The sequence below is a fragment of the Achromobacter sp. DH1f genome, from assembly GCF_000633435.1.
Taxonomy (GTDB): domain Bacteria; phylum Pseudomonadota; class Gammaproteobacteria; order Burkholderiales; family Burkholderiaceae_B; genus Achromobacter; species Achromobacter deleyi.
This window is the reverse complement of record NZ_AYMF01000023.1, coordinates 57,672-114,383: the sequence shown is the minus strand read 5'-3', so window position 1 is coordinate 114,383 and position 56,712 is coordinate 57,672. Positions and strand designations below refer to the sequence as shown.

Sequence of the window (56,712 nt, the reverse complement as noted above, 5' to 3'; positions counted from 1 at the left end):
CGTTGGCCTGGCCGAATGCGTAATTGAGCGAGGTGCCGCTGCCCAGCGTCAGGTTGCCGCGGATGGTCAGCGTGCCGGGCGCCGTGCTGTTGTCACCCGGGGACAGGATGCTGTTGCCTGTCAACGTGACGTCGCCGCCGATGATGCCCTTGCCCCCCAACGTCGCCGCGTTGTTGACGGTGGTGGCGCCCAGGGCCGTGGTCTGGTCGCCGTTGATGAACAGGCCGCCGGCGTTGACCGTGGTGGCGCCGGCATAGCTGTTGCTGGCGCTGAGCACGGTGGTGCCTGCGCCCTGCTGCGTCACCGTGCCGGCGCCGCTGATCGCGCCGCCAAAGGCATAGTCATTGCCCCGGTTGAACACCAGGCCGCCGTTGTTGACGACATTGCCGACCAGGCTGCCGGTGGCCCCGCCCGCGCCCAGCTGCAAGGTCCCCGCCGAGATCGTGGTGCCGCCCGTATAGGTGTTGTCGGCGGTCAGCGTGGTCGTGCCCGAGCCGATCTGCGTCACGCCGCCCGTGCCGCTGATCGTGCCGCCGAAGGTGTAGGCATTGTTGCGGTTGAACGCCAGCGTGCCGCTGTTGGCCACGTTGCCCAGGATGCTGCCCGTGGCCGACCCGCCCACGCCCGTGCCCAGCTGCAACGTGCCGCTGGAAACGGTGGTGCCCCCGGCATAGGTCGCATCGCCGGCCAGGGCCAGCGTCCCGGTGCCCAGCAGCGTCAGCGCGCCCGCGCCCGTCACCGGGCTGGTCAGCGTCAGCGTGGACCCGCCCGCCATGTCGAAGCGTCCGCCCGCCGCGCGCAGGTCGGTCGCACGGTTCGACGCAAAGCTGCCCGCGGCGCGCAGCGTGCCCCCGTCCAGCGTCAGGCCCGTGCCCGCCGCGCCCAGGTTGCTGTCCTGGCTGACCTGCAGCACGCCGCCATTGATGGCGGTGCCGCCGGTATAGGTATTGACGCCCGACAGCACCAGCGTGCCCAGGTCGGTCTTGACCAGCTTGGCCGCGCCGGCCACCGTCGCGGCGATGGTGGCGGTGTAACCGGCGCCTTCGGCCACGCCATTGCCCACGCGGATCACGGCCTCGTTGGGCCCGCCGCCCGTGACCGCAACGCCCACCAGCGTCAACGCGTCGGCCGCCAGGTTGTTGACCAGCGTGTAGCCGTCGGCGGCAAACTGCATCCCCTGTGTCAGGATGGCGCCGCGAGTCGTGCTGTCGACCCGGACGGTATCACCCTGCCCCATGAATACGGCGAATGCGCTCTGGCTCCACGGCGCGTTCAAGGCGCCGTTCATGCCCGTCCAGTTGTCGTTGGCCAGCGGCCCGTCGGCCATCCAGATACCCGGCCCGCCATCGACGGTGTTGTTGTTCTTGTTCAGCGGATTGGCGCCGTCCCAATAGTTCAACGTCAGGCCATTGGTGTTGACCAGGTTGACCTGCTTGTCCACCGAGGTCTGGATGAAATAGTTGCCCGGCGTGGGCACCGTGCCCAGCGCCAGCGTGCCGCTGCGCGTACCGGCGTAGTTGATGACGCGGTACACGCCCGGATCGAACGAGCCGCCCGCCGAGGTCTGCACATTGAGCGTGCCGCCCAGGGCCAGGTTGCCGCCCACGTTGGTCAGGTCGTTGAAGGGGCCGCCCACGACGCCGGCCTGGCCGAACGAATACGCCAGCGCCGAGCCGCTTTGCAGCGTCAGGTCGCCGCCGATCGTAAGCAGGCCCGGCGCGGCGCCGATACTGCCCGGCGCCAAGGTGCCGCCGGTCTGCACGGTGACACTGCCCCCCAGCGCGCCCGTGCCGCCCAACGTGGCGCCGCTGCCCACGGTGGCCGCGCCGGTGCCCGTCTGCGTGCCGTTGACGTACAGCGCGCCCGCCGTCACCGCCGTGGGGCCGGCGTAGCTGTTGTTTGCGGTCAGGATCGTGCTGCCCGAACCGCTTTGGCGAATGCCGCCGCTGCCGCTGATCAGGTTGCCGAAGGTGAACAGGTCGCTGCGATTGAAGGCCAGCGTGCCGTTGTTGGTGATGGCGCTGCCGCTGGGCAGGTTGCCCGACGCGCTACCGTTGCCCAGCTGCAGCGTGCCGGCCGCGATCGTGGTGGCGCCCGCCCAGCTGTTGGCATTGCTGGTCAGCACGACGGTGTCGGCGCCGTCCTTGGTCAAGCTACCTGCGCCGGTGATGGCTTGGGTCAGTGTGCCCGTCACGCCGGCGTTGGCGGCGAGCGTGCCGTTGTTGGCAGTAACGGTGACGCTGCGGCTGCCGGACAGGCTGAAGCTGTTGGTGAACGCCAGCCCGCCGCCGTCCAGCGTGATGCCGCCGCCTGTGCCGCCCAGCGCATTGTCAGCGCCCACGGCCACCGTGCCGCCCTGTATCGTCGTGCCGCCCTGGTAGGTGTTGGCGCCCGACAGCGTCAGGATGCCGGCCGCGATCTTGCGTATGGCGCCGGTGCCGCTGATCGTGCCTGCATAGGTGCCGTTGTCCGGCTGATTGAACAGCACCAGGCCATTGTTGGCCACGCTGGGCGGCAGGCTCTGCGCACGCGCTTCCAGCGTGCCCGCCGCGTCGACGAGCACCGAGCCGTTGAAGCTGGTGTTGTCGCCCGTCAAGGCCAGCGTGCCGCCCTGCACCTCCACCGCCAGCGGCGTACCGCCGCCATTGCCGCCGACCGTGCCCGACAACGTCCACTTGCCGTCGCCCGTCTTGGTCAGCGACTGGAAGTTGCGGATGGCGCCGGGCAAGGTATCGCTGGACCCCGCCTCGCCGGCCAGCAACAGGCTGTTGGTGCCGCCGCCGCCGTTGAAGCCCCCCGTGATGACCGATCCCGGATACAGCGTCAGCGAATCATTGCCGCTGGCAAACGTCAGGCTGCCGTTCACGACGGCGCCGCTGCGATTGATGAAGTTGACGTTGCCGCTGCCGCTGTTGCCGATCACATTGCTGCTGGTGCCGTTGCCGGCCTGGATCGTGCCGTAGTTGTCGACCGTATTGGCCGCGCCCAGCGTGCGGTCTTCGAACCAGATGGCGGCCGCATTGCCGCCGGAGATCACGCCGCGGTTGATGATGGCGTTGCCGGCGCCCATGACGTTGATGGCTTCGGCATTGGCCTGCGTGCCCAGCGCCTGGATCTTGCCGCCCTGGGCAATGTTCAGCGTGCCGTTCGAGCCGAATTCGACTGTGTTGTTGCCGGTGCTCCACAAGCCTGCGCCGGACGTGGCGTTATTGGAAATGACGGCGCCGGCGTTCACGGTGATCTGGGCGTTGTCCCCCAGGCTGACGGCGTTGGCGTTCGTCACTTCCAGCCGGGCATTGGGCTGCAGCGTCACCGCCGCGCCGCTGGCAGTGGTGGGGCCTTGCCCTATTGGCGTCGTGGCGGGATTGGGCGCGTTGGTGTTGCAGGTGGTGGTGGAGCCGCTGGTCACGCAAGCGGCCTGCACGCCCGTTGCGGGCCAACCGCCGAACAAGGCCGCGCCGACAAGCACGGTCAGGGGACGAGGGACGAGCTTGAACGACTTGGCTTCTTGCATCGCGTGCTCCACGCCGATCGACGGATATTAATTTTTCGGATTAATACTTTTGGCCTGATCTTGCGCGGCGATTATTTATGATTTTTTCCTCGTTTTCGGCTTTGGCCGATTTCTTCCGATATTCGAATTAATGCCCCCACCCAGGCTTTGAACGAATACTTTGATATTCAAAACAATGACGTGAAGATGAGCGACAATCTGGCATCGTCACCCCCTTGCGACGGCCATTGTCTTGACTGCCCCCTCGTCTGCCTCGCGTCCGTTGGACTGGCTCAATTTCTTCGTCGCCGATGTGCGCGACGGCCTGGGGCCCTATCTGGCCATCTACCTGCTGGCCGTGCACCATTGGCGGCCCGACAGCATCGGCCTGGTGATGACCCTGTCGGGCCTGGCGGCGCTGGCCGCGCAGACCCCGGCCGGCGCGCTGGTCGACCGCACGCCGAACAAGCGCGCCTTGCTGATGGCCGCCGCCATCCTGGTGACGCTGGCCTGCATGGCCGTGCTGGTCAACGCCAGCTTTGCCTGGGTCACGTTCACGCAGTCGCTGGCCGGCGTGGCGTCATCGGTCTTTGCGCCGCTGATCGCCGCCATCACACTGGGGCTCAGCGCCCGCGGCGCGTTCACCGCGCGCATCGCACGCAACGAGTCCTATAACCACGCCGGCAACGCCGTGGCGGCGATTCTGGCCGGTGTGCTGGCGTATTTCTGGGGCCCGGTGGCCGTGTTCTATTTGATGGCCGCGATGGCCCTGGCCAGCGTCGCCGCCGCCTTGCGCATTCCCGCAGACATCGACCTGGACCGGGCGCGCGGCCTGGCGCACGACGACCCGGCGGCCGCGCCGCAACCCGTCCCGCTGCGCCAACTGCTTGATAACCGCCCGCTGGTGCTGCTGGCCGTCAGCTGCGCGCTGTTCCACCTCGCAAATGCCGCCATGCTGCCGCTGGTCAGCCAGAAACTGGCGCTGGCCAATCCGGCGCTGGCTACGCCCCTGACGTCCGCCTGCATCGTGGCGGCGCAGTTCGTGATGATTCCGGCGGCCATGGCCGTGGGCCGTTATGCCGACCGCCTGGGCCGCAAGCCGCTCTTGCTGATCGGGTTCGCGATCCTGCCGTTGCGCGGCCTGCTCTACACCTTGTCGGACGACATGGCGTGGCTGGTCGCCGTGCAGCTGCTCGATGGCATCGGCGCCGGCATCTTCGGCGCCGTGTTGCCGCTGATGGTGCTGGACCTGACGCACGGCACCGGCCGCTTCAACGCCAGCCTGGGCGCCGTCACGACGGTGTTCGGCATCGGCGCCTCGCTCAGCAACGGCCTGGCGGGCCTGATCGTGCAGCACGCGGGCTACCGCGCGGCGTTTCTGGCGCTGGCGGGCATCGCCGGCCTGGCCTGCGCCGCGTTGCTGGCACTGCGCGAAACGCGCGTGGCCGACGCCACCCCCACGACGCCCGCCTCGGCCTGAGCCCCCGACCATGCCGCGCCACCTGACGGTCCTGATCCTGCTGGCCGTGACCCAGATCACCGGCTGGGGCGTGGTGGGCGTGCTGCCTGTGATTGCCGCGCCCGTGGCGGCCGACCTGGGCGCCTCGGCGGCGTCGGTCTTCCTGGGCACCTCGGTCATGTATGTGGCCATGGGCCTGGCCGCGCCCTGGGCGGGCCGCGCCTTCCGCATCCATGGCACGCGCCAGGCGATGGCGGCCGGCGCCGGGCTGATCGGGCTGGGCCTGATCGTGCTGGCGCTGTCGCGCAACCTGGTGACGTTCTGGGGCGCCTGGGCGCTGATCGGCCTGGCCGGCGCCCTGTTCCTGACGACGGCCGCCTACGCCTACATCGCGGAATACGCCGAAGACCAGGCCCGCAGCCTGATGGGCACGTTGATGCTGGCAACCGGGCTGGCCGGCAGCGTGTTCCTGCCGGTCACCGCCCTGCTTGACCACTGGGTCGGCTGGCGCGCGGCCATGTTCGCCTATGCCGCCGTGATGCTGCTGGGCGTGTGCCCGCTGGTCGGCTTCTGCCTGCCCGCGACCCTGGCCGCGCCGGCCAAGGCCGCGCGCTCGTCCGCCCGCCGGCACGGCAAGGTCTTTGCGCTGATCGTCGCCGCCATCGCCCTGAACAGCTTCGTCACCTTCGGCATCCAGGCCGTGGGCGTGCAGCTGATGCAGGCCATGGGCATGGACCTGGCCTATGCCGTGGGCATCGCGTCGCTGCTGGGCGTGTTCAAGGTGGGCGGCCGTGTGGTCGACCTGCTGGGCGGACGGCGCTGGGATGGCCTGTCGACCGGCATCGTGGCGGGCGCGATGATTCCACTGGGCCTGGCCGCGATGTGGCTGGGCGGCGCCGGCTGGGTGCCGGTGGCAGGCTACCTGCTGCTGTTCGGCGTGGGCAGCGGCGCCTTTGCCGTGGCCCGCGCCACCCTGCCGCTGGTGTTCTTCCAGAAAGCCGACTACACCGCAGCCATGGCGAAGATCGCCTTGCCGATGAACCTGATCAACGCCCTGGCGCCGCCGGCCATCGCCGCGTTGATGACCCGCGCCGGCGCCCCGGCCACCTTCGCCACGCTGGGCGGGCTGAGCCTGGCGGCCCTGGCCGTGCTGCTGCAACTGGGCCGGATGCGGGACTTGCCTTAGCCTGCGCTGACGTTGCCGCGCACGCGCGCGTCGGCCATGGTCTCGCAGCTATGATGCAGCGCTGACGAAAGATCTGGGAGAACGCAATTGTCCGATGGGAATACGGTGCTGCACGACACCGATTGGGGCCGCCTGTTTCACGCCTATGGCGTCGCGGACGACACGCCCGGCCACCTGCGCAACCTGGCCAACCCGCAAGCCGCCGAACGCCAGGCGGCGCTGACGCATCTGCACAGCGCGATCCTGCACCAGGGCACGATCTATTCCGCCACGCCCGCCGCGGTCGGTGTCATCACGGCGCTGCTGCGAGATACCACTGCGCGCGCCGCCCTCGACGCGGACACGCTTGCCGCGCTGGTCGCCTTCCTGGGCCAGGTCGGCAGCAGCCTGAACGAGATCGAACCGCCGCAAGCCGACCCCTACCCCAGCGACGCGGAACTCGACACGCTGATTCTGCATCTGCGCGACGATGAAGACGGCGAAGACGAGGAAGGCTGGGGCTCGCCGTTGATCTCGACCTTGATGTGCCATGCCTTCCTGGCGCTGCGTGCCATGACAGGAGACGTGCTGGATGCGCTGGCGGCCTATCTGTCGGACGACAACGATGAGATCCGCCGGGAAACCGTCAACGCCGCCGCGCAATGGGGCGTGATGGCCCCCGACAGCGCTGCGGCCCACGCCGTCGCCGCGCGCCTGCAGGCACGGTTGGACGATGGCGCCGCGCGCGATGCACGGGATGACCGCGCCGGCCTGGTCCTGGCCTTGGGCCAACTGGGCCACGACGTATCCCGCTGGCTGGACGATGCCGACGACGCCATCCGCGCCTGCGCCGCCTTGTTTGTGTCCGATGCACGCGCCACGGCGATCCTGGTCACGGCCCTGACTCGCCCGGACCAGGTCGATGCCTGGTTCACGCAACGGCCGCCGTACTTTCCCATGCACACGCGCCTGACCTTGCTGGGCGCGCTGATCGAACGCCAGGTGCCCCTTGCGCAACTGCTGCCCGCGGCGCTGGCCCTGATCGCCCGGACACAGGGCGGCCTGCTCGCCAACAGCGAATGGGGCCGCATCCTGACCTTGGCCTTTCCCGACCAGGCAGCAGCCTTTCGGCCGGGCCAGCGCCCGCCGTTGCCGGCGCAGCTGTCGCCCGCGCAGCATGCCGCGTTGCTGGCCCTGCATACGAACCCGGACGTCTGGAATCCCCGCGACGGCAATGCCGGACTGGCCCGGATGACGGTGGGCCTGCCGGACACGCGCGACGCGCTGGCGGCGTATTTGGCCGCCACGCCGGTACGCTAGGATTGGCCATCTATTTGGCCGCCATGCCGATGCACCAGGATTGGCCACCTATTTGGCCGCCACGCCGATGCGCCAGGGTTGGCCGTCAAGGCCTGCACCCGCCGCCTTCAGGCGTATGCATGAACGGCCACGGCCCCGCCTAATCCGCCAGCAGCTTCACCGTCTGCGAGTTGTAGTTGGCGTACGCGCCGCCGCACATCGTATGCACCTTGGCCGCCTGCGGCACGCCGGTGGTGCGCAACGCCAGATCGCCGCCGCGCGCGCGGATTTCCCGGTAGCGCTCGGCGGCAACGGAACCGTCGGGCAGCACATACAGACGCACCTGCGGCAACGACGGTTTGCCGCCGTCCGCCTTGCTGGCCGCGCCGAACGGCGGCACCGCCACCTTCGCCTCGCGCCAGGCCGGGGCGTCCTCGCGCGTCTGCCACCGCACCGTCAGCGGCGCGTCCAGGTCCGCCACGGCGGGGCTGCTTCCGCGGGGCGGATCGCAACGCATGCCGGCCAGGCTGCGGGCCGGCCCCTGAAGATCCAGCGTCTGGCCATTGATTTCCACGCGCACCAGCGTCTGCGTCGTGTAGTTTTCCAGGCTGAAGAGCGTCAGCCCCGGGATGGCGGCCGCGCTCATCGCGTCCTCGGTCGTGCCGGCAAATCGCGCCAGGCTGGGCGCCACCTCGACGTGGTCGGCATAGTGAAAATACTGGTGCATCAGCAGCGCCGCCTCGCCATAGGCGAACGCGGCAGCCAGCCTGGACAGGTCCGGGTACGGTTGGCGCTGCAACGGCAGATCGACCCCGGTGGGGGTGCCGTCGAAGTTGAAATACGCGTAGCGGGTGGCGCCGGCTTTCAGGCGATCGCCGTCGTACGGAAACGTGCCGGCGGCTACGACATCCGGGCTGGGATAGCGCCGCAGGCTGGTAAAGCCGGTCTGGGCGCCTGAAGCCGGTTCCAGCCATTGCGAGCCGCCCGATGACGACGAGGCCTGGCGGAAATCCAGCCCCAACGGGTGGCCGGCAAGATTGACATGCGTCTCGGCGATGGCCGGATTGCCTTGGCGGAAACGGTCCGCCCGCCCCTGCCGGATGGAATCATCAACGGGCACGATCAACACGGCCAACAGCGTCGGCAAGAACATCAAGGCATGGACGCGTGCCGGCACATTGCCCCGATCCCGCACCAGGTACACGACCCAGGTCACCACCAGCACGATGGCCACCGGCCCGCCGAACATCACCGCGTAACTCAACAGGGCCACCACGCCCCAGCCCAGGTTGTCGGCGGTGACGGCCACGATGCCCAGGAAGGCCAGAAAGCCCGCCAACGCAAAGGAAACGATGATGCCGAAGAGGTAGTTTCTGGTCTTCAAATCGACAGTCTCCGACGAAATCCACAGGCCCGATGGTACAGGCTGGAAACTTCGGTAATGCGATTTATTTACATTGACCGACGGTCGGTCGATGAATATACTGCGCAGCTTCCCATCCACAAGCTGCACACCATGACCGTCGTATCCGAGGCGCATCGCACCCCCTTCCGCCCTGCCCAACCGTCCGCGCTCGGCGCCATCGCCAGCGCCGCCCTGCTGTCATCCACCCTGCTCGCCCTGCCCTTGCCCGGCGTTGCCGCGCCCATGCACGACGAGGCGGCTGCCGACGTACCCACCCTGGCCGAAGTGACGGTGTCCGGCGCGGCCGCCAGCGACGTCGGCGACGGCCCGGTCACGGGCTACGTCGCCGAGCAGTCACGCGTCGGCACCAAGACGCCGACGTCCATCCTGGAAACGCCGCAGTCGATTTCCGTCATCACGCGTGAACAGATGGACGTGCAGCAGTCGGCCAGCACCAGCCAGGCGCTGCGCTACACGGCCGGTGCCTACAGCGAGAAATACGGCGGCTTCGGCGGCCAGCTGGACCTGACGCGCATCCGCGGCATCGACGCCGATTACTACCTTGACGGCCTGCGCATGATCACCAACGTGTCGACGTGGACCACGCAGGTGGATCCGTTCGCGCTCGAACGCGTGGAGGTGTTGCGGGGCCCGTCGTCCGCCGTCTACGGCCAGGGCACGGGCGGCGGCATCGTCAACCAGGTCAGCCGCCGGCCGCAGGCCCAGGCCGCCCACGAGATCAACGTGCAGATGGGCAATTTCGGCCGCCGCCAGCTCGCCATCGACACGACCGGCCCCCTCGATGAGCAGGGCCAATGGCTTTACCGCCTGACCGCCATCGGGCTGGATTCGAAGGGCCAGGTCGAAGACGTCAAGCACCAGCGCGTCTACCTGGCGCCCGCCCTGACCTGGCGGCCGTCGGCGGCAACCTCGTGGACCCTGCTGGCCACGCACTCACGCGAACCCGAGATTCCCGACTACAACAGCCTGCCCGCGGTTGCGCTTGGGCTCAACGGCAGCCCCTACCCCCAAGTGAACCGCCGGCGCAACTACACCGACATGGATTTCCAGGGCTCAAGCCGCAAGCAGGACTCGGTCAGTTCGCTGTTCAGCCACGACTTCGGCAATGGCTGGTCGTTCCACAGCAACCTGCGCTACCAGTACGTCAATTCCGACATCAAGCGCACGTCCATCTACGGCTACCAGGACCGCGCCGGCCACCTGTGGCTGGAAGGCACCTACGGCCTGGCGCCGGCCAGTTCGAACACCTTCTCGGCCGACAACAACCTTACGGCCACCCTCGATCTGGGCCCGACCCGGCACACCTTGCTGGCGGGCGTCGACTTTGCCAAAGGCACGCTGCGCAACGATTCCTATCGCATGGACCCGGTGGCGTTCGACCCCTACGACCCCGACCATTACCGGCCGTCCGCCACGCCGGATTTCAGCGACAGCCGTAACCGCTGGCCCTATAACGTGCGCCAGCGCTTTGACCGTGTCGGCCTCTATGCCCAGGACCAGATTGCCTACGGCGGCTGGCGCCTGACGCTCAGCGCGCGGCACGATACGTCCAGGACGCAGGACGAATCGCGCAGCTACACGCCCGCCTGGAAGCGCAGCGAACAGAAAGACAGCAAATGGAGCACGCGCGCTGGCCTGGGCTACGTGTTCGACAACGGCGTGTCACCCTACGTCAGCTACGCCACGTCGTTCGACCCCGTGCTGGGCAACGACTACGGCGGCGGCGCCTTCAAGCCTACCGAAGCCACCCAATATGAAGCAGGCGTGAAATACCACCCCGCCAATTCGGGCACGCAGTTGACCGCGGCGGTCTTCCAGCTGAACCAGACCAACGTCAAGACGTCCGACACCCGCCACCTGGGGTTCTGGACGCAGTCCGGCGAAGTCCGGTCGCGGGGCATCGAACTGCAGGCCAACGCCGAACTGGCGCGCAACCTCAACCTGATCGCCAGCTATGCGTTCCTGGACAACCAGCTGATCAAGGACGCGTCGTATGCCGGCAAGAGCCTGGCGCAAACGCCGCGCCACAGCGCCTCGGCCTGGGTCGATTACCGCATTGCCAGCGGCCCGCTGGCCGGCTTGTTGGCAGGCGCGGGTGTGCGCTACCTGGGGTCGACCTATGGCGACCCGGCCAACAGCTTCAAGGTGCCCGCGGTGACGCTGCTGGACGTGGCGTTCAGCTACGACCTCGCCCGCCTGTCGCCGCAACTGCAAGGCGCCAACCTGGCGCTCAATGTCAGCAACCTGGCCAACAAGCGCTACGTCGCCAGTTGCGTCTCGGCGATGTATTGCTTCATCGGCCAGGACCGCAGCGCGGTCGCCACGCTCAGCTACCGCTGGTGACGTCCATGGCCTTTGCGCATTCGCCCGCCCGGCGGGTGGCCTTGCGGGGCGCAGCCGGCGCGGCGCTGCTGTCCCTGGCGCCACGCCGCGTCCGGGCGCAGCAGGCGGCCGCGCTGGTCGACATCGCCGGGCGGCGCGTGCAGGTTCGCCTGCCCGCGCGCCGCATCGTGCTTGGCGACGGACCGCTGGCCTACGTGGTGGCGCTGCTGCGGCCCGACGAGCCGTTCGCCCGCATCGTCGGCTGGGGCGACAACTTTCGCTCGGCCGACCTGGGCGGTTACCTGGCCTACCGCCAGCGCTTTCCCGCCATCGACCGCATTCCCACCTTCCGCGGTTCGAACGTGGGCGCGATCGACATCGAACTGGCGATCTCGCTGGCGCCGGATGTGGTCGTGCTGAACCTGAGTTCACGCCCCGCCGCCGAATCTTCCGGCCTGATGGTGCGGTTGGAGCAGGCCGGCATACCGGTGGTGTTCGTCGACTTTCGCACGCGCATGTTCGACAACACCGCGCGCAGCATCGACATCATGGGCGAGTTGCTGGACGAACCCGGCCGCGCCCGGGCGTTCCTGCAGTTTCGCCAGGCGCAGATCGACCGCGTGGTGCGGCCGCTGCAAGAGGTCGCGCACCGCCCCAGCGTCATGATCGAGCGGGCGGCGGGTCTGTACGACGACTGCTGCCTGTCGTATGGCGACGGCAATTTCGGCGAACTGGTCCACGCCGCGGGCGGCGACAACCTGGGCTCGCACTGGCTGCACGGCACCTTCGGCACCCTGCATCCGGAACAGGTCATTGCCGCCGACCCCGACGTCGTGCTGGTCACCGGCGCCAACTGGACGCTCTATTCACCCGCGGGTGACTGGGTCAACCTGGGGCCGGGCGCCGACCCGGCCGCCGGCCGCGACCGCCTGCGCCGCCTGATGCAGCGGCCGGCCTACCGCGCGCTGTCCGCCGTGCGGGCCGGCCGGGTGCACGCCATCTGGCATCCGTTCTACGACAACCCCTACTACTTCATCGCGCTGCAGCGGGTCGCCAAGTGGCTGCACCCGAACCGCTTTGCGTCGCTGGACCCGGACGCCACGTTCCGTGAACTGCATGCCCGATTCCTGCCCGTACCCTATCAACCGGGGTACTGGCTGAGCCTGGATACCCCCTGATGACACACGAATCCCTCGCCGGCCCGGCCTCGGCCGCCGAACGCGCGCACGGCCGCAGCACCTATCGCCGGCTGGCGCGGCGGCGCCTGTTGATCCTGCTGGGCATGGCCCTGTTGACCACGTTATGCCTGGGCCTGGACCTGTCCACCGGCCAGGCCGTCTATCCCCCGTCCGAGGTGCTGGCGGCGCTTTGGCAACGCGACGCGCCGCTGGCCGTGCAGGTCATATTCTGGGAACTGCGCCTGCCGGTTGCTCTGTCGGCGCTGGTGGTGGGCGCCAGCCTGGCCGTGGCTGGCGTCCAGATGCAGACCGTGCTGAACAATCCGCTGGCCAGCCCGTTCACGCTGGGCCTGTCGGCCGCCGCCAGTTTCGGCGCAGCGATCGGGCTGGTGCTGGGTGTGACCATCCTGCCCGCCGCGGCCGTGGCCTACGCCATTCCGGTCAATGCCTTCCTGGTGTCCATGGCGGCCGCGCTGTTCATCTACCGGCTCAGCCGCAAGCCCGGCATCACCAGCGAGATGATCGTGCTGCTGGGCACGACGCTGGTGTTTTCATTCACCGCGCTGCTCGAAGCCCTGCAATACGTCGCGCCCGACCAGGCCTTGTCGGCCGTCGTCTTCTGGACCATGGGCAGCCTGTCGCGGGCCAACTGGCTCAAGCTGGCCATCATGAGCGCGGTGCTGCTGGGCGTATGGCTGGTCTTTGCGCGCCAGGCCTGGGCCTTGACCGCGTTGCGCCTGGGCGAGGCGCGCGCCACCAGCCTGGGGATCCCCGTCGCCCGCCTGCGCCTGCGCAGCATTCTGCTGGGCAGCCTGCTGGCGTCGGTGTGCGTGTCTTTCGTCGGCACGATCGGCTTCATCGGCCTGGTCGGGCCGCACATCGCCCGGCTGCTGGTCGGCGAAGACCAACGCTTCCTGCTGCCGGCGTCGGCGCTGTGCGGCGCCTTACTGCTATCGGCCGCGTCCGTGCTCAGCAAATCGCTGCTGCCCGGCCAGACGCTGCCGATCGGCATCGTCACATCCCTGGTCGGGGTGCCCCTGTTCTTTACGCTGATCCTGCGCCGGAGGCGCGCATGAACGCGGCCGTGCTCGAAGTGCGGGGGCTGGCCGCCGCCTATGGCCGGCGGCGCGTGCTGGACGGCCTGGACCTGGCGCCGCTGCTGCCCGGCACCGTGACAGCCTTGCTGGGGTCGAACGCCGCCGGCAAGTCGACGCTGCTGCGCCGCCTGGCGGGGGAATTGCGCGGTCCGGGCACGGTGACGGTCGCGGGCTGCGCCGTCCAGACCTGGCCGCCGCAGCATCCGAACCGCCCGGCTCACGTGCCGCAGGACATTTCCATCGGTTCGTCGCTACGGGTGTTCGAGGCCGTCCTGCTCGCCGCCAAGCAAGGCGGACGCTGGACGGTGCACCACGACGAACTCGACGCCGTCACGCACCTGTTGAAAACCTTGCAGATCAACGACCTGGCCGATCGCGAACTGGCCGCCCTGAGCGGTGGACAGCGCCAGCTGGTGTCGATCGCGCAAGCCCTGGTGCGCGCGCCGCGCGTCCTGCTGCTGGACGAACCCACCAGCGCGCTGGACCTGCAGCGTCAGCACGAGGTGCTGGCGCTGCTGCACGACCTGTCGCGCACCCGCTCGATGTGCGTGGTAATGGCGATCCACGACATCAATCATGCCCTGCGGTTTGCCGACCAGACGGTGGTCCTGCACGACGCGCGCGTGTTGGCCCAGGGTGTGCCCCACCAGGTCATCACCCCCGCCCTGCTGGCTCAGGTCTATGGCGTCAGTGCGCGGGTCGAAGCCTGTTCACGGGGGCATTGGCAGGTCATCGTCGATGGCTCGCTGCGCCGCCCCAAACCGGAGATGTCCGCATGATCACGATATGGAAAAAAGACGCGCTGCGCTCGCGCGTGGAGCACGCTTCGGGCGGCAGGCAGACCGTGCTGTACACCCGGCGCGGGCAGCCCAGCTACCTGAATGTCGTGACGCGGCACGACCTGGCCGCCGGCCACCACCCGGCGTTCGTGCTGAACGGCCAGCCCCGCCAGGAATTCTTCTACGGCACTTACGGCGGCGTGATCCGCGATGGTGAACTGCTCAGCCTGCCCGGCCAGCCGCCCGCCAGCGGCATGGACTTCGACCAGGCCTGCGCCGCGGCCCGCGCCTGCGGCCCTGGCTGGCATTTGGCGACCAACGCCGAACGGGCCGCGCTGGTCCAATGGGCCCGCGAACAGGGCTGGTCGCCACGCGGCAACACCGACCAGGGCCGCGACGCCGTGGCGCCGCAGGACGCAGGGCAACGCGTGGACGGCCTTGCCGCGGGCCGCGCCGACGGCAATCCCGCCACGCTGACCGGCTCGGGGCCCGCCGCCTGGCGCCTCGACGGCACGCCGCAAGGCATTGCCGACCTGTGCGGCAATCTGTGGGAATGGACGGCGGGGCTGCGGCTGGTCGACGGCGAGATCCAGGTCATCGCCGACAACGATGCGGCCTGGGCAGATGGCGCCGCGCTGTCGGCCGCCTGGCGCGCGATCCGCCTGTCCGACGGCGAGTTGGTCTCGCCCGGCGCCACCGGCACGGCCAAGTTCGACGCCTCGCGCGGGGTCGCCGACGGCAACGCCGGGGCGCCAGTCCTGTCGGACCACGTCCGCTTTCGCGCCGGCCCCGCCGGCAGCGCCGCCAACCTGCCCGGCCTGATGGATGCGCCGTTTCACGCCCTGCGCGCGGCGGCCGGCATCGAGCCGCCCGCGCGGCTGCGCGACCTGGCGCTGTATCCGGCCGGACATGGGTCGGAACGCGCACAGGCCTATCTGCGCAATTACGGCGAACGCCTGATGCTGGCCGGCGGCGCCTGGTATTCGGGCCTGGACGCCGGCCTGACCGCGCTGTGCCTCAGCCACCCTCGCCACCATGCCAGCGCCACGGTCGGCGCGCGCCCCGCTTTCCTGCTTTGAACAGAGACCTTGAAGATGAGCTATTCCGATCCGATTCTGCCCTTGATCGACGCCGCGTTGCAGGCCCTTCCGGACGCGATTCCCGAGCCCGTGCTGGCATTCCAGCGCCTGCGCCTCCTGGATCACCTGGCCTGCCTGGCCGCCGGCTATGACGGATCGGGCGTGGCCGCCGCACTGGCCCTGGCCCGGCGCTGGAGCGCGGTCGGCGAAGCCACGGTGCTGGGAGCGGGCATCCGGCTGGCGGCCGGCCAGGCGGCGTTCGTCAATGCCGTGCGGGCGCGGGCGCTGGATTTCTGCGATGTCATCTCGCCGGGTTGGCACCCCAGTTCGTCGGATATCCCGGTGGCCTTGGCCATGGCGGAACACACAGGCGCGTCCGGCCGCGACCTGCTGGCCGCCATGGCCATCGGCCAGGACGTCGGCCAACGCATCAATCTTGCCGCGCAGGCCAATGGCTTTTTCTACCGGGGGTTCGATTCCAACGTGCTGGGCTTGCTGTCCGGCGCCGTCATGGCGGCCCGGCTGCTGCGCCTGCCGCGCGATGCCTTCCTGTCGGCGGTGGGGCTGGCGTTCGACTTCGGCATCGGCACGTTCCAGCACTACCAGGACAAGGCGCTGGCCGTGCGCATCGGCCAGGGGCTGGTGGCGCGCCACGCGATCGAAGCCGCTCAAATGGCGCAGGCCGGCCTGACCGGCCCGCGCCGCATTCTGGGCGGCGAAAACGGGTTCTTCAAACTCTATGCGCCGGGTGAACCTGACCTGGCCGTATTGACGGCCGACCTGGGGCAACGCTACCTGGGCGCCGAAGCCACGTGCTTCAAGCCCTATCCGCACTGCAGCATCCTGCTTGCGCTGACGGACACGCTGCTGGCCCGGCGCGGCGACCTGCCGTTGGAAAAACTGGATGCCTGCACGCTGCGGCTGCATGTGTCGCCCACCATGCGCATGGTTTGCGGCGCGGCCTATGCGCCGTCGGAAACCGCCGAGATCGACGCCCAGTTCAGCGCCGCCTACATCGTGGCCAACGCCCTGCTGCGCGGCGCCGCCACGCCCGCCCAATTCACCGCCCAGGCGGCCGGCGAGCCGGCGGTGTGCGCCCTGGCCCGGCGCGTCGAGATCATCGAAGACCCGTCCTATACGCGTTTTGACGCCTGCCGCCTCACCCTCGACCTGTCTGGTGCGGCGTCGGTCGTCATCACGGCATCCTTCGGCCGCGGCTGGCCCGAAAACCCGCTGGACGAAGCGGCATTGATCCGCAAATTCATGTTGTGCTGCGGCCTGTCGGCCAGCCCGGCCCTGCGCATCGGGGCCGACCGCATTGCCGCCGAAATCCAGGCGCTGGATCGAGCCTCGTCGGTGGCGGCCCTGGTCAACGCGATGTCGGGCCCGCAGGTTTGACCCCCACGCCCAGCATGCGCAGACAGTCGTCGGCCACGTCGCGGGCAAACCCCGAACAGTCCGTCAGCTGCGCGGCGATCGCGTCGTCGGTCACGCCATGCACGCCGGAATACATCAGCAGCGCCGTGATGCGAGGCTGGGGCAACGCCCAGGCGCCCGCCGCCCTGCCGCCTTCCAGGATGCCCAGCAACTGGTCAAGCACGGCGTTCTTGTCGCGATTCTGGCGGTCGTGATGGTGATGGTTGGTGTAGACGATGTCGTGCGTGCGGTAGGTATCGACATAGGTCTGGACGCTGGCGTGCACCCAGGCGCGCAGCTTGCCGACCCAGTCCTGCGGCTCGCACGCGTTCACGGCGCGTTCCAGGGCTTCCAGATATTGCCGCGTATAGCGTTGCGCCAACGCTGCCAGCATGTCGGTCTTGGCGCTGAAGTAGTGATAGAACGTGCCCTTGGCGACCTGGGCCTCTTCGACGATGGCGTTGATCGTGGTGGCCTCGACCCCGTTGGCCAGGAACAGCTTTTCGGCGGCCGCCATCAGTTCTTCCAGCCTGACTTCGGCGGGCTTGGTGCGCGGCGGACGCGGCGGCGTATCGGGCTGGGCGGCTTTGGCGCGAGTCACTCTCATGAAAACAATTCCGGCATCTGGCAAAGGGGCACAGTGTAAAGGCGGCGGTTCCGGGCCGGCGTGGCGCGCACTGGCCCGGCGTCCCGGTGGCCCATTCTATTGCAGCCGCAACGCCAGCGCCGCCAGGGTCGCCGCCAGCACCGGCAGCGTCAGTACGATACCCACCTTGAAGTAGTACCCCCAGGAAATCGTCGTGCCCTTGCGGGCCAGCACGTGCAGCCACAGCAGCGTGGCCAGGCTGCCGATGGGGGTGATCTTCGGGCCCAGGTCGCTGCCGATGACGTTGGCGTAGACCATGGCTTCCTTGACCACGCCGCTGGCCTGGCTGGCATCGATCGACAGCGCGCCCACCAGCACCGTCGGCATGTTGTTCATCACCGACGACAGGAAAGCCGCGATCAACCCGGTGCCGAACGTGGCCGCCCACAGGCCCTGCCCCGCCAGCGCGTTCAGCACATCGGCCAGCATCTGCGTCAGCCCGGCATTGCGCAGGCCATAGACAACCAGGTACATGCCCAGCGAAAACACCACGATCTGCCAGGGCGCCTCGCGCAGCACCTTGCGGGTGCTGATGACATGCCCGCGGCCCGCGACCGCCAGCAGGATGGCCGCGCCCGCAGCCGCCACCGCGCTGACCGGCACGCCCAGCGGTTCCAGCCCGAAGAACCCGACCAGCAGCAACGCCAGCACGATCCAACCCGCACGGAACGTGGCCGTGTCGCGAATGGCGGCGGACGGCGCCCTGAGCGAAGCGGCGTCATACCGCGCCGGGATGTCTCGCCGGAAATACAGCCACAGGACCCCCAGCGTCGCCGCCACCGCCACGACGTTCACCGGCGCCATCACCGCGGCATAGCGGCCAAAGCCGATGCCGAAGAAATCGGCCGACACGATGTTGACCAGGTTCGACACGATCAGCGGCAGGCTGGCCGTATCGGCAATGAAGCCGGCGGCCATCACGAAAGCCAGCGTGGCCGCGGGGCTGAACCCCAGCGCCACCAGCATCGCCATGACGATGGGCGTCAGGATCAGCGCTGCGCCGTCATTGGCGAACAGCGCTGCCACCGCCGCGCCCAGCATCACGATCAGGGCGAATAGCGCATGCCCCCGGCCCCGGCCCCAGCGGGCCACGTGCAGCGCGGCCCATTCGAAGAAGCCCGCTTCGTCCAGCAGCAGGCTGATGATGATGACGGCGATGAAGGTCGCCGTGGCATTCCAGACGATCTGCCACACCACCACGATGTCGGCCAGGTGCACGGCGCCCAAGGCCAGCGCCAGCGCCGCGCCCAGGCTGGCGCTCCAGCCGATGCCCAGACCACGGGGCTGCCAGATGACCAGGACCAGGGTGAACACGAAGATGGCGATGGCGGTAAGCATGAATACGTCTGTCGAAGATGAAAAAAAGGCGCGGCCGCGGCCGGCCGGCGCCCTGTGGCGGCATGCGTGCGTCAGGCGGCCGGCGGTTCGGCGCCGATCTGCTTGAGTTCGCGGTGGATCGCGGCCTTGTCCAGCGCGGCCAGCGGCAGGTTGGCGAAGATATTGATGCGCGCCGAGATCTGGCGAAACACCTTTTCGAACACCCGGCGCTTGTCGTCGTCGGACCCTTGCGCGGCGGCGGGGTCTTCAAAGCCCCAATGCGCCGAGATCGGCTGGCCCGGCCAGATGGGGCAGACTTCGCCCGCCGCGTTGTCGCAGACAGTGATGATGAAATCCATCTGCGGTGCGCCCGGCACCGCGAATTCGTCCCAGCTCTTGCTGCGCAGGCGGTCCAGCGGGTAGTCCAGCACGCGCACCTTTTCGATGGCGAACGGGTTGACGGCGCCGCCCGGGTGGCTGCCGGCGCTGTAGGCCTGGAAGCGGCCCTTGCCCAGGGTGTTGAGCAGCGCTTCGGCCATGATGCTGCGGGCGGAATTGCCGGTGCACAGAAAGAGTACGTGGTAGACCTTGTCAGCCATGATGAGAAAGAAGAATCAGAGGGGATCGGCGCGCCCCGCATCGGCGGGGGCTGGGGTACACGCCACCTGCGGCAGCACCGCGCAAGGCGCGCCGCCACAGCAGTTGTCGGTGAGATAAGCCAGCAGGTCGGCCATCGATTCGAAGCGGGCTTCGTAGATGACGAACCGCCCTTCCTGGCGGGATTGCAGCAGGCCGGCGTGCACCAGTTCCTTCAGGTGGAACGACAGCGACGACGGCGGAATGCCCGCTTTCTCGGCCAACTGACCAGCGGGCAAACCGGCCGCCCCGGCCTGCACCAGCAGGCGGAACACGGTCAGGCGCGATTCGTGGGCGATCGCGGCCAGGGCTTTCACGGCATCTTTCATTTCCATAATTCGACTGTATTGGAAATATCGAACAGAGTAAAGTTTTAATTGTTCAACAATAGTTGTAGTATTGCCGCATGGACAAAAACACCGCCGTCATCGTCTTCGAATCGCTCGCCTCCGGCGTGCGGCTGGACATCTTCCGCCTGCTGGTACGCGCCGCACCCGCCGGCTGCGTGGCCGGCCAGATCGCCGCCGAACTCAAGTTGCCGCCCACCAATCTGTCGTTTCACCTGAAAGCGCTGACCCAGGCCGGCCTGCTGACCGTCGAACAGGAAGGCCGCTACATGCGCTACCGCGCCGACACCGACCTGATGTTCAGCCTGGTCGACTACCTGACCGCGGAATGCTGCAGCGGCGTGGCCTGCACCCCGCTGCCGGCCGACCCGGACCCGGCGGCATGACCGCCCACCCCGACCGCCGCGCCGACGCCATCATCATCGGTGCGGGCCAAAGCGCACTGGCCACCGCCTACTTCGCCAGGCGGCACGCCCTTGACGTCGCCTTGCTGGACGCCCGCCCGCAACCGGGTGGCGCCTGGCGCGAGGCCTGGGATTCGCTGCGGCTGTTTTCCCCCGCGCAATGGAGCTCGCTGCCGGGCTGGCCCATGCCGGCAACGCCCGGCTATCCCACGCGCGACCATGTCGTCGACTACCTGACCCGCTACGAAGCCCGCTATGGTTTCGCCGTGCACCGGCCGGTGCAGGTGCAGGCGGTGCAGCGGCAAGACGGCGGCTTCGTCATCGAAACAGACCAGGGCCACTGGCACAGCCGCGCGGTGATCAGCGCCACCGGCACCTGGAGCAAGCCATTTGTGCCCGCCATCGATGGCGCGTCCACCTTTCGCGGCACGCAGACCCATTCGGCCCATTACCGTTCGCCGGCCCCTTACGCCGGCCAGCGCGTGCTGGTCGTGGGCGGCGGCAATTCCGGCGCGCAGATCCTGGCCGAACTCTCGCAAACGGCTCAAGTCACCTGGGTCACGCAGACGCCGCCGCAATTCCTGCCCGATGACGTCGACGGCCGCGTGCTGTTCGAACGCGCCACGGCGCGCTGGCACGCCCTGCAGCAAGGCCGGCCCGCCGACGACCTGCCCGGCGGCTTCGGCGACATCGTGATGGTGCCGCCGGTGCGCGAAGCGCGCGACCGCGGCGTGCTGCACGCCGTGCGGCCCTTCGTGCGCTTCACCCCCAGCGGCGTCGTCTGGCCCGACGGCCACGAATCCAAGGTCGATGCCGTCATCTGGTGCACGGGTTTCCGGCCCGCGCTGGACCCACTGGCGCCGCTGGGCGTGCTGGACGCCGACGGCAAGATCGCCCTGGAAGGCACGCGGGCAGCCGCCGTGCCGGGCCTGTGGCTGGTCGGCTATGGCGAATGGACCGGCTTCGCGTCCGCCACGCTGATCGGCATCTTGCGTACCGCCAAATCCACGGCCGCCGACGTCGCCGCCTTCCTCCAAGACTCCCCTACCCCCTGACCGCCATGACTTCGCCCCTGTCGTCCCGCCCGAGCCCGGGCGATCGCGCCGCGGCCCCGCCGCCCGACAAGGCCCGCGGCCTGATCACGGCGCTGGGCATCGGCCAGATCTGTTCGTGGGGGTCGCTGTACTACAGCTTTCCCCTGATCGCCGAGGCCATGGGCGCCGAACTGGGATGGAGCAAGCCGGATCTGTACGGCGCCGCCACGCTGGGCCTGGTCCTGGCTGCGCTGGCGGCGTTTCCGGTCGGCGTGGCCGTTGACCGCGGCCACGGCCGCTGGGTAATGGGCTTGTCGTCGCTGCTGGCCGGGGCGCTGCTCTTGCTGTGGTCGCAGGTGACGTCGCTGGCCGCGTTCTACGCGCTGGTAGCGGGCATCGGCGCATTGCAGGCGGCCACGCTGTACGAGCCGGCCTTCGCCGTCGTCGCGCGCCGCGTCGGCCCGGCCCATTCCCGTGCCGGCATCACGTCGCTGACGCTATGGGGCGGCTTTGCCAGCACGGTGTTCATTCCGCTGGTGCAGTGGCTGCTGACGCATTGGGGGTGGCGCGAGGCCCTGATGGTGCTGGCCGCCGTGAACGCGCTGGTGTGCGCCGGCGCCTACCTGCTGTTCATCCACCCGGCGCGCGACCTGCCGCCCGCCGCGGGCGCCACCGCCCAGACGCAGCGCGACCACAACCGCCAGGCCGTCCGGCAGGCGCTGCGCCGCCCCGTGTTCTGGGCCCTGCTGGTGTCGCTGACCGCCTACGCGGCGGCTTTCTCCGCCTTCACCTTCCATATGTATCCGCTGCTGCGCGAACGCGGGCTGGACACGGCATCGGTCGTGCAGGCCATTGCCCTGATCGGGCCGGCCCAGGTCGCCGGCCGCATCGTGGTCAGCCTGTTCGCCGCCCAGGCGTCGATGCGCGCCGTCGGGGCGGCCGTCGTCACGGTATTTCCGCTGGCGTTTGGCGCGCTGGCATTTCTGGGCGCCGATTTCCCCACCGTGGCCGCGATCTGCGTCGTCTACGGCGGCGCCAACGGCATATTCACCATCGTGCGCGGCATGGTCGTGCCCGAGATGCTCAGCCGCCATGCCTACGGCGCGATCAACGGCCTGTTGACCGTGCCCATGACCCTGGCCCGCGCCGCGGCGCCGGTCGGGGCCGCGCTGCTGTGGTCGGTCGGCGCGTCCTACGGCACCGTATTGAGCGCCATCGTCGTCGTGGCCCTGGTGCTGGCGGCCAGCTTCTGGCTCGCCGCCTGGTTCAGCCGCCCCACCGCCATTCCCTCTTTCCCATCCCCCCACCACCCTACACCGTGACCCACCCCGCTTCTCTTACAGACCTGACCCTGCCCAGCCTGGACGACACCCTGCTGGACACCCCCAACCATGCCCACCTGGCGCTGCACGGCGGCGCCACGCATCCGCCGCGCATCCTGCTGCTGTACGGCTCGCTGCGCGAGCGTTCGTACAGCCGGTTGCTCACCGAAGAAGCCGCTCGCATCCTGACCCGGCTGGGCGCCGAAACGCGCATCTTCGACCCCCATGGCCTGCCGTTGCCCGACGGCGCGCCGGCCGACCATCCCAAGGTGGCCGAGCTGCGTGCGCTGTCGCTGTGGTCCGAAGGCCAGGTGTGGTGCAGCCCCGAGCGGCACGGCACGCTCACCGGCGTCTTCAAGAGCCAGATCGACTGGCTGCCGCTGGAAACCGGCAGCGTCCGCCCCACCCAGGGCCGCACCCTGGCCGTCATGCAGGTATCCGGGGGATCGCAGTCGTTCAACGCCGTCAATGCCCTGCGGGTGCTGGGCCGCTGGATGCGGATGGTGACCATCCCGAACCAGTCGTCGGTGGCCAAGGCCTTCCAGGAATTCGACGACGCCGGCCGGATGAAGCCGTCGCCCTATTACGACCGGGTCGTCGATGTGATGGAAGAACTGATCAAGTTCACGCTGCTGGTGCGTGACCGCAGCGACTACCTGACCGACCGCTACAGCGAACGCAAAGGCGTGGCGCAGGAAGTCGCGCGGCTGGCGCGCGAGGCGATGGCGCCCTGAGTCCGATCAGTCGATGGCGGCGCCCGCGGTTTTCACGACCTTGCCCAGGCGGGTGTATTCCTCGGCGCCGAACTCCGCCAGCGATTGACGCGAGGTGGGCGACGGAATCGCCCCGCGCGATTCCAGCGCCTTTTTCACCTCGGGCTGCTGCAGCGCCTTGTTGACGGCGGCATTCAGCTTGTCCAGCACGGCAACCGGCGTGCCCTTGGGCGCGTACAGGCCGTCCCAGGCGAAGAACTCGTAGCCCTTCACCCCGGCCTCGCTCATGGTGGGAATATCGGGATTGGACGCGACGCGTTCCGGCGTGGTGACCGCCAGCGCGCGCAGCTTGCCCGCGGCGATCTGGCCCGACACGTTGGGCATCACGTCGATCAGGAAGGAAATCCGCCCGCCCATCAGGTCCGTCATGGCGGCGCCGCCGCCCTTGTACGGAATGTGCATGACCTTCAGCCCGGCCATCTGGTTCAGCAATTCACAGGCCAGGTGCGACGACGTGCCGTTGCCGGCCGAGCCACAGGTCAGTTCGCCAGGGTGCGACTTGGCGTAGTCCACCAGCTGCGCCAAGGTCTTGAAGCGCTCGTCGGCGCCATTGACCACCAGCGCCGCCGCAATCACCGTAAAGCGCGAGATCGGCTCGAAATCATTGGGTTTGTAGCCGGGCGACTTGTACAGCCAGTGATTGGTGGCCTGGGTGCCGTTGGTGCCGTACGACAGCGTGTAGCCGTCCGGGTTGGCGCGCGCGGCGATGGACGTGCCGATGTTGCCGCCCGCACCCGGGCGGTTCTCGACGATGATGGACTGGCCCAGCTCGCGCGACAGCGGTTCGGCCACCAGCCGCGCCAGCGTGTCGCCGCCGCCGCCGGCCGCGAACGGCACGACCAGCGTGATGGCGTGGGTGGGCCAGGCGGCCTGTTGCGCCGAGGCGGGGGCCGTCATCAGCCACGCGCCTGCGGCGGCCGTCATACAGATCAATAGTTTGGGGGTATTCACGAGGTTGTCTCCTTTGGGATGCTGTTGCGCGCGCCCGCGGCGTTTTAGGTGTATCGGGCACGCTCGTGTGATGCGAAAAAATCGGTTCGGTCGCTCTCCTGGATAGGGCTATTCCGGCGGCAGGTGCCGGCGGCTGCTCTTGTCGGCCAGGCGCCAGCCATCGGCCGTGTCCACCAGCACATCGCGGCATTCCCGAATGGCGGCCAGCCGCGGCGCCCCGTCCTGCGCTTGCGGCACGCTGTCGTAGGCGATCAGGAAATAGCCCACGGTGGCGCCGCGCTCGCCATGGTCCAGCAGGCGCAGGTTGGTGATGACGTGGCAGGTGCTGCGGTCCGGCGCCCGGGCATTGAGCGCGTCCAGCACTTCCTGGGGCCCGCATAGCCGCTGGCCTTGCCGCAGCCATACGCCGTCAGCGGCCATCAAGGCGGCGGCGGCGTCATGGCGGCGGGTGTCCAGCGCGTGGAAAAACGTCAGCACGACGGCTTCGCAGGCGGCCTTGACCGCGTGGGCTTGCTGGGAGGTGTGATCCATCATTCTCGTCATCCGATCTGGGCGCTGGCCAACGGCACGTCGGGCCGCTGTACCAACGCCGGGTCCAGGACTGCGCCCTGTGCAATCCATTTGCGCAGCTGGCGCAATTCCCGCGGGGCATCCACCGCCACGCCGGCCACGGCGCGGCCGGCGGCATCCAGCGATACCGACAGCAGCATCCGGCGATCGGCTTGCGGACGCAGCACCTCGCATTGCGCCAGCGCCGGAAACCCCACGATCTGCACCATGGCGCCGTACTGTTCCGACCAGACCGCGCCGGTTGGCGCATACGGAGCGGACTCGCCCAGCGCCGCCAGGGCCGCCGCCATGCCCTGGTCCTGGGCGTTCTGCCACGATTCCAGGCGCATCGCGTCACCGGTGGCGGGATGCGTCGACACGGCAACGTCGCCGGCCGCATAGACATCCGGCGCCGACGTGCGGCAATGCGCATCGACCCGCACGCCCCGGTCGCAGGCAATGCCGGCTTCGCGCGCCAGCGCATCGTTGGCGGCCAGCCCGACCCCCAGCACCACGGCGTCAGCCGTCAGCCGGGTGCCGTCGGCCAGCTCGGCGACCGGCCGGCCGTCGGGCAGCGTATGGATGGCCGACAGGCTGGCGCCCAGCCGCAGGTCGACGCCATGCGCCCCATGCAGGGCGGCCAGGTGGGCAGACACGCCGGGCTGCACGCTGCGGGCGCACAGGCGCGGCGCCTGTTCCAGCACGGTGACCCTGCTGCCGGCCTGGCGCGCCGTGGCGGCCACTTCCAGGCCGATCCATCCGCCGCCCACGATGACGACATGCCGGTCCGGCCCCAGCCGCGCTCGCAGCCGCAACGCATCGTCGCGGGTGCGCAGCACGTGCACGCCCGGGCTGTCCACGCCGGGCAGCGGCGGCACCACGGGCCGGCCGCCCATGCACAGGATCAGCTTGGCATAGCTGACCGAGGCGCCGTCTGACGTCTCTACCCGCTTGTCCGCCAGCCGCAGCCGCGTGGCGGCGATACCGGGATGGAAGGCGATGTCCAGTTCCGCCAGGCGCTGCGCCGAAAACAGTTCGGTGCTCTCGGCAGGCGCCTGTCCGCCCAGCACCGCCTTGCTGAGCGGCGGCCGTTCGTAGGGCGCATGCGGCTCGTCGCCCAGCAGCACCACCTGGCCGCCAAAGCCGCGGCCGCGCAGCGTAGTCGCGGCCCAGCCGCCCGCCTGGCCGGCGCCGACGATGACGATGGCGTCCGCGCTCACGTTGCTTGCGCCTTCAGGTAGACCGTATCGGCCTCGACGCGCACGTCGTAGCGGCGCAGGTCGGTCGTGACCGGCGGGCACTGCGGCTTGCCCGAGCGGATGTCGAACACGCCCTGGTGCAGCGGGCACTCGATCTTGCCGTCTTCGAGGTAGCCGTCGGCCAGGCTGGCATTGCCGTGCGGGCAGCGATCCTGGGTGGCGCAGATCTCGCCCTGCAGGTCGTACAGGCAGACCGCCTCGCCCTCGTGCACCACGCGCAGGGTGCCCGTGTCCGGCGAGATCTCCGCCAGCCGGGCGACAGGTTTCCAGATATCCATGGTCACAGCCCCATTGCCTTGCGGTAGTAGTCGTAGAAGGACCGGATCAGCACCTCGGTCACCATGTAGTCCGCCGGTTCCGTGTCGCGGCCGCCCATTTCGACGATGCCGCGCGCCTCGGGATACCCGGTCACGCCGATCTGCACCTGGTTCAGCATCTCGCTGTCGTCCATCGACACGAACCCGGCCGGCCCCAGCAGGTTGGCGTGCTTGAGCCGCAAGCGGGTCATTTCCTCATCGTCGTCCTCGTAGCCGTAATAGGTGAACACCAGTTCGTGCTCGGTGGGGCTGCGGGGAATGACGTGGCGGGTTTTCAGCGAATTCGCCTGGATGCCGAACTGGGCCGCCGGGAACACCCACGCGCCGCCCACCCGCCCGCGGTTGAACTCGGCGCGCGGCGTCACGGTTTCCAGGTCCAGCAGTTCCAGGTCGTCGCGAAAGCGGCTCATTTCGGTGGTGGCTTCCGTCTTTTTCTTGCCTTCGTTGTGCGACACCATGACGCTGTGCGCGCCGCCGCCGGTCGGAATGCATTCGGACTTCGAGTCCGCCCGCCACAGGCCGAAGGTGATGTAGAAGGTGTGCAGCAAGGTCGCGTGGTACGGGTCCTTCAGGTTTTCCAGGTACATCTTCCAGTTGCTGGGGATCAGCTGGCGGCTGTAGCCCAGCAGCTTGAGCGGCTTGCCCGGCAGCATGTGGTCTATCTCGGCCAGCACTTCCGGGCCGCAATAGTCTTCGAAGCTGGGGGCATCCTCGGAAAACGTGGCCCAGATCGAACCGCCGCGGTTCACGCTGCGCAGCTTGCGGATGCCGTTCTGCTTGGGGTCGAAGTCCTTGGGCATGCCGCCCTTGCCCATGGCGCCGCGGCGAAACGGCACCCCCTGCAGGTTGCCGTTCAGGTCGTAGTTCCACTGGTGGTAGGGGCAGGTGAAGTCGGTCACCTTGCCGGTGTTGTGCCAGCAGATCTGCGCCCCGCGGTGCGCGCAGCGGTTTTCCAGCACGCCGACTTCGCCGGTGTCGGTGCGCACCATGATCACCGGACGGTTGCCGATCCAGTTGCGCTTGTAGCAGCCCACGTCGGGCACTTCGCATTCCAGGCCGACGTAGTTCCAGGTCTGGCCGGCGAAGAACACGTCCATTTCCTTCTGGAATATGGCCGGATCGGTATAGACCCAGTTGGGAATGCGCGTGTAACCCTCTTTGGGCCAGCGGCGTTCAAGATGAATGGGGGCCGCGGCAGGCGTGTCCAGCACGGCGGAGTCGGAACAGGTCATGGCAGGTTTCCTTGCAGCGGATTCAAATGGGAACGATCAACGACGTGCGCACGCGATAGTTGTCGTACACGCAGTCGCGCCGGTTGATCGCAATACCGTCCGGCGTGACGCGCAGCACGTCCAGGTAGCGGCCGACCATGTTCAGGGTCGGCTCGCGGTCGGACAGCGACTCCATCACGGCGAAATTGGCCTGGGACACGATGTGCTCGCCCTGCACGTCCATCACACGCACGCCGCTGATGAAATGGCGCAGCGAGCGCGGCTCGAACATGGTGGTTTCGCACAGCGCGGTCACGCGGTCGCGCACCATGTTGCGATTCATGCAGTAGATCAGGCCTAGCGGCAGGCCCGCATCGTGGTTTTCGCGGGACAGCACGCGGTAATGGCAGTCTTCGGTGAAGAAGTCCGGCCATTGCTCCAGCCGGCCTTCGTCCAGGCAGAAGGCGTAGTCGTCGTAGAAGTCCCGCAGGCGCGCGCGCAACGACGGCGCGTCGGACAGTTCAGTCAGGGTCATGGTGGGTCCGGGTGTCGATTCGTCGGGGCGCGGGGTCAAGAGGCGGCGGCCAATTGCGCGCGGTTGCTTTCAAAGCCGCTCTGGCTGCCCAGCGCCAGGATGGGTTCCTGCATGCGCTCTTGCCAGATCAGCGATTCCATCGCGATCTGCAGCGGGTGGTCTTGCACGGTCAGCGCCGACGTGGTCTCGGTGCCCGAGTGGTGCGAGTGCATAGCCCAGCCGGGGGCCGACAGGATCAGGTCGCCCGCCTTCCAGTCCAGCCGCACGCCATTGACCTTGCTGTAGCCATTGCCACGCAGGTAATAGTTGATGGCCGACGAACTATGGCGATGCGGCACATGGTGGTTGTCGGGCGGCGACGACGAGATGGTCGCGAAAAAGCTGTGCGTGGTGCCGATGCGGCGTTCCGTCGCCGGGTTGTACAGCACGAAGAGGCGGCGGCCGTTGTAGCCCCGCGCCATGTCCTCGACCGTGGGCAGGTGGCGCGACACCGCCTGCCAGGGCCAGTACAGCGCCTTCGAGTCCAGCACGTCGATGTCGATCAGCCATTCATAGCCCAGCAGCCACGCGCCCTCGGGCGTGATCTGTTCGCGCAGCGCCAGGTCGCGCGACCGGGCGGCGTCCGGCGCCCGCGGCGGCGCGGGCCGGGTATTGGCGTCGGCCGGCGGCACGGCACCGTCGAACTCTTCGACGTAATGGATCTCCAGCTTTTCCAAGAGAGGCGCGTTGGAATAAGACAGCCGCACCCAGGGCGTCTTGCCCTCGTTGCGATACGAATGCACCTGCATGGCGGGCGTATTCCAGACGTCCCAATGGCCCACGCGGATGTCGCGGCCCGCCACCGTGGCCACGCCTTCTCCGCTGATACAGATTTCCAGCATGTTGGAGTTCTTGCGCAAGTTGAAGCTGCGCTCGCCCGGGTTCACCACGTTGATGGTGACGTCCGTGCCGGGGGCCAGACCCAGGCCCGGCGCGCTCGCCTCGGGATGGGTGATGAGCGAGGCGCGGCGGCCGTTGTCCGGCCGGGGCGCGTCGATCAGGCGTGCGATTTCCAGATCGATGTCCTCTTTGGGGATCACGATCGACGGCCATTTGTTCTGTTCCCGGGGCGCCGCCCCGCTGACGTCGACGAACATGCTTGTCTCCTCTTGCCGCCGGCGTCGGCGGTCTTGGTTGATTGAATGCGGATCAGGGCTGCGCCAGCAGCAGGTTTTCGCGGGTCTGGGGCGGCAGCGCCAGGCCCAGGTCCTGGTCGCGGGCGTGCTCAAAGACCACCCGGGCCATCGCCAGGTCCGACAGGCCCATGCCCATGCCCTTGAAGATCGTCAGGCGGGCGTCCGAAGGCCGCGCCAGTCCCTGCGCCAGCCAGTCGCTCAGCACCGTCACGCCCGGCCACGGCGCGCCGTCGGCACCAAAGCGCTCGCGCAGCTCACGCGACCCGCGGCGGGCGTTTTCCAGGTCGTCCACCACCACGCCATCGGCGCGCTCGAACACGTCCTGGGTGAACTCGGCCTTGCTCGGCAGGATCGCGCCCACCGCGTTCAGGTGGCGGCAGTCCGCCAGCCGCGCCGCGTCCACGAACGGGTCGACGGCGCGCGTGATCAGCGTGACGATCTCGGCGCCGGCCAGGGCGTGTTCCAGCGTGTCCGACGCCTGGATGTCGAAGGCATACTTGCCCGCCACGCTGGCCACGAAGGCGCGCCGCTTCTCGGGCGTGGGGCTGTAGACGCGGACCTGGCGCAGCGGACGCACCGCCGCCAGCGCGGCCAGCTGGGTGACGGCCTGCGGACCGGTGCCGATCAGCGCGGCGCAGGTGGCATCCGCCGGCGCCAGCGCCCGGGTGGCCACGCCGCTGATCGCCGCCGTGCGCAGCATGCCCAGCGCGCGTGCCTCGATGATGGCGCGCAGCGCGCCCGAGCCGGCATCGAACAGGCTGAACAGCGATCCCCCGCCCGCCTTGGTATGTACCCAGGTCTTGAAGCCGGCATAGCCTGCCGCGCCGGTCTGCACCGAACCCAATGCATGCATTGAGCTGCCGTCGCCCCACGTGGCCAGCGTCTTGGGCAGATTGCGCGCCTGTTCCCGGCCCTGCGCGATCAGCATGTCGTGCAAGGCGTCGATGGCCCGGGGAATATCCAGGACGGACACGACATCGCGTTCCGTCAGGTACCGCAGCGCATCAGCCATGCGCGTCTCCTGGTTGCGCGGCGGGTTCGTCCGCCACGATATTGCTCAAGATGCCGATCCCGGGAATTTCCACTTCCAGCCGATCGCCCGCCGCCAGAAATCGAGGCGGCTTGCGGCTGGCACCCACGCCTTCCGGCGTGCCCGTGGCGATGAGGTCGCCGGTGGACAGCGGGGTAAAGGCGCTGATGTAGGCGATCAGCTCGGGAATGGGAAAAATCAGGTCCGACACGTCGCCGTGCTGCATGACTTCGCCGTTCAGCCGCGAAATCACTTGCAGGCGGGCGGGGTCGCCGATCTCGTCGGCGGTCACCAGCCAGGGGCCGATCGCCCCGCTGCGCTCGAAGTTCTTGCCCGGCGTCACCTGGGCGTTGTGCTTCTGGAAATCGCGTACCGAGTTCTCGGCCATGCAGGTGTAGCCAGCGACGTGCGACAGCGCATCCGCCGCGGCGATGTGGCGCCCGCCCCGGCCAATCACCACCACCAGTTCGCCTTCGTAGTCGAACTTGTCGGATGCGCGCGGCTTCCACACGGCTTCCCGGTGGCCGACCACGCTGTCCGCGAACCGCGGAAACAGCGACGGGTGCGCGGGCAGCTCGCGTCCGGCCTCCTGTACGTGGCGGCCGTAGTTCAGCCCCACGCACAGAATCTTGCGGGGCGCGGGCACGGGCGGCAGCCATTGCAGGTGCGCCAGCGCAATACAGGACCGGCCCGGCGCCTGGGCGGCCTGCGCGATCTGCTCGGGGCCGGCCGCCAGCGCGGCAATGACGTCGGGCCATACGGGGGTCAGCACCACCACTTCGGTGCCGCGCAACACGCCCCAGCCGGGGCGGCCTGCGTGCAGGAAGCTGATCAGCTTCATCTTGTCTCCTGGGCTTTTGCAGTGCCCGACGGCATGCAATTGAGTTTTCTTTGCATGCATTCAGGCGTTTATTTGCGCCTTGAACGCTGTTTTTCTGGATTATTGCATGCAATTTTGATTAATCGCAAGACGGAAATCCAAATTCTCTTCCCGATTGCATGCAATTTTCTGGGTACACTGGAGCCCCCCTTTCAGACAATCTTCAGCCGACGCTCCGCTATGGCCGCACAGATCGACAAAGTGATTTCCGAACTTCGGGACATGGTGCTTTCGGGCGCCTTGCAGCCCGGAGAACGCGTGGTCGAATTGCAGTTCTCCGCCCGCCTGGGCGTGTCGCGCACGCCGCTGCGCATCGCGCTGACGGAACTGGAAAAGGAAGGCCTGCTGGAACGGCTGCCGTCCCGGGGCTTCCGGGTGCGGGCGTTCACCGTGGAAGAAATCGGCGACGCCGTGGATGTGCGCGGCGTGCTGGAAGGCATGGCGGCCCGGCTGCTGGCCGAGCGCGGCGCATCCGAGGCCGTGCTAGCCCAGTTGTCCGAAGCCGTCGAAGAAGGCCGCGCGCTGCTGGCGCCCGCCAGGCGCGATCCCAACACCACCGTCGACGCGCGCGCCTGGGGCCAGATCAACCGGCGCTTTCACGAAATCCTGTGCGAGGCCGCCGGCAACCGCGCCCTGCTGTCCGCCTTGGAACACAACAACAAGACCCCGCTGGCCGGCCCCGCCGCGCTGACGCTGCCGTCCACCCCTTCCCTGCTGGAAACGCCGTTTGTGCTGCGGGCGCAGGCAGACCACGAAGACCTGCTGCGCGCCATCACCCGGCGCGAAGCCGTACGCGCCGAAAACCTGATGCGCGAACACGCCTACCGCAGCCGCGAGAACAAGCGCGTGCTGCTGGAATCGCTGCGCGGCGCGTCAGCGGCGCGGCCCTTGCTGGCGGACAATGCGGCGTAGATGAACCCGGAAGCCTTTGCCGCCACGCTGCGCGAGAACCCGAAGGGGCTACCGTTTCCCGGCGGCCTGCTGATGCGCGGGGGTCCACAAGACTATGTGGGCGCCGTGGTCACGGTCACCGGCACGCTGTACTTCGATGGCGGCTTCACGCTCGCCAAGCGGGCCGCGATTGCCCAGTGTTTCGATGATTACCTGGCCCAGGCCGGCGACGTATTCACCTGGCTGTGGCGCGGCGAACCTCCTTCCGGCCCGCCCTGCCTGCGCTACGCCAAGGCGCCCGCCATTCGCGACTGGTTCAATGCCCTCGACGAAGACGAAGAGATCGATTTGAGCTACACCAGCGGCGCCAAGCGTCAGGACGCCGGGCCGTATGCCTTCTGTGTCGATACCGCGCCTGCCTGGGAGGTCAAGAAACGCCCGCGGCTGGACGTGCTGCGCTTTGCGCTGCCGTTTGCGAAAGTCGTCGAACAGCCTCAGGCATTTCAACGCCTGTTCGTGGCCTTCGCCCGCCGGCTGCACGCGTTTCACGGACACGGCGGCTTCGGCTTCGTGCTGTCGCCTACCGAATGGAACAGCAGCCAGCCGACCGAGGCCGTCGTGTCCGACCAGTTCCGCGGCGTCGATGTCGGCGCGCCGGTATTTTCCGCCTCCAAGCTCAAGCGCGACACCTTCAAGACCGTTTCCTGGCTGACGGCGCTCAATCACGATATGGTCGAGCAGGTGGGCGGCTTGCATACGCTGCGCTCGGCGCTGCCCCCCGACTGGTTCGCGTTCTACGACTACGGCACAGGCATCGTGATACAGGCGGGCAATGAACCGGATACCGCCGCGACATTGATCGACCCCAAGCCGCCCCAGTATGTGCTGCCCAATGCCGCGCTCAAGGCACTGAGAAGTTCAGAGCCCGGAATACATTTGGCAGCCAGCGCGGCCGGAGAGCCGCGTCTGACCGGCGTCAAGCGCGAGGCCTGGCTCCAGCGCTTCGACGTGACCGACGATGAATTGCTGGATGCCAAGGCCCGGCTGCTGGACACGCCACGGCTGGATCAAGTCCATACGCTGGACCGCACGCAGTGACCGTCCCCTAGCCCTGCCGTCCGCTCGCGCATGCGGTGGTGCCGCACCCCGATCCGCGTTCGGCCACCGCGTCAGGCCGGCGAAACTGCGTGTGGCAGACGCCGGTTTCGGGCAACACCAGCTCGACTCGCCCGGCGGCCTCCCAGTCGCCCGCCAGGGCCGCTGCCACCGAGCGCACCTGCTCGTAGCCCGTCCACATCAGGAACGTCGGCGCCCTGCCGTAGCTTTTCATGCCCACGACGTACAGTCCGTCTTCGGGATGCGACAGTTCCGCCGCACCGTGCGGCCGCACGGTACCGCAGCTATGCACATTCGGATCGATCAGCGGGGCCAGCCGGACCGGGCTTTGCGTAGCCGGATCCAGTTCCAGGCGCAGTTCGGACAGCAACCCCAAGTCGGGCCGAAAGCCCGTGGCCACGATGACTTCGTCCACCGGCGGCAGAATCTGGCTGGCGGCATGCAGGCGCAACCCTTCAGGCGATTCGGCGACCCGGTCGACATGAACGCCGGTATGCAGCGCGATCTTGCCTTCATCCAGCAGACGCCCGATCACCAGGCCCAGCTTGCCGCGTTCCTGCAATTGGTCGTTCTTGCCCCCGCCCAGGATGCGTTCGAGCGATACGCCGCGAATCGCCCACAACACCTGAGTGCGTGGCTCGGCGACGGCAAGTTCGGCCAGGTCGTGAAGCGCGTTGAACGCGGAATGGCCGCTGCCCAGCACCAGCACGCGTCGGTTCGCATAGCGCGGGCGCGCAGCGCCCAGCACGTCGGGCACGCCGTAGGCGATGCGGTCCGCCGACGCCATTTCGCCCAAGGCAGGAATTCCGTGCGTACCCATCCAGTTGGGCGTTGCGTAGGTGCCGGACGCATCGATCACCGCCCGCGCCAACACGTCCCGCTCGCCCTCGGGGCCCGCCACCCGCAACACGAACGGCGCCTGCCCGCGCTGCGCAGTGCGCATGACGTCGTGACCCGCGCGGCTGACCGACACCACGCGGCTGTTCAGGTGCAGGCGCTGGCGAATCGGCGCTACCTCGGCGAGTGGCCACAGGTACTGCGTCAACAGGTCTCGCCCTGTGGGATACGCGTCGGCCGGCGGCGCCACCCAGCCCGTCGGCGCCAGCAATGCCGCGGCCTTGGCATCGATGTTGAAGCTCCACGGGGAAAACATGCGCACATGGCCCCAGCGGCCGATGCTGGCTCCTGCCGTGGCGCCAGCTTCGAACACCAGGGGCGCAAGCCCCCTGTCCAGCAAATGGGCCGCGGCAGCCAGGCCGACGGGCCCTGCGCCGACGATTGCAATGGGTAGATGATCCATGCTCATGATTGACACCTCTTCTTTCAAGACACGTGGGGGGATTCCCACTATTAATTGGTACTAACAACTATTTGATTGAAAAAAATGCCGCGCTTGCGCCACGGCGGACCTGCAACGATTCTGCTTTGGGATGCGTTATTCAGCCGGGCGGGTCGCCTGGGCGCCGCAGCGCGCCTGCGCCGCGCGGGTCAGCTGGCCGAGTAGATCCAAGGCGCCGTCCAGAACCTCGGGCGGCATGTGTTCGATCATGGCGGCCTCTTCGGCGACCAAGTCCGCGCGGATGGTCTGGTACAGCGCCCTGCCCTTGGCGGTAGGCGCCAGTTGCACGGCGCGTCGGTCGGCGGCGTCGGCCACCCGCGTGACATAGCCTTTGCGTTCCAGCGAATCGACCACCCGGCTGGCGGTGCTTTTATCCAGGAACATCTCTTGTGCCAGCGACTGCAGCCGCAGCGGGCCTTGCTTGACCAGCGTTTCCAGCGCATAGCACTGTGCCACCGACACGTCGTAGCAACAGATGCGGTCGCGATCGCGAAACTGATGCACCCGGATCAGTTGATTGACGGCTTCGTAAAGGGCTTCCGCGTCCTGGGTCGCGCTGCGCTTGCGGGTGAGGCTCATGGCTGAATGAACGGTCAACGAATTATTAGTTGGTAGTAGCAACATTATTCGTTGTGTTCCGGGCTGTCAAGCCCCTGGCCTGTCCGCACCTACGCGGTCGCCAGCCGTTCGGCCATCGAATAGCGGTCGATGTAGTCGCGGAAATGCTTCAGGAAGACGACTTCGGCCGGCGTGTGCTGGGCGTCGCGGTGCCACAGCAGATGCAGGTCCACCGAGCACACGCCCTCGCCCGGCGGCAGCCGCCACAGGCGGCCTTGCGCCAGGTCTGCCTGCACACTGTGTTCCGGCAGGCAGCCGATGCCAAAGCCGGCGATCAGCAGCCGCTTGACCTCATCGTGATGCGTCGACGACGCGACAATGCGGCCTGAAAACCCGCGCTGGTCGCGAAAGATAGTCAGCGGCGACAGGCTGTCGCCCAGGGCGTCGCTGGCAAAAGACACGAAATTCTCGCCCAGCAGGTCTTCGATGCGGATGTCCTGACGCCCGAACAGCGCGTGGTTGCGGCCGCAGAACAGCGCATAGCGTTGTTGCAGGAAGACCTTGTGATCCAGCCGTTTGGGCATCTGCCGGCACAGCGCGATGCCGGCCGTGGCCGCGCGCTGCTGGACCAGGGTGCTGATCTCGCTGCTGGGCAGCACGTCCATCTGCACCTCGATGCGCGGATGCACGCGATGAAAGTCCGCCCAGAAGTTGTCGTACACGGTGGAGTGGATGCGGCTGGCCACCAGCAGGTGGATGCGCCCCACTTCGGCCACGTCGGTCTGCGACACGTGGGTCAGCAGGTGCGACACATTGCCGTGTATGGCTTCGGCCGCGCGGCAGACTTCTTCGCCCGCGTTGGTGACGGTGAACGCGGTGTTGTGGCGTTCGATCAGCCGCCGCTGCAACTGGTCTTCCAGGCGCTTGAGCGCCTGGCTGACGGCGGACTGCGTCAGGTGCAGCTTGGCGGCGGCGCCGCTGATGCTGCGTTCCTGGACGATGACCAGGAAGGTGCGCAGCAGGTTCCAGTCCAGGCGTTCGCCGGGGCGGGTGGCCAGGGGAGTCGTCGAGGGCATCAGGGCGTTCCGCGGTAGGCGACGGCGGCGGCCAGGCCCGGGAAGTGCCCTGCAGCGCCAGCAAAACCGCCATACATAAACAAAATTTAAGTTAATTATTATAAAACATAAATTGACGTTATATGGCGCCGGAAGCGATAAACCGCCTTCGAACATCCATACCCATACAAGGAGAAACCCATGGCCGCTCCCGCCAGCCCTGCCCCGCAACGGCAACCGGTTCGCGCCGCCACCGCCGCCTTCGTCGGCACCACCATCGAGTGGTACGACTTCTACATCTACGCCACCGCCGCCGCACTGGTTTTCGGCAAGGTGTTCTTTCCCACTGCGGACCCGTTCGTCAGCACCATGGCGTCGTTCGGCACCTTTGCCGCAGGCTTCCTGGCCCGGCCGCTGGGCGGGGTGATCTTCGGCCACCTGGGAGACCGCGTCGGCCGCAAGAACGCGCTGATGGCAACGCTGGTGATCATGGGCCTGGCCACGGTCGGCATCGGCCTGTTGCCCAGCTACGCCAGCGCCGGCCTGTGGGCGCCCGCCCTGCTGTTGCTGCTGCGCCTGGCCCAGGGCCTGGCCGTGGGCGGCGAATGGGGCGGCGCCGTATTGATGGCCGGCGAACATGCGTCGCAACGCCGCCGCACCTTCGCGGCCTCGTTCGCCCAGCTGGGCAGCCCGGCGGGCCTGATCCTGTCATTGCTGGCGTTTCGCCTGCTCACCACGCTGGACGAAGCCGACTTCGTCAGCTGGGGCTGGCGCGTGCCCTTCCTGATCAGCGCCGTGCTCTTGCTGGTGGGGTATTTCATCCGGGTCGGCGTCAATGAATCGCCCGATTTCGCCAAGGTGCTGGAACGCCAGCAGCGCGCCGAGGTGCCCGCCAAGGAAGTGCTGCGCACCGCCTGGCGCACCGTGCTGCTGTGCATGGGCGTGTGCACGGTGGCAATCGGCGGCATCTATTTCACCAACACGTTCATGCTGTCCTACACCACCCAGACGCTGGGCCTGAACCGCGCGCTGATCCTGGACTGCCTGTTCGTGGTCGCGATCATCCAGTTCATCGTGCAGCCCGTGGCGGCCTGGCTGGCCGACGTGGTGGGCACGGCGCGCGTGCTGATCACGGCGGCCCTGTTCTCGGTGTTTGCGCCCTACCCGATGTTCATGCTGGTAACGCGCGGCGACGCCTTCAGCATCATCGCCGGCATCGCGATCGTGCTGGTCTTCATGGCGGCCATCTATTCCGCCATGGCCGGCTACATCAGCTCGGCCTTCGCCACGCATGTGCGCTATTCCGGCATTTCGCTGTCGTACCAGCTGTGCGGCGCGGTGGCTGGCGGGCTGACGCCGCTGATCGGCACCTGGCTGACGTACCACTACCCGGGCCAGTGGCTGCCGCTGGCGATCTTCTATTCGGTGCTGTCGGCCATCACGCTGGTGTCGATCTGGGCGCTGGCCGGCCACAAGCGCCGCCTGCGCCTGGACGCGGCGCACGCCGCCGCTGCCTGACTGGCGACCCGAGCGGCTGCCCGAGCGACGGCCCGAACAGCCGCTTGGGGCCGCCGCCCTTTGATCATTGCTTTTCACCGTTCAAGGAACCCCGCATGACACAGACAACCACTCCCGCCCCGCTGACCGAGCAGCAGACCCGCCGCATTCTGCAAGCCGTGGACGCCCGCTTCGACGCCCAGCTGGCATTCACGCAGGACCTCGTGCGGTTTCCGTCGCTGCGCGAGCAGGAACATACGGCGCAGGACTTCCTGTTCGAGGCCATGCGCCAGCGCGGCTTTGCAATGGACCGCTGGAAAATCGACGTCAAGGACATCGAGTCGCACCCTGGCTTCGGCCCGGTCACCGTGTCGTACGAAAACGCCTTCAACGTGGTCGGCACGTACCGGCCCGAGGCGCAGACCGGCCGGTCGCTGATCCTGAACGGCCACATCGACGTGGTGCCCACCGGCCCGGTCGACATGTGGAGCCGTTCGCCGTGGGACCCCGCCATCATCGACGGCTGGATGTACGGCCGCGGCGCGGCCGACATGAAGGCCGGTCTGGCCGCCAACCTGTATGCCTACGACGCCGTGCGCGCCGCGGGCTATGCGCCCGCAGCCCCGATCTACTTCCAGTCGGTGGTGGAAGAAGAATGCACCGGCAACGGCGCACTGGCGGCCCTGCTGCGCGGCTACCAGGCCGACGCCGTCATCATTCCGGAGCCCGAAGAGAACATGCTGGTGCGCGCCAACGTCGGCGTGCTGTGGTTCAAGGTGCGCGTGCAGGGCCACCCGACCCACACCCGCGAAATGGCCAATGGCTTCAACGCCATCGACGCGGCCTATGCCGCCATCGAGGCATTGCGCCGGATCGAGGCCAAATGGAACGGCCAGCACCATTGCCACCGCCATTTCGAGCACCTGGACCACCCGATCAATTTCAATATCGGCAAGATCGAAGGCGGCGACTGGCCGTCGACCGTGCCGCCCTGGTGCGAATTCGACGTGCGCGCGGCGATCTACCCCGGCACCACCGCCGACGAGGCCCGCGCCGAGATCGACGCCTGCCTGCGGGATGCCGTGTCCGACCCGCGGCTGGGCGGCACGCCGCCCACGGTCACCTACACCGGCTTCTACGCCGAAGGCTACGTGCTGGAAGAAGGCAGCGCCGCCGAAGACACGCTGCGCGCCTGCCACCGCCAGGCGTTCCAGAACGATCTGCAGAGCTTCACCACGCCCGGCTACCTGGACGCCCGGGTGTTCGTGATCTACGGCAACATGCCCACCCTGGTCTACGGCCCGAAGTCGCTGGACATCCACGGCTTTGACGAACGCGTGCACCTGGAATCCCTGCGGCTGATCACCAAGACCATCGCCCTGTTCATCGCGCAGTGGTGCGGCGTCAGCGAAGCCGGCTAGCCCCTGGGGGCCGGCCTGGCAGGCATAGCCGCGCGGCCGGCCATCCGGCCCGCGCGGTATTTCAGATATCCTTGGCCGTTGCACCTGCCCCACGCCGCGCCGCCATGTTCATCCGCCAGCTCAACTACCTGATCGCCCTGGACAAGCACCGGCATTTCGGCCGCGCGGCCGAAGCCTGCCACGTGTCGCAGCCGGCCCTGTCCAACGGCATCCGCGAGCTGGAACGCGAACTGGGCATCACCATCGTGCGGCGCAACCGCAGCTTTCAGGGCATCACGCCCGAAGGCGAACGCGTGATCCAGTGGGTGCGGCAGATGCTGACGTCGCTGGAAGGCCTGCGCCAGGAAGCCGGGCTGATCCGCAGCGTGCCCAAAGGCCACCTGGCCATCGGCGTCATTCCCACCGCCGGCCACGCCGCCTCGCTGCTCAGCGCGCAGTACCGCGAGATCCTGCCGCAGCTGTCCATGGAAGTCGCCGCGCTGAGCACGCCAGAAATTCTCAAGCGCCTGAAATCACAGGACATTCAGCTGGGCATGCTGTATGACCGGTCGGTGGCCGGCGCCGACTACGACGTGCTGCCGCTGTTCTCGGAACGCTATGTGCTGGTGGCCGACGCCCAGGCCTCGCTGCCGCGCCAGCTGGGCTGGGCCGAAGTGGCCGAGCTGCCGCTGTGCCTGCTCAGCCGCGACATGCAGAACCGCCAGACGCTGGACGAACAGTTCAGATCGGCCGGCGCGCAGCCCGACGTGGTGCTGGAAACCAACGACATGCGCATGCTGCTGGCCGAATGCCAGAGCGGCCGCGCCTTCAGCATCCTGCCGCTGAGCGCCCTGCCCACCCGCCATGAAGGCGCCGACCTGCGGGTGCATCCCATCACCCCGGAAATCACCCAGGACGTCTGCCTGATCCGCCTGCGGCGCGAGCCGCAACCGGCCTTGTCCGAGGCCGCCTGGCAGATCGCCACGGGGCTGGACCTGGAAGCCGCGCTGAACGAGCCGCTGAACCGGGACGCCGCCGTGAACCGCGATACCCGCTGAATCGCGATACCGGCTCACTCCGCACAATTTGCAGCGTTACCCGCCGTGATAACCGCTGGTTATCACGAAATTCAGTCAAACGATTGGCCTGCTGCACCGCCGCAAGGCACGCTGTCGACCTTGGGCGTGGACGGCGCCGTCTTGCCGTCACGGGCTGCAGCCCGGCGCCAGCAGGAGAATCATGATGAGCAAGCAACGAGAAGTGCCCGGCATCCGCCCCTACAACGGCCCGGCCGGCGGCTGGGGCGCCTTGAAGGCCACCGCCCAGGCCGTGCGCCAGCAGATGGAAGTGGTGCAGGCCCCCGTGCTGCTGCTGCGCACCAACCAGCCCACGGGCTTTGACTGCCCCGGCTGCGCCTGGCCCGACAAAGAACACAAATCTACCTTCCAGTTCTGTGAGAACGGCGCCAAGGCCGTCACCTGGGAAGCGACCAGCAAGCGCGTCACGCCGGCATTCTTCGCCCAGCGCACGGTCACGTCGCTCTTGGCGCTGTCGGACCACGAGTTGGAAAACTTCGGCCGCCTGACCCACCCCATGGCCTACGACGCCGCCAGCGACACCTTCCGCGAGGTGTCCTGGGAAGACGCCTTCACCCGCATCGGCCAGGTCATGCGCGAACTGGAAACGCCCGACCAGGCCGAGTTCTACACATCGGGCCGGGCCTCGAACGAAGCGGCCTACCTGTTCCAGCTGTTCGCCCGCGAATTCGGCACCAACAACTTTCCCGATTGCTCGAACATGTGCCACGAGGCCACCAGCGTCGGCCTGCCGCGGTCCATCGGCATCGGCAAGGGCACCGTGTCGCTGGACGACTTCGACCACACCGATTTCATCATCTCGATCGGCCACAACCCGGGCACCAACCACCCGCGCATGATGGGCACGCTGCACGAAGCCGCCCGCCGCAAGGTGCCGATCATCGTCTTCAACCCCCTGCGCGAACGCGCGCTGGAACGCTTCGCCGACCCGCAGAGCATCGTCGAGATGGCCACCTACGGGTCCACCGACATCGCCTCGACCTACTACCAGGTCAAGGCCGGCGGCGACGCCGCGGCGCTCAAGGGCATCATGAAGGCGCTGCTGGCGCTGGATGCCGAGCGCGGCGACGCGCTGGACCACGACTTCATCGCCCAGCACACCCAAGGTGTCGACGCGCTGATCGCCGACCTGGAAGCGACCTCGTGGGCCGACATCGAAAAGCACAGCGGCCTGCCCCGCGCCAGTCTGGAACAGGTGGCCGAGGCCTATTCACGATCCACCGCCGCCATCGTCACCTACGGCATGGGCATCACCCAGCACAACAAGGGCACCGCCAACGTGCGGCTGATCGCCGACCTGCTGCTGTTGCGCGGCAATATCGGCAAGCGCGGCGCCGGCATCTGCCCGCTGCGCGGCCATTCCAACGTGCAGGGCAACCGCACCGTCGGCATCACCGAAAAGCCCTCCGAGAGCTTCCTGCGCAACCTGGAAGACGTGTTCGGTTTCTCTCCGCCGCGCGCCCATGGCCACGATTCGGTGCAGGCCATGCAGGCCATGATCGCCGGCCAGGTGCAGGCGCTGATCTGCCTGGGCGGCAACTTCGCCATGGCCATGCCCGACCCCGAACGCTGCTTTGACGCCATGAAACAGCTGCGCCTTTCCGTGCACCTGGGCACCAAGCTGAACCGGTCGCACCTGCTGGTGGGCAAGGAAACCTTCATCCTGCCCGTGCTGGGCCGCACCGAACTGGACGTGCAGGCCGGCGGCCCGCAGTCGATCACGGTGGAAGATTCCATGTCGATGGTGCACGCGTCCGCCGGCGGCTTGAAGCCGGCCTCGGTGCACCTGCGGTCCGAACCGGCCATCGTCGCCGGCATGGCCCGCGCCGTGCTGCCCGCCAGCAAGGTCGACTGGCTGGGTCTGGTCGACGACTACGACCGCATCCGCACGCTGATCGAACGCACCATCCCGGGCTTTGACGACTACAACGCCCGCATCCGCGTGCCGGGCGGCTTTCGCATGCCGCTGCCCGCCACCGAGCGGCGCTGGAACACGCCCTCGGGCAAGGCGATGTTCTCGGTGTTTCCCGGCATCCGCGAAAGCAACACGGCGTGGGAAGACGACGTCCTGACCCTGGTCACGATACGCAGCCACGACCAGTACAACACCACCATCTACGGCCTGGACGACCGCTACCGAGGCGTGTTCGGCCGGCGCGACGTGCTGTTCATGAACCCCGACGACCTGGCGGCGCTCGGCCTGGAACACGGTGACTTGGTCGACATCGACACCGCCACCGATGGCCGCAAGCTGACGCTCAGGAACATCACCGCCATCGAATACAGCATCGCGCGCGGCACCGTGGCGGCCTACTACCCGGAAGCGAACGTCCTGGTGCCGCTGGACTACATCGACCAGGACAGCGGTACGCCGTCGTACAAGTCAGTGCCGGTGCGGGTGCGACGGGCGGGGTTGGACGGCTGAGCCGCGCGCCGGCGGCCGGCGTGAAAACCGGTACACCGTCGCGGGCGGCAGATTGAACAGCGTGCGGCCCATGCGGGTCGCTTTCAAGCCCAGCCGGTCCAGAATGACGCGTGGCACCGGGCAACGCACCCCATAGGTGAACTGGTAAAAACAGCCCTGCGGCGCCAACTGGCCGAACGCACTCGCCAGAATGGCCATGACCTGCCGCGGCGGCATCGCCAGCAAGGGCAAGCCGCTGACCACGGCCTCGGCAGCGCCCGCCGCAAGCCCTGCACGGCCAAGGCGCGCCGCGTCGATCTGGTGGATGCTGGCGCGCGGATAGCGCCGCTGCAGCAGTTGGGCAAAGCGGGCATCCGGCTCGACCAGCACCAGGCTGGCCTCGTCCACGCCCCGCGCCAGCAAGGCCCGCGTGAACGCGCCGGTGCCCGGCCCCAGCTCCAGCACTGGCCCGCTGCCGGGCCGGACATCACGGGTGATCAACTCGGCCAGCGCCGCGCCCGACGGCGCGATGGCCGCGACCTTCAGGGGGTTGCCCAGCCAGGCCGCAAAGAAATGCAGGTAATCCGAATACCGGGAGGCATGTGTCGTCATTGCAGGATTTCCGTGTCGTTCCCAAACGCCACCGCCCGGCAACATGGCCGGGCGGCGTCTGCGTCGAGTCTACGGGCCGCCGATTCAAGAAAACATGAACGCCACGGTCGTAAATATCTCAATCGGTGACGGCGCGGGGGCCAAGAGCCGCGGACGGCAGGGCCGGTCGCCCATGGCGCGGTGCCGTGCATGCTGAAGGCGCGTGATGCGCTTCTTCAAAATTCTCTACACTCGGTGACTCGCGCCGGGCGGCGTCCTGGTAGGCGAGATGCCGGCGGCCGCCAAGTGTCGCCCTCACCTCGGCTCGCCGCGCGGCCGGAACACGCCAACGCAGCGTCGGAACGCATGCAATGAACCTATCCAGAACCCCTGCCGCCATCGCGATCTCGACCGCTAATCGCGGCAAGGCGCCCCGATCATGAAGGGCCCGATCTTCCTGCTGGCCTGCGCCGCCGCCTATGGCCTGGCCGCCTACCTGTGGGCTGTGCCACTGTGGGTGGGCGTTGCCTACGTGGTGCTAAGCCTCATCACCTTCGGCGTCTATGCCCGCGACAAGGCCCTGGCCCGGGCCGGCCTGTGGCGGATTCCCGAACGCACCCTGCATGGTTTGGCGCTGGCGGGCGGCTGGCCCGGCGCGTTGCTGGCCCAGCGCTGGCTGCGGCATAAATCGGTGAAACGGCCGTTTCGAATCGTCTACGCGATCACGGTTGTGTTGAACCTGGCCTTGTTCGCAGGGGTGTGGTCGCCGATGGGCCGCGCGCTGTGGCAGCCCCTGGCAACGCCGTGGATTGGGTAACGGACCAGCCCGTCAGGCCTTGCCCGACTTCAGCGACAGCACCAGCACGCCCGCGCCGACCAGCGTCAGCCCCGCCGTCGTGTTCAACCGCGCCGCCACCGCCGGACGCGACATCAGCCAGCCGGACAAGCGGGCGGCAAAGGCGCCCACCAGCGCAAAGATGACGAAGGTCAGCAAGGCAAAGATCGACCCGTAGACCAGCATCTGCACCTGCACCGAGCCCCGGCTGGCATCCGCGAACTGCGGCAGGAACGCCAGCACGAACAGCCCCGGCTTGGGATTGAGCACATTCGAGAAGAACCCCACGCTCAGCACCTTGCGCAGCGGCAGGTGGTGCGACTTGCGCAGGGTGATCAGGTCCTTGGCGCGAAGCGCCTTGATGCCCAGGTAGATCAGGTAGGCCGCGCCCACCAGCTTGATGCCCCAGAACAGCGCTTCGGACGTCTGCATCAGCAGCGACAGCCCAAACGTGGCCGCCACCGTATGCACCATGATGCCCCCGGCCGCACCCAGCGACGACACGGCGGCCGCCACCCTGCCCTGACTGAGGCCGCGGCTGAGCGCCAGGATGTTGTCCGGACCGGGCGACACCACCACGATGGCGCAGGCAAGCAGATAGGGCAACAGGACTTCTAGGGGGAACATGGGGGGTCTCCGGCAAAAAAGGGGCGATGCCAAAACGGCGGGCTGGCGCAATCGCTCAATGATACCTGTGGGGGTTGCAGAAAAAACCGCGCCCCTGCCGCGTTATCGGAAACTTCCTACGCTTCATTGACGACGCCTCGCCTAGAATTTCTGCGCTGTTTATTGCTCGGACCACAGCGACGCCGCACGGGTTCGGGCCCCTTTCAGACCCTCTTTCTATGACCACCATGCCGTATCTGGGTATAGGCCTTCATGTCGTCATTGCGTTGTTCTTTGCCGTGCACGCCGTGCGCAGCCATCAGAACACCTATTGGCTGATCATTCTGTTTTCATTTCCCGGGCTGGGTAGCATCGTCTACTTGCTGGCCATCTATTTGCCGGATATTCGCCATTCGCGCGGCGCACATGTCACGGCACGTGTCGCGACACAGCTGATCGACCCCAACCGCGCCGTGCGCCAGGCGCGCCGAGAGGTAGACCGGGCGCCCACCGTACAGAACCGCATGCACCTGGCCAATGCCCTGCTCGCCTCGGGAGAATCCACCGAAGCCCGCCAGCTGTATCAGGATGCCGCCCACGGCCCCTTCGCCGACGACCCCGACTTGCTCAAAGGCCTGGCCCGAGCCGAATTTGCCTGCGGCAACGGCGCGGGCGCCGTGGCTGCGCTTGATACCTTGTTCGCCGCTCACCCCATAATGCGCGATCAGGCCGATCCCGGCCTGCTATATGCCCGTTCATTGGCCTTGGCCGGCCTACCCGCCGCACGCCGGGCATTCGAGCAGGCCCTCATCCGTGCCAATAGCCCGGCTGCCGCTTGTCTGTATGCCGAATGGTTGCAGGCGCAAGGCAACCGCGAAGACCAGGCCCGCGCGGGCGACCTGTTTGCCGAAATCATCAACGAAGCGCGTCACTGGCCGCGTGCCACCAAAAAATTCAACAAGGAATGGATACAGCGTGCGCAAGCGGGCTTGGGCCAAGCATGACCGAGCCTCGCCCGGGGCGACGAATTTACCTCATGCGTCTGAATCGACTGGACCGAAGCGGGCTTGGCCCCCTGCGGGGGCAAGCCCGCCACGCTGCGCTTCCGACTGTTCGAAGCCGAGCCACCCGTTGACCCTAAAGTTACTTCATGCTTTTGAATCGAGCCCAGATCAATGCCGCAAGGCTAACGGGAGTCCGAACATGGGCCTATTCAAGCAACTTCTGGGCGGCGCCTACGGCAGCCACCACGGTCAAGATTCTCATGGCGGCGCCCATGGCCAACGCCATGGCCGCTATCCGGCGCAAGGCGATGCGCCGGCAAACCGCGCGCCCCAGCCGTCCACCATCCACTGCAATGCCTGTGGCGCATCGCAAGCCGCGGGCGGCCGGTACTGCGGGCAATGCGGCGCATCGCTGGTTCTGGCCGCCTGTCCGCAATGCAAAGCCGCGCTCACGCCCGGGGCGAGCTTTTGCGGGCAGTGCGGCGTGCGGGTACAACCGTGACGCAGCAATTCAGGCGGCGTTCTTGGGCACCGCGCCAATCTGGCGCGCGCTGCCCGACCATGCGCAGGCGGCAAGCGATATAGTGCTGCCCTGCCCCCCGCCGGAGTCCGAGATGTACATAGATGTGCGCCGCCGTTTGGTGTTCTTCGACCAGACCGATCGTTTCCTGCCCCAGCCCGGGCTGGCCAGGTACGACCCTGCCAGCGGCCAGTTGTCGGCCGTGCCCGGCGCGCAGGCCGGCGACGTCGTCAATGATGTGGCCCGCGACGGCAATGCCCTGGCGTTGGCCTCGGCCGACTGGGTGACCGTGCGCAATGCCAGTCGCACCCGCCTGACCTTCGTGGCCAACGGCAACGTCGCACACCAGACCGACAAGTTCCTGTCGTTCTGGTCGCGCTTTGACCCCTCGGGCCGTTTTGCCCTGGTCAGCGTCTTCAATGGCAAGCGCCGCCCCGTGGTGATCGACCTGGACAGCGGCGCATGCAGCGACCCCATCGCGCGCGATCTCGACGCCCGCTTCGGCGATGTGGACCCCTTCGATGGCCGCTTGTGGGCCCCGGACGAACGCGCGAAAGACTCGGTGCTGGCCGTCGACTGCCGCAGCGGCGACGTTCAGAAGGTCAAGCTCCCGTTGGGCGAAAAAGTGGGGCGGGTGCGCTTCGCCCGAGACGGCGCCGCATTGTTCGCCACGGCCGCCAACAACCGCCTGCTGTGCTGCGACCGCGACGGCGCGGTGCGCTGGTCGCGCGATATCGGCGAGTACGGCGAAGTGCGCGCCGGCAACATCTACTTCAATGAAGACGGCACCTACCTGTGCCTGCCCCTGTCAGAGACGCCCCGCAGCAACTGGGGCGAAGACCTGGTCATCGATGCCCGTACCGGCGCGGTCGACAACGCCATCCTGCGCCATCGCGGGCCACCGGCACGGCTGGCGTCGGATTGGTTTGGCGATCGGCTATTGACGCATGGCGGCGAGATTGTGGATTTTCATACCGGGGCGGTGGTTGAGCAGCTGACATTCGGGCGGGTCGGTGCGGATTGATGGGAAAGTGGAAATTGCGCTGTCGCAGAAAAACGTAGACTGACACGTCGTCTCTCCCGGAGTCCCCTGTGCCCCAAGCCCCTCTGCGTGCCAGCCTGCTCGCCCTCTGCGCCGCCCTGCTGACCGCCTGCGCGTCGACTCCCCCGGCTCGCCCCGCCGCGTCCCTGCCAATGGTCATCGCGCACCGCGGCGGCACGGCCGATGCGCCGGAGAACACGCTCGAAGCGATCCGGCTGGCCATCGAGCACCGCGCTGACGCCTTGTGGCTGACGGTGCAATTGAGCCGCGATGGGGTTCCGGTGCTGTACCGCCCGGCAGACCTGTCGGCGTTGACCGACGCGCGTGGCCCCGTCGCCAGCCATACCGCGGCCGAACTGGCGCGGGTCAATGCCGGGTGGACGTTCCAGCGGCCGGGTACTGGCAACAAAGACAAGGGCAACGACAGCAGCAGCAGCAGCAGCAGCAGCAGCAGCAGCAACAACAACGACTACCCCTACCGTGACCATCCGACAGGCATTCCGACGCTGCGCGAAGCCTTGCGCGCCATTCCGCCCGGGATGCCGGTCATCCTGGACATGAAGGCCTTGCCCGCCGCCCCGCAAACGCAGGCCGTGGCTCGCGTGCTGACCGAGGAACAGGCCTGGCCGCGCGTGGTGATCTATTCCACCGAAGCCGATTACCAACAGAGTTTTGCGGCGTATCCGCAGGCACGTCTGTTCGAGTCGCGCGACGCGACGCGTTTGCGCCTGCTGCAAGTTAGCCTGGGCGCGGGCTGCATCGAACCGCCCGCGGCATCGACCTGGACGGCGTTCGAACTGCATCGCAAGGTGACGGTGACCGAGAAGTTCACGCTGGGTGAAGGCCGGTCGGAGATCGACGCGACGCTGTGGTCGCCCGAGTCGGTGGCGTGCTTTCGCCAGCGATCGCCACAGGTGCGGATCGTGGCGATTGCCGTGAACAATGCCGCCGATTACCAGGCGGCGGCATGCTTGGGGGTGGACGCGGTGCTGGCGGATTCGCCAGCCAGAATGGCGGCGATCCGCGCGGACCCCGCGTTCGTCAGAACAAGTACCGAATGCCGCCGTTGAACATCCACGACTGCACCCCGGCGCTGCCGATGTCTTCCTGCCGCGCCACTTCGCCGTAGAGCGAGAACTGCTCGGTGACGGTGCCGGTGGCGCCGATGGACAAGCGCATGGCGTCGCCGTACTTGCCCGTGTCAAAGCGCACGTCGCCGACGCGCACGTCGCTGCCGCCGACAAAGCCGTGCATCACATCCAGGCCCAGGTACGGCGTGAGGATGCCGCGGTTGAGTTCGAACGGGCGCGTCAGCCGCACGCCCAAGCGGCCGGTGACCTGGTTCTGCGAGCCGATGTCCACGTCCAGCCCGTCGACGTCGGTGCGGCGGTCGAAGGTCAGGCGTTGGGCGATGACCTGGGCTTGCGGTTCCAGGATGAAGCCGCGGCTCAGGGCGATGGGGTAGCCGGCTTCGACCGACGCGGCGTAGCTGTCGCCGCGCAGGTCCATGGCCTTGCCGCGCGCGTCGGTGGCGATGCTGCCGTCAAAGCGGCCGACGGACAGGATGCTGTCGACGTACCAGCCCTGCTGGCTCTGGTAGGTGGCGTAGCCGGACAGGCGGTAGATGTCGGCCTTGCCCTTGCTGTGGCCGTCGACGGCGTCGGGCGTGAAGTTCAGCCAGCCCAGGGTGCCTGCCGCGCCAAAGCGCCAGGTGCCGTGGTCGTCGCGCAGCCTGAGCAGGTTGCCGCCCAGCTGGATGGCGCTGTAGTCGCCGTCGGCGTCGTAGCCGTACTGCTTGAAGCCGCGGTTGCTGCTGTAGCTGAAGTCCCCCCCGTAAGCGCGGAAGAAGAATTCCCCCGGGCCCTGGTCGCGCGTCAGCTGGCGGTCGTCGCGGATTTCACCCAGGCGGCGGTGCAGCGAGTCCAGGTCGGCGATGGTGGCGTACTGCAAGGCGATGGGCGCCGTGAGGTAGCTGGCGACTTGCGGTGCGACGGCCGGGCGGGCACCAGACGGCACGCTGGGGCTGCCGCCGGGGCTGCCACCGGGGTCGACCGGGCCTTCGGGCGTGACGTAGGCGTTTTGCAGGCGATAGTCCCAGAAGCTGTCGCCGTTGCCCACCAGCGATTGCGACGCATCGGCGGCGCCGTTTTCCGAGCCGGGGCCGTAGGCGTACAGGTGGTAGGCGTAGGGCGAATCGTGCGTGACGGCGTAACCGCCGGGCAGCGCGAAGGCCTGGGCGGTGGAGTGCCCGCCGACCTGCACCAGCGAGATGCCTTCGTGCGCACCCAGCGAACCGTCGGGCGTGGTGAGGCCGCCGGGGCTGCCGGCCACGGGGGTGACCTGCACATAGGTGGTGCCGGACGCATCGCCCGCGATCAGCAGGCGGTCGGTGTGCTGGTCGGCCAGCGCGCCGCCGGCGTTCAGGTAGGTGTTCACGTCCAGGGCGCCGTTGTCGCCGCGGTAGTCGCCGGTGACCTGCACCACGCGGTAGGACGCGGCGCGGGTCGGGTTGGCGGCCACGTCGGCGGCGGCGCGCAGGTTCACCAGGCTGTCGACGTTGACCAGCGTGGTCACGACCGAATCGCCGGTGACTTGCCAAGTGCTGCCGTCGGTCAGGTCCAGGTTTGTAGTGCTGCCGGCCTGGGTCAGCACGCGGCCGTCGATGCGCGAGCCGCTGGCCACGATGTCGGCCTGGCCCGGCGCGTCGGCGCCGATGTTGAAGGCGGCGTTGCCGCCGGTGACGGACGAGCCGGTCAGGTTGATGACGGCCGGGCCGCCGGTCAGGTGGATGCCATCGGCCTGGTCAGATGCGATGGCAGAATCGGTCAGGTCAAAGACCTGGGCGGCAGCGCCTGCGGTGCCGGTCAGGTGCAGGCCCTGGGCGTTGGCGCCCGCGGCATGCAAGGTCGCGCCGGTGGCGGAAAAGCGCGTGGCGTTGGGCGACACGCGCACGGCGTCGGCGCCGTCGCCTTCGGTGCTAACCAGGGTGCCCGTGCCGTCATGGCGGCCCAGGTTGACGGTGCCCCAGCCTTCCACGTGCACGCCGTGGGAGGCCTGCCCCACCGTGTGCACGTAGGCGCCATCGATGTCGGCGACGGACCCGGACTGCACGCGCACGGCCACCGCGTTGTTGCCTAGCGTCTGCACCGCACCGCCCTGGAGTGTGACGGGCGCCGACGACGTGGCGAACAGGCCGTAGGTGCCGTCCTTGACCCCGTTGATGGTCGTGCCCGCCAGGCCGACCTGGCCGCCACTGACGTAGACGCCGTAGCTCTGGTCGGATTGGATCCACATATTGTTGCCCTGGAACACGCCGTTGCTGTTCACATAGACGCCGACTGCCCCGGCGCCCTGGGTATGGATGCGGGTGCCGTCGCCGGTGTAGGCGCCCTGGCTTTGCACCAGCACGCCATAGCTGGTGGCGCCTTCGGTGATGATGGAACCGCCGTTCGTCGTGATCCGGGCGCTGTCCAGCACATGAATGCCGTAGGCGGTGTCGCCGCGCGTCAGGATATCGACGTTGTTCAATTCTGCGCCCGCGCCCTGCCACAGCTCGACGCCCTTGGAGTTGTCCTGCAGCGTGGTCAGGGTGGAATCGTGCAGCACGGTGGTGGCCTGGGCGCCGAATGAGCGCAAGGCGTAGGAATCGAAGAAGTCGGTGGTGACGTAGACGTTGGTGCCTTCGAATTCCGACGCCGCGGCGCCGGTGCCCACGTTGTAGATGCCGCGCACGTCGCCGCCGCCCGCATGGATGTAGGTACCGCCGGCCTTGACCTCGATCTTGCCGCCGCTGCGCACGTACAGGCCGTCGATGGCGTTGCCGCTGACGTTGATGCGGATGGGGCTGCCATCGCCGCGCGAGGGGTCCAGGATGGCGCTGCCGCCGATGACCTGGATGCCGGTGCCGCCCATCTGGGCCGGATACGGCGGGGTCGGGTTGATGATCGTGCCGCCGACAAAGACTTTTTCTTCACCGTCACGCACCTGGAAGGGCTCGGTGTAGGTGCCTTGCGGCACTTCCTGCGCCAACACCGGCATGGCGGCGAAGGCGGCAAACAGCGCGACCGTCAGGGGAGCCAGGCGGGAAATCAAGCGGCGCGCCTGACGGTTTCCGTGTTGAGCCCGCGCGGCGCGCGTCACCCTCCGTTCTGCCGTCTTGCGTCCGTTCGTTCCCGCCTTGCTACATCCACCTTCCTGGTCTGCGCATCTCATGATGGGCTCCTGATTGAAGTCGTTGATGACAACCGACGTCAGTCAGGGGGGATGAGCACGTTGCTGCTGTGCACGCATGTGTAGCGACCAACGTCAGCACTGAGACCACGTTAGCGCTAGCATTTAATAGGTACAAACCCTGATGAGCCGTCCCTTGATTCAGGACAAGGACAGGGGGAATTTCGGGTGAACAATTGCACAGACCCGTGTCAAGAATCGTTAATTATCAAAGGCTTGGGTTTCTTATATCGGAGTGGGCATGGCCAGGCGCCCTCTCTGTGCGCCGACCCCGCCAAGGGGGCTGGCTCGGGTCGGCTGCAACCCGGCGCCCTTCGGCAAATTCCCCCATCTTCGGCCAAACCTAGGGTTTTCACTCATAAATTCGCTGAATTTCGCGAATAAGAATTCAGAATTTTTCTTATGGCGAGGCCGCGCGTATAACGACTGACGCAGCAAACCTCAACCCATTTCAGAGAGATAAACATGAGGGGAAATTCCAAGACGGGCCACCAGCCGGTGCGCGCGTCCACGGCCGCTTTCGTCGGCACCATGATCGAGTGGTACGACTTCTATATCTACGCCACCGCCGCCGCGCTGGTGTTCGGCAAACTGTTCTTTCCATCGGCCACGGGCTTCTACGGCACGCTGGCCGCGTTCGGCACCTTTGCCGTGGGCTTTTTTGCGCGGCCGCTGGGCGGCGCGATCTTCGGGCATATCGGCGACCGCATCGGGCGCAAGAAATCGCTGGTCATCACCCTATTGATGATGGGCACGGTGACTGTGCTGATCGGCCTGTTGCCGACCTACGCGTCGATCGGCATCTGGGCGCCGATCCTGCTGGTGCTCTTGCGCATCGTGCAAGGCGTGGCGGTGGGCGGTGAATGGGGCGGCGCGGTGCTGATGGCGGGCGAGCATTCGCCGGACAAGAGCAAGCGCACCTTCTTCGCGTCGTTCGCGCAGCTGGGCAGCCCGGCCGGCCTGATCCTGTCGATGCTGATGTTCAAGCTAGTGACGGGGCTGGACGACGCGGCCTTCCTGTCGTGGGGCTGGCGTGTGCCGTTCCTGTTCTCGGCCGTGCTGCTGGCGGTGGGCTTCGTGATCCGCCTGAGCGTGAACGAATCGCCTGATTTCCTGGAAGAAAAGCAGGCCCGGGCCGCGAAGCAAAAGCAGCCTCAACACACCAAACCCGAACGCGCCCCGCTGGCGCAGGTGCTGACCGGCGCGCCCAAGCTGCTGGCGATGGCGGTGGGCGCCAATGTGCTGGGCATTGCGGGGTTCTATTTCACCAGCACGTTCATGATCGCCTACACCACGCAGTACGTGGGCCTGAACCGCGCGGTGATCCTGGACTGCCTGCTGGTGGTGTCGATCATGCAGTTCTTCATCACGCCGCTGGCCGCCTACATCGCCAGCCGCGTGGGCAATCTGCGGTTCCTGGCGTTCACCGCGCTGGTGTCGATCTTCACGCCGTACGCGATGTTCAACCTGGTGGACATGGGGTCGCTTTCGTCGATCACGCTGGGCATCGGCGTGGCGGTGCTGTTCATGGGCGCCTACTATGCGGTGATTGCGGGCTTTGTCAGCGACAGCTTTCCCACGGCGATCCGCTACACCGGCATTTCGATGGCCTATCAGCTGTCGGGTGCGATCTTCGGCGGCCTGACGCCAATGCTGGGCACGGTGCTGGCCGAGAATTTCAAGGGCCAGTGGTGGCCGCTGGCGCTGCTGTTCTCGGGGATTTCGCTGCTGTCGCTGGTATCCGTGCTATTGCTGGGGGCCTACGGCCAGCGCCGCGTTCAATTCCACCTGAAGGGGCAACAAGCATGAAGGCGTTTTTCCACGACGACCAGAAACTGCACCATCCGCAGACCTACTTCTCGCGCGGCAAGATGCGCACGCCGCAGGAAGTGCCGTCGCGCCTGGACGCGCTGGCGCAGGCCGCCCGCCACCTGGGCTTTGACGTGCAGGCGCCTGCCGACCACGGCACCGAGCCGCTGGCCGCGGTGCACACGCCGGCCTACCTGCAATTCCTGCAGAACGCCCACGCCGACTGGAAAAAGCTGCCCGAGGACTGGGGCGACGAGGTCGTGTCCAACGTCTTCGTGCGCGAACCCAACGCGTTGCGCGGCGTGCTGGCGCAGGCGGCGCGCTACCTGGCCGACGGCAGTTGCCCGGTGGGGCCGAACACCTGGCGGTCGGCCTATTGGTCGGCGCAGTGCGCCGTGGCCGCCGCCGACCGCATCGTGGCCGGCGACCGCCACGCCTACGCCATCTGCCGTCCGCCCGGCCACCACGCCCGGCGCGATGCGGCAGGCGGCTTCTGCTACCTGAACAACGCGGCGATTGCCGCCCAGCGCCTGCGCGGCAAGTACGGCCGCGTGGCGATCCTGGATACCGACATGCACCACGGCCAGGGCATCCAGGACATCTTCTATGAACGCAACGACGTGCTGTACGTGTCGATCCACGGCGACCCCGAGAACTTCTACCCGGTGGTGGCCGGCTTTGAAGATGAGCGCGGCGCGGGCGATGGCTATGGCTACAACGTGAATCTGCCGATGCCGCACGGGTCGCCCGAATCGGTGTTCTTCGACCGCCTGGCCCAGGCGCGCGCGGCCATCGAGAAGTTCCAGCCCGACGTGCTGGTGCTGTCGCTGGGGTTCGATATTTTCGAGAAGGACCCGCAGGCGATGGTGGCCGTGTCGGAAGATGGCTTCGAGCGGCTGGGCCGCGAGGTCGGCAGCCTGGCGCTGCCCACCTTGATCGTGCAGGAAGGCGGCTACTATATCGAGGGCCTGGAATCCAACGCCGCGCGATTCTTCGCAGGACTGGCCGGCGCCTGACCCCCTGGCGGCCGGCCTAACGGACGGGCAGGTTGTCGGCCTGCCCTGGTCCGCTTCAATGCCTTCTTGTCCGCCCACATGCCCGCCTTGACTGAACGCCCCGCCGTCCGCCCCGCCAACGCCCTGCCGCTGGCGCCCGAACGCATGGACTGGAACCTGCTGCGCACCTTCATGTTCGTGGTGCAGGCCCGCGGCGTGGGCCGGGCGGCGCAGGCGCTGCACCTGAGCCAGCCGGCCGTCAGCCAGGCGCTCAAGCGGCTGGAAGACGCCGTGGGCGGGCTGCTGCTGCACCGGCGCAACGGCGAATTCCGCCTGACCAGCCTGGGCGAGGAAATCTACGCCATCGCCCGCGACATGTACGGCACCATGGCGCGCATCGAGAACGCCGCCGTGCAGGACCAGGCCGAGGTCGCCGGCACCTTGCGGCTATTGGTGATGAGCCGCATCCAGAGCACGCCCTACGACGATTTCCTGGCGGACTTCCACCAGCGCTATCCCAAGGTGGAATTCCACATGGAAATGCAGCCCAGCGCCGATATTCTCGACGCGCTGGCCAAGCGGGTGCCGGCGCTGGGCATCTGCCTGTGCCGCAAGCCGGTCGAGGCGCTGGAACGCAAGCTGTTCCTGCGCCACCAGTACGCGGTGGTGTGCGGCCGGCGGCATCCGCTGTTCACGCGGCCGCGGGTGGCCATCGAAGACCTGCTGGACCAGAATTTCGTCTGTTTCGCCAGCGACCAGTTGGGTGACACGCTGTCGCCGCTGACCATCTTTCGGGACCAGCAGGGCTTCACCGGGCGCATCGTCGGCACCTCGCCGCACCTGGAGGAAGTGCGCCGCATGGTCGTCGCCGGCATCGGCCTGAGCTTCCTGCCCGAACACCTGATTGCGCAGGACGTGGTCAACGGCGAACTGCGGCGCCTGCCGCCGCAAGACAGCGTGGCCGCGATCGACGTGTTCCTGACCTGGCACAAGCAGCGCAAGCTGAGCGCCGTGGAAACGGCTTTCCTGGCGGCGTTCGACCGCTTTCTGGCGCGCACGTCGCTGGCGGCGCGGGCGCGCTGACGCGGCCTGGGTAATTGCCGCAGCGCATCATCGCTGCCGTCGGCCAGAGCGGCCGAAAAGCGCCCAATCTGGCGATAATGGCGCTCTCGATCCCCGCACTTTCCCTTGAGGACGCACATGTCTCGTTGGACCTTCTATACCGCACCGGGTACCTGCGCATTGGCCACCCACATCGCCTTGCAGGAAGCCGGCGCCGACTTCGACGTCGTGAAGCTGGACTTTGCCGCCGGCCAGCAGCAAAGCGCCGAGTACCTGGCCATCAACCCCAAGGGCCGCGTGCCCGCGCTGAAGACCGAACACGGCGTGCTGACGGAAACCCCCGCCCTGCTGACGTTCGTGGCGCAGCGCTTTCCCGAGGCCGGGCTGGCGCCGCTGAACGACCCGTTCGCGTTCGCCCAATTGCAGGAATTGAACAGCTACCTGGCGTCCACCGCCCACGTGGCCCATGCGCACAAACGCCGCGGCGCCCGCTGGGCCGACGATCCCGCCGCCCACGAATCCATGCGCGCCAAGGTGCCGCAGACCATGACGGCCTGCGCCGCCTACCTGGAATCGCAGATCGTCGGGCCGTGGGTCACCGGTGAACACTTCAGCGTGGCCGATGCGTATCTGTACACGATCGGCAGCTGGCTGGAAGGCGACGGCGTGGACCTGAAGGCGTTTCCCAAGCTGACGGCCTACCTGGCGCGCGTGGCGGCCCGCCCGGCGGTGCAGCGTGCGCAGGCGCAGGCCAATACGTAATATGTAGTCCGCAATCCGTGGCCCGCAATGCGCGGCCCAGGGTCGGCGGCCAGCCCTGCGCGCCGGCACTCCGCCGGCCGCTATGCGCCGACCGCCATCAACGCTGCGGCCGCGCGGCGTCCGCCGGCAGCTCGCGGGGCAAGGTCGTGCCGTAGTCTTCGTCGGCATAGATGCAGGCCGGCAGGGGCGACACGGCGCGGCCGCCCTGCTCCCACAGCGCTTCGATCCAGTCCGCCGCGGTGTCGGCGATGGCATCCTGCACGCAGAAGTCCGGTTCGTCTCCAAACAACGGCACGCGCGGCGTGACGCCGGTTTCGCCATGCACCACGTCGAACACGTGGCGGTAGCCGTCTATCGCCTTGTTCAAGACGTACAGGTCGGGGCCGTCCAGCCCGATCACCACCGAAAACGTGCCCTCGCCATCCTGATCGGGAAAAATGCCGAACTGGATTTCGCGCGCCTTCTCGGGCAGGCGCGCAAACAGGCCGGCCAGCGTGTGCAGCGCGGTGGCGGTATGCGCGTCGAGCACGCGCCGCAGGGTGTCTTGGTAGTCTTGTCGGGTCATTGCACGGGGCCTGTCACACGAAAACCCCAAGCGTACCGGACGAATCGGTTTCTGTTATTTCTGTCTTGACAGAAATAACAGAAACCTCATACAGTGGCTCCATGAAACTGACTCCGATCGCCGAACGCTTCATCCTGCACTGGGGCGAAATGGGCTCACGCTGGGGCGTGAACCGCACTGTGGCCCAGATCCATGCCCTGCTCTACCTGATGGGCCGGCCCTTGCCCGCGGAAGA

General features: G+C 67.7%; 51 protein-coding genes (2 of these 51 running past the window's edge). 29 read left to right on the top strand and 22 right to left on the bottom strand.

Annotation, left to right across the window (positions count from 1 at the left end):
- On the bottom strand, positions 1-3,514 hold the beginning of the coding sequence (locus tag U858_RS35375) for an autotransporter-associated beta strand repeat-containing protein (protein ID WP_025138653.1). The gene continues 5,021 nt to the left of window position 1, outside the view; only the first 3,514 of its 8,535 coding nucleotides appear in the window; its start codon is at positions 3,512-3,514; its stop codon lies off the left edge, out of view.
- A 232-nt stretch (positions 3,515-3,746) separates the two neighbouring features.
- Between U858_RS35375 and U858_RS0118545 the strand changes: the two genes are divergently transcribed.
- The 3 genes from U858_RS0118545 to U858_RS0118535 all read left to right on the top strand — a co-directional run bounded on the left by U858_RS0118545 (position 3,747) and on the right by U858_RS0118535 (position 7,437).
- Positions 3,747-4,973, top strand: a complete 1,227-nt coding sequence (locus U858_RS0118545; protein WP_029954045.1) for an MFS transporter — start codon at positions 3,747-3,749, stop codon at positions 4,971-4,973.
- 10 nt (positions 4,974-4,983) lie between these two features.
- Positions 4,984-6,138: an MFS transporter gene (locus U858_RS0118540; protein WP_025138651.1), complete on the top strand. Its 1,155-nt coding sequence runs from the start codon at positions 4,984-4,986 to the stop codon at positions 6,136-6,138.
- 87 nt (positions 6,139-6,225) lie between these two features.
- Positions 6,226-7,437: a hypothetical protein gene (locus U858_RS0118535; RefSeq protein WP_025138650.1), complete on the top strand. Its 1,212-nt coding sequence runs from the start codon at positions 6,226-6,228 to the stop codon at positions 7,435-7,437.
- Positions 7,438-7,576: 139 nt separating this feature from the next.
- Here U858_RS0118535 and U858_RS0118530 read toward each other — a convergent pair whose 3' ends face one another.
- A complete protein-coding gene (locus tag U858_RS0118530; RefSeq protein ID WP_025138649.1) occupies positions 7,577-8,800 on the bottom strand; it encodes a hypothetical protein in 1,224 nt (407 codons plus the stop codon).
- Positions 8,801-8,932: 132 nt separating this feature from the next.
- On the opposite strand from U858_RS0118530, the gene U858_RS0118525 reads away from it, so the two are divergent.
- From U858_RS0118525 to U858_RS0118500, 6 genes are read left to right on the top strand one after another with little or no spacing between them, the layout of a single operon-like run.
- On the top strand, positions 8,933-11,185 hold the full coding sequence (locus U858_RS0118525; RefSeq protein WP_029954044.1) for a TonB-dependent siderophore receptor: 2,253 nt from the start codon (positions 8,933-8,935) through the stop codon (positions 11,183-11,185).
- A gap of 5 nt (positions 11,186-11,190) precedes the next feature.
- On the top strand, positions 11,191-12,342 hold the full coding sequence (locus U858_RS0118520) for an ABC transporter substrate-binding protein (RefSeq protein WP_081821657.1): 1,152 nt from the start codon (positions 11,191-11,193) through the stop codon (positions 12,340-12,342).
- On the top strand, positions 12,342-13,418 hold the full coding sequence (locus U858_RS0118515) for an iron ABC transporter permease (protein ID WP_025138646.1): 1,077 nt from the start codon (positions 12,342-12,344) through the stop codon (positions 13,416-13,418). The genes U858_RS0118520 and U858_RS0118515 overlap by 1 nt, the downstream gene beginning before the upstream one ends.
- On the top strand, positions 13,415-14,218 hold the full coding sequence (locus U858_RS0118510) for an ABC transporter ATP-binding protein (RefSeq protein WP_025138645.1): 804 nt from the start codon (positions 13,415-13,417) through the stop codon (positions 14,216-14,218). The genes U858_RS0118515 and U858_RS0118510 overlap by 4 nt, the downstream gene beginning before the upstream one ends.
- Complete coding sequence (locus U858_RS0118505; RefSeq protein ID WP_025138644.1) at positions 14,215-15,297, top strand: hypothetical protein; 1,083 nt, start codon at positions 14,215-14,217, stop codon at positions 15,295-15,297. The genes U858_RS0118510 and U858_RS0118505 overlap by 4 nt, the downstream gene beginning before the upstream one ends.
- Before the next feature lie 15 nt (positions 15,298-15,312).
- Complete coding sequence (locus U858_RS0118500; protein WP_025138643.1) at positions 15,313-16,695, top strand: MmgE/PrpD family protein; 1,383 nt, start codon at positions 15,313-15,315, stop codon at positions 16,693-16,695.
- Here the strand turns inward: U858_RS0118500 and U858_RS0118495 are convergent.
- The 4 genes from U858_RS0118495 to U858_RS0118480 all read right to left on the bottom strand — a co-directional run bounded on the left by U858_RS0118495 (position 16,667) and on the right by U858_RS0118480 (position 19,647).
- Positions 16,667-17,320, bottom strand: coding sequence for a TetR/AcrR family transcriptional regulator (locus U858_RS0118495; RefSeq protein ID WP_042885184.1), 654 nt, complete (start codon positions 17,318-17,320; stop codon positions 16,667-16,669). The two genes, U858_RS0118500 and U858_RS0118495, sit on opposite strands and share 29 nt — an antisense overlap.
- 96 nt (positions 17,321-17,416) lie before the next feature.
- Complete coding sequence (locus U858_RS0118490; RefSeq protein WP_025138641.1) at positions 17,417-18,697, bottom strand: arsenic transporter; 1,281 nt, start codon at positions 18,695-18,697, stop codon at positions 17,417-17,419.
- 71 nt (positions 18,698-18,768) lie between these two features.
- Positions 18,769-19,275 carry an arsenate reductase ArsC gene (locus U858_RS0118485; RefSeq protein ID WP_025138640.1) on the bottom strand — a complete coding sequence of 169 codons (507 nt, stop codon included), beginning with the start codon at positions 19,273-19,275 and terminating at the stop codon, positions 18,769-18,771.
- 15 nt (positions 19,276-19,290) lie between these two features.
- Entirely contained in the window at positions 19,291-19,647 is a 357-nt protein-coding gene (locus U858_RS0118480) for a helix-turn-helix transcriptional regulator (protein ID WP_025138639.1), read from the bottom strand.
- Between the two features lie 71 nt (positions 19,648-19,718).
- On the opposite strand from U858_RS0118480, the gene U858_RS0118475 reads away from it, so the two are divergent.
- The 4 genes from U858_RS0118475 to arsH are packed head-to-tail and all read left to right on the top strand — an operon-like array spanning position 19,719 to position 23,153.
- Positions 19,719-20,045 carry a helix-turn-helix transcriptional regulator gene (locus U858_RS0118475; protein ID WP_025138638.1) on the top strand — a complete coding sequence of 109 codons (327 nt, stop codon included), beginning with the start codon at positions 19,719-19,721 and terminating at the stop codon, positions 20,043-20,045.
- Positions 20,042-21,118 carry an ArsO family NAD(P)H-dependent flavin-containing monooxygenase gene (locus U858_RS0118470; protein WP_025138637.1) on the top strand — a complete coding sequence of 359 codons (1,077 nt, stop codon included), beginning with the start codon at positions 20,042-20,044 and terminating at the stop codon, positions 21,116-21,118. Before U858_RS0118475 ends, U858_RS0118470 begins: the two co-directional genes overlap by 4 nt.
- A gap of 5 nt (positions 21,119-21,123) precedes the next feature.
- Positions 21,124-22,419, top strand: coding sequence for an MFS transporter (locus U858_RS0118465; protein WP_025138636.1), 1,296 nt, complete (start codon positions 21,124-21,126; stop codon positions 22,417-22,419).
- A gap of 38 nt (positions 22,420-22,457) precedes the next feature.
- On the top strand, positions 22,458-23,153 hold the full coding sequence (gene arsH / locus U858_RS0118460) for an arsenical resistance protein ArsH (RefSeq protein WP_369797694.1): 696 nt from the start codon (positions 22,458-22,460) through the stop codon (positions 23,151-23,153).
- A gap of 6 nt (positions 23,154-23,159) precedes the next feature.
- On the opposite strand, the gene U858_RS0118455 is transcribed toward arsH, so the two are convergent.
- The 9 genes from U858_RS0118455 to U858_RS0118415 all read right to left on the bottom strand — a co-directional run bounded on the left by U858_RS0118455 (position 23,160) and on the right by U858_RS0118415 (position 31,060).
- Entirely contained in the window at positions 23,160-24,116 is a 957-nt protein-coding gene (locus tag U858_RS0118455; RefSeq protein ID WP_025138634.1) for a tripartite tricarboxylate transporter substrate binding protein, read from the bottom strand.
- Between the two features lie 135 nt (positions 24,117-24,251).
- Positions 24,252-24,674 carry a nuclear transport factor 2 family protein gene (locus U858_RS0118450; RefSeq protein WP_025138633.1) on the bottom strand — a complete coding sequence of 141 codons (423 nt, stop codon included), beginning with the start codon at positions 24,672-24,674 and terminating at the stop codon, positions 24,252-24,254.
- An 8-nt stretch (positions 24,675-24,682) separates the two neighbouring features.
- Positions 24,683-25,912 (bottom strand): NAD(P)/FAD-dependent oxidoreductase, encoded by a 1,230-nt coding sequence (locus U858_RS0118445; protein WP_025138632.1) that lies wholly within the window; start codon positions 25,910-25,912, stop codon positions 24,683-24,685.
- Entirely contained in the window at positions 25,909-26,229 is a 321-nt protein-coding gene (locus tag U858_RS0118440; protein ID WP_025138631.1) for a non-heme iron oxygenase ferredoxin subunit, read from the bottom strand. The genes U858_RS0118445 and U858_RS0118440 overlap by 4 nt, the downstream gene beginning before the upstream one ends.
- A gap of 2 nt (positions 26,230-26,231) precedes the next feature.
- Entirely contained in the window at positions 26,232-27,500 is a 1,269-nt protein-coding gene (locus U858_RS0118435) for an aromatic ring-hydroxylating dioxygenase subunit alpha (protein WP_025138630.1), read from the bottom strand.
- Between the two features lie 22 nt (positions 27,501-27,522).
- Entirely contained in the window at positions 27,523-28,014 is a 492-nt protein-coding gene (locus tag U858_RS0118430; protein ID WP_025138629.1) for an aromatic-ring-hydroxylating dioxygenase subunit beta, read from the bottom strand.
- Between the two features lie 35 nt (positions 28,015-28,049).
- Complete coding sequence (locus tag U858_RS0118425) at positions 28,050-29,150, bottom strand: cupin domain-containing protein (RefSeq protein WP_025138628.1); 1,101 nt, start codon at positions 29,148-29,150, stop codon at positions 28,050-28,052.
- 52 nt (positions 29,151-29,202) lie between these two features.
- Positions 29,203-30,201, bottom strand: a complete 999-nt coding sequence (locus U858_RS0118420; RefSeq protein WP_025138627.1) for an ornithine cyclodeaminase family protein — start codon at positions 30,199-30,201, stop codon at positions 29,203-29,205.
- Positions 30,194-31,060 (bottom strand): fumarylacetoacetate hydrolase family protein, encoded by an 867-nt coding sequence (locus tag U858_RS0118415; RefSeq protein WP_025138626.1) that lies wholly within the window; start codon positions 31,058-31,060, stop codon positions 30,194-30,196. Before U858_RS0118415 ends, U858_RS0118420 begins: the two co-directional genes overlap by 8 nt.
- 219 nt (positions 31,061-31,279) lie before the next feature.
- Here U858_RS0118415 and U858_RS0118410 point away from each other — a divergent pair, with 219 nt between their 5' ends.
- Together U858_RS0118410 and U858_RS0118405 are read left to right on the top strand one after the other, a co-directional pair.
- Positions 31,280-32,011 (top strand): GntR family transcriptional regulator, encoded by a 732-nt coding sequence (locus U858_RS0118410; RefSeq protein ID WP_025138625.1) that lies wholly within the window; start codon positions 31,280-31,282, stop codon positions 32,009-32,011.
- A complete protein-coding gene (locus U858_RS0118405; protein ID WP_025138624.1) occupies positions 32,012-33,088 on the top strand; it encodes a type VI immunity family protein in 1,077 nt (358 codons plus the stop codon). It abuts the gene before it with no gap.
- A gap of 7 nt (positions 33,089-33,095) precedes the next feature.
- Here U858_RS0118405 and U858_RS0118400 read toward each other — a convergent pair whose 3' ends face one another.
- The 3 genes from U858_RS0118400 to U858_RS0118390 form a co-directional block, all read right to left on the bottom strand.
- Positions 33,096-34,412, bottom strand: coding sequence for an NAD(P)-binding domain-containing protein (locus U858_RS0118400; RefSeq protein ID WP_025138623.1), 1,317 nt, complete (start codon positions 34,410-34,412; stop codon positions 33,096-33,098).
- A gap of 129 nt (positions 34,413-34,541) precedes the next feature.
- Positions 34,542-35,024 (bottom strand): MarR family winged helix-turn-helix transcriptional regulator, encoded by a 483-nt coding sequence (locus U858_RS0118395; protein ID WP_025138622.1) that lies wholly within the window; start codon positions 35,022-35,024, stop codon positions 34,542-34,544.
- Positions 35,025-35,113: 89 nt separating this feature from the next.
- Complete coding sequence (locus U858_RS0118390; RefSeq protein ID WP_025138621.1) at positions 35,114-36,079, bottom strand: LysR family transcriptional regulator; 966 nt, start codon at positions 36,077-36,079, stop codon at positions 35,114-35,116.
- A gap of 180 nt (positions 36,080-36,259) precedes the next feature.
- On the opposite strand from U858_RS0118390, the gene U858_RS0118385 reads away from it, so the two are divergent.
- The 4 genes from U858_RS0118385 to U858_RS0118370 all read left to right on the top strand — a co-directional run bounded on the left by U858_RS0118385 (position 36,260) and on the right by U858_RS0118370 (position 42,477).
- Complete coding sequence (locus tag U858_RS0118385) at positions 36,260-37,576, top strand: MFS transporter (RefSeq protein WP_025138620.1); 1,317 nt, start codon at positions 36,260-36,262, stop codon at positions 37,574-37,576.
- A gap of 95 nt (positions 37,577-37,671) precedes the next feature.
- Positions 37,672-38,976: an ArgE/DapE family deacylase gene (locus tag U858_RS0118380; protein WP_025138619.1), complete on the top strand. Its 1,305-nt coding sequence runs from the start codon at positions 37,672-37,674 to the stop codon at positions 38,974-38,976.
- 71 nt (positions 38,977-39,047) lie between these two features.
- Complete coding sequence (locus U858_RS0118375) at positions 39,048-40,013, top strand: LysR family transcriptional regulator (RefSeq protein ID WP_157838823.1); 966 nt, start codon at positions 39,048-39,050, stop codon at positions 40,011-40,013.
- A gap of 184 nt (positions 40,014-40,197) precedes the next feature.
- Complete coding sequence (locus U858_RS0118370) at positions 40,198-42,477, top strand: FdhF/YdeP family oxidoreductase (protein ID WP_025138617.1); 2,280 nt, start codon at positions 40,198-40,200, stop codon at positions 42,475-42,477.
- Here U858_RS0118370 and U858_RS0118365 read toward each other — a convergent pair.
- A complete protein-coding gene (locus U858_RS0118365) occupies positions 42,436-43,068 on the bottom strand; it encodes a class I SAM-dependent methyltransferase (RefSeq protein ID WP_025138616.1) in 633 nt (210 codons plus the stop codon). The genes U858_RS0118370 and U858_RS0118365 overlap by 42 nt on opposite strands.
- Positions 43,069-43,486: 418 nt before the next feature.
- On the opposite strand from U858_RS0118365, the gene U858_RS0118360 reads away from it, so the two are divergent.
- Complete coding sequence (locus tag U858_RS0118360; RefSeq protein WP_025138615.1) at positions 43,487-43,864, top strand: DUF1294 domain-containing protein; 378 nt, start codon at positions 43,487-43,489, stop codon at positions 43,862-43,864.
- Positions 43,865-43,876: 12 nt separating this feature from the next.
- Here U858_RS0118360 and U858_RS0118355 read toward each other — a convergent pair whose 3' ends face one another.
- Positions 43,877-44,509 carry a LysE family translocator gene (locus tag U858_RS0118355; protein ID WP_025138614.1) on the bottom strand — a complete coding sequence of 211 codons (633 nt, stop codon included), beginning with the start codon at positions 44,507-44,509 and terminating at the stop codon, positions 43,877-43,879.
- A 227-nt stretch (positions 44,510-44,736) separates the two neighbouring features.
- Here U858_RS0118355 and U858_RS0118350 point away from each other — a divergent pair, with 227 nt between their 5' ends.
- From U858_RS0118350 to U858_RS0118335, 4 genes are all read left to right on the top strand, one after another.
- The gene (locus U858_RS0118350; protein WP_025138613.1) at positions 44,737-45,492 is read left to right on the top strand and encodes a tetratricopeptide repeat protein; all 756 of its coding nucleotides are present in this window, start codon (positions 44,737-44,739) and stop codon (positions 45,490-45,492) included.
- A 199-nt stretch (positions 45,493-45,691) separates the two neighbouring features.
- Positions 45,692-45,994, top strand: coding sequence for a zinc ribbon domain-containing protein (locus tag U858_RS36505; protein ID WP_025138612.1), 303 nt, complete (start codon positions 45,692-45,694; stop codon positions 45,992-45,994).
- A gap of 112 nt (positions 45,995-46,106) precedes the next feature.
- The gene (locus U858_RS0118340; RefSeq protein WP_025138611.1) at positions 46,107-47,036 is read left to right on the top strand and encodes a YncE family protein; all 930 of its coding nucleotides are present in this window, start codon (positions 46,107-46,109) and stop codon (positions 47,034-47,036) included.
- 68 nt (positions 47,037-47,104) lie between these two features.
- Positions 47,105-48,124: a glycerophosphodiester phosphodiesterase family protein gene (locus U858_RS0118335; protein WP_025138610.1), complete on the top strand. Its 1,020-nt coding sequence runs from the start codon at positions 47,105-47,107 to the stop codon at positions 48,122-48,124.
- Here U858_RS0118335 and U858_RS0118330 read toward each other — a convergent pair.
- On the bottom strand, positions 48,096-51,146 hold the full coding sequence (locus U858_RS0118330; RefSeq protein ID WP_025138609.1) for an autotransporter outer membrane beta-barrel domain-containing protein: 3,051 nt from the start codon (positions 51,144-51,146) through the stop codon (positions 48,096-48,098). The two genes, U858_RS0118335 and U858_RS0118330, sit on opposite strands and share 29 nt — an antisense overlap.
- 603 nt (positions 51,147-51,749) lie before the next feature.
- Between U858_RS0118330 and U858_RS0118325 the strand changes: the two genes are divergently transcribed.
- From U858_RS0118325 to U858_RS0118310, 4 genes are all read left to right on the top strand, one after another.
- Positions 51,750-53,093, top strand: a complete 1,344-nt coding sequence (locus U858_RS0118325) for an MFS transporter (protein ID WP_025138608.1) — start codon at positions 51,750-51,752, stop codon at positions 53,091-53,093.
- The gene (locus U858_RS0118320; RefSeq protein ID WP_025138607.1) at positions 53,090-54,109 is read left to right on the top strand and encodes a histone deacetylase family protein; all 1,020 of its coding nucleotides are present in this window, start codon (positions 53,090-53,092) and stop codon (positions 54,107-54,109) included. Before U858_RS0118325 ends, U858_RS0118320 begins: the two co-directional genes overlap by 4 nt.
- 144 nt (positions 54,110-54,253) lie before the next feature.
- Positions 54,254-55,171 (top strand): LysR family transcriptional regulator, encoded by a 918-nt coding sequence (locus U858_RS0118315; RefSeq protein WP_198529742.1) that lies wholly within the window; start codon positions 54,254-54,256, stop codon positions 55,169-55,171.
- Positions 55,172-55,288: 117 nt separating this feature from the next.
- The gene (locus tag U858_RS0118310) at positions 55,289-55,912 is read left to right on the top strand and encodes a glutathione S-transferase family protein (RefSeq protein WP_025138605.1); all 624 of its coding nucleotides are present in this window, start codon (positions 55,289-55,291) and stop codon (positions 55,910-55,912) included.
- Between the two features lie 97 nt (positions 55,913-56,009).
- Here U858_RS0118310 and U858_RS0118305 read toward each other — a convergent pair whose 3' ends face one another.
- Positions 56,010-56,477, bottom strand: coding sequence for a DUF6389 family protein (locus tag U858_RS0118305; protein WP_025138604.1), 468 nt, complete (start codon positions 56,475-56,477; stop codon positions 56,010-56,012).
- A 101-nt stretch (positions 56,478-56,578) separates the two neighbouring features.
- Between U858_RS0118305 and U858_RS0118300 the strand changes: the two genes are divergently transcribed.
- Positions 56,579-56,712, top strand: partial view of a GbsR/MarR family transcriptional regulator gene (locus U858_RS0118300; protein ID WP_025138603.1) — the 5' end (the start) only. Its footprint extends 397 nt past the window's final position; only the first 134 of its 531 coding nucleotides appear in the window; its start codon is at positions 56,579-56,581; the stop codon falls past the right edge of the window.

Bases quoted from the DNA above. Each gene is read 5' to 3' on its own strand.
- U858_RS0118540 (WP_025138651.1), top strand. From the start codon at position 4,984: ATGCCGCGCCACCTGACGGTCCTGATCCTGCTGGCCGTGACCCAGATC.
- U858_RS0118525 (WP_029954044.1), top strand. From the start codon at position 8,933: ATGACCGTCGTATCCGAGGCGCATCGCACCCCCTTCCGCCCTGCCCAA.
- U858_RS0118520 (WP_081821657.1), top strand. From the start codon at position 11,191: ATGGCCTTTGCGCATTCGCCCGCCCGGCGGGTGGCCTTGCGGGGCGCA.
- U858_RS0118515 (WP_025138646.1), top strand. From the start codon at position 12,342: ATGACACACGAATCCCTCGCCGGCCCGGCCTCGGCCGCCGAACGCGCG.
- U858_RS0118510 (WP_025138645.1), top strand. From the start codon at position 13,415: ATGAACGCGGCCGTGCTCGAAGTGCGGGGGCTGGCCGCCGCCTATGGC.
- U858_RS0118505 (WP_025138644.1), top strand. From the start codon at position 14,215: ATGATCACGATATGGAAAAAAGACGCGCTGCGCTCGCGCGTGGAGCAC.
- U858_RS0118500 (WP_025138643.1), top strand. From the start codon at position 15,313: ATGAGCTATTCCGATCCGATTCTGCCCTTGATCGACGCCGCGTTGCAG.
- U858_RS0118495 (WP_042885184.1), bottom strand. From the start codon at position 17,320: ATGAGAGTGACTCGCGCCAAAGCCGCCCAGCCCGATACGCCGCCGCGT.
- U858_RS0118490 (WP_025138641.1), bottom strand. From the start codon at position 18,697: ATGCTTACCGCCATCGCCATCTTCGTGTTCACCCTGGTCCTGGTCATC.
- U858_RS0118485 (WP_025138640.1), bottom strand. From the start codon at position 19,275: ATGGCTGACAAGGTCTACCACGTACTCTTTCTGTGCACCGGCAATTCC.
- U858_RS0118480 (WP_025138639.1), bottom strand. From the start codon at position 19,647: ATGGAAATGAAAGATGCCGTGAAAGCCCTGGCCGCGATCGCCCACGAA.
- U858_RS0118475 (WP_025138638.1), top strand. From the start codon at position 19,719: ATGGACAAAAACACCGCCGTCATCGTCTTCGAATCGCTCGCCTCCGGC.
- U858_RS0118470 (WP_025138637.1), top strand. From the start codon at position 20,042: ATGACCGCCCACCCCGACCGCCGCGCCGACGCCATCATCATCGGTGCG.
- U858_RS0118465 (WP_025138636.1), top strand. From the start codon at position 21,124: ATGACTTCGCCCCTGTCGTCCCGCCCGAGCCCGGGCGATCGCGCCGCG.
- U858_RS0118455 (WP_025138634.1), bottom strand. From the start codon at position 24,116: ATGACGGCCGCCGCAGGCGCGTGGCTGATGACGGCCCCCGCCTCGGCG.
- U858_RS0118450 (WP_025138633.1), bottom strand. From the start codon at position 24,674: ATGGATCACACCTCCCAGCAAGCCCACGCGGTCAAGGCCGCCTGCGAA.
- U858_RS0118440 (WP_025138631.1), bottom strand. From the start codon at position 26,229: ATGGATATCTGGAAACCTGTCGCCCGGCTGGCGGAGATCTCGCCGGAC.
- U858_RS0118435 (WP_025138630.1), bottom strand. From the start codon at position 27,500: ATGACCTGTTCCGACTCCGCCGTGCTGGACACGCCTGCCGCGGCCCCC.
- U858_RS0118430 (WP_025138629.1), bottom strand. From the start codon at position 28,014: ATGACCCTGACTGAACTGTCCGACGCGCCGTCGTTGCGCGCGCGCCTG.
- U858_RS0118425 (WP_025138628.1), bottom strand. From the start codon at position 29,150: ATGTTCGTCGACGTCAGCGGGGCGGCGCCCCGGGAACAGAACAAATGG.
- U858_RS0118420 (WP_025138627.1), bottom strand. From the start codon at position 30,201: ATGGCTGATGCGCTGCGGTACCTGACGGAACGCGATGTCGTGTCCGTC.
- U858_RS0118415 (WP_025138626.1), bottom strand. From the start codon at position 31,060: ATGAAGCTGATCAGCTTCCTGCACGCAGGCCGCCCCGGCTGGGGCGTG.
- U858_RS0118410 (WP_025138625.1), top strand. From the start codon at position 31,280: ATGGCCGCACAGATCGACAAAGTGATTTCCGAACTTCGGGACATGGTG.
- U858_RS0118405 (WP_025138624.1), top strand. From the start codon at position 32,012: ATGAACCCGGAAGCCTTTGCCGCCACGCTGCGCGAGAACCCGAAGGGG.
- U858_RS0118400 (WP_025138623.1), bottom strand. From the start codon at position 34,412: ATGAGCATGGATCATCTACCCATTGCAATCGTCGGCGCAGGGCCCGTC.
- U858_RS0118395 (WP_025138622.1), bottom strand. From the start codon at position 35,024: ATGAGCCTCACCCGCAAGCGCAGCGCGACCCAGGACGCGGAAGCCCTT.
- U858_RS0118390 (WP_025138621.1), bottom strand. From the start codon at position 36,079: ATGCCCTCGACGACTCCCCTGGCCACCCGCCCCGGCGAACGCCTGGAC.
- U858_RS0118385 (WP_025138620.1), top strand. From the start codon at position 36,260: ATGGCCGCTCCCGCCAGCCCTGCCCCGCAACGGCAACCGGTTCGCGCC.
- U858_RS0118380 (WP_025138619.1), top strand. From the start codon at position 37,672: ATGACACAGACAACCACTCCCGCCCCGCTGACCGAGCAGCAGACCCGC.
- U858_RS0118370 (WP_025138617.1), top strand. From the start codon at position 40,198: ATGAGCAAGCAACGAGAAGTGCCCGGCATCCGCCCCTACAACGGCCCG.
- U858_RS0118365 (WP_025138616.1), bottom strand. From the start codon at position 43,068: ATGACGACACATGCCTCCCGGTATTCGGATTACCTGCATTTCTTTGCG.
- U858_RS0118360 (WP_025138615.1), top strand. From the start codon at position 43,487: ATGAAGGGCCCGATCTTCCTGCTGGCCTGCGCCGCCGCCTATGGCCTG.
- U858_RS0118355 (WP_025138614.1), bottom strand. From the start codon at position 44,509: ATGTTCCCCCTAGAAGTCCTGTTGCCCTATCTGCTTGCCTGCGCCATC.
- U858_RS0118350 (WP_025138613.1), top strand. From the start codon at position 44,737: ATGCCGTATCTGGGTATAGGCCTTCATGTCGTCATTGCGTTGTTCTTT.
- U858_RS36505 (WP_025138612.1), top strand. From the start codon at position 45,692: ATGGGCCTATTCAAGCAACTTCTGGGCGGCGCCTACGGCAGCCACCAC.
- U858_RS0118340 (WP_025138611.1), top strand. From the start codon at position 46,107: ATGTACATAGATGTGCGCCGCCGTTTGGTGTTCTTCGACCAGACCGAT.
- U858_RS0118325 (WP_025138608.1), top strand. From the start codon at position 51,750: ATGAGGGGAAATTCCAAGACGGGCCACCAGCCGGTGCGCGCGTCCACG.
- U858_RS0118320 (WP_025138607.1), top strand. From the start codon at position 53,090: ATGAAGGCGTTTTTCCACGACGACCAGAAACTGCACCATCCGCAGACC.
- U858_RS0118315 (WP_198529742.1), top strand. From the start codon at position 54,254: ATGGACTGGAACCTGCTGCGCACCTTCATGTTCGTGGTGCAGGCCCGC.
- U858_RS0118310 (WP_025138605.1), top strand. From the start codon at position 55,289: ATGTCTCGTTGGACCTTCTATACCGCACCGGGTACCTGCGCATTGGCC.
- U858_RS0118305 (WP_025138604.1), bottom strand. From the start codon at position 56,477: ATGACCCGACAAGACTACCAAGACACCCTGCGGCGCGTGCTCGACGCG.